At 66.7% G+C, this 56189-nt stretch carries 56 protein-coding genes and 1 pseudogene (2 of these 57 only partly in view); 18 read left to right on the top strand and 39 right to left on the bottom strand.

From position 1 onward, the window contains the following. Together BLU18_RS02605 and BLU18_RS02600 are read left to right on the top strand one after the other, a co-directional pair. Positions 1 to 1008, top strand: the 3' portion of a protein-coding gene (locus BLU18_RS02605; protein WP_092631023.1) for an NAD(P)/FAD-dependent oxidoreductase. Its footprint begins 69 nt before the window's first position; only the last 1008 of its 1077 coding nucleotides appear in the window; the start codon falls outside the window, past its left edge; its stop codon occupies positions 1006 to 1008. Positions 1009 to 1149: 141 nt separating this feature from the next. After that, entirely contained in the window at positions 1150 to 1434 is a 285-nt protein-coding gene (locus BLU18_RS02600; protein WP_092631020.1) for a DUF7545 family protein, read from the top strand. Here BLU18_RS02600 and BLU18_RS02595 read toward each other — a convergent pair. Together BLU18_RS02595 and BLU18_RS02590 are read right to left on the bottom strand one after the other, a co-directional pair. After that, positions 1431 to 2240 (bottom strand): ZIP family metal transporter, encoded by an 810-nt coding sequence (locus BLU18_RS02595; RefSeq protein ID WP_092631016.1) that lies wholly within the window; start codon positions 2238 to 2240, stop codon positions 1431 to 1433. The genes BLU18_RS02600 and BLU18_RS02595 overlap by 4 nt on opposite strands. A gap of 81 nt (positions 2241 to 2321) precedes the next feature. Continuing rightward, positions 2322 to 3422, bottom strand: a complete 1101-nt coding sequence (locus BLU18_RS02590) for a M24 family metallopeptidase (protein ID WP_092631013.1) — start codon at positions 3420 to 3422, stop codon at positions 2322 to 2324. Positions 3423 to 3522: 100 nt separating this feature from the next. Here BLU18_RS02590 and BLU18_RS02585 point away from each other — a divergent pair, with 100 nt between their 5' ends. After that, positions 3523 to 4668, top strand: a complete 1146-nt coding sequence (locus BLU18_RS02585) for a DUF7544 domain-containing protein (RefSeq protein WP_092631010.1) — start codon at positions 3523 to 3525, stop codon at positions 4666 to 4668. Here BLU18_RS02585 and BLU18_RS02580 read toward each other — a convergent pair. The 15 genes from BLU18_RS02580 to BLU18_RS02510 form a co-directional block, all read right to left on the bottom strand. Next, a complete protein-coding gene (locus BLU18_RS02580) occupies positions 4665 to 5465 on the bottom strand; it encodes a CBS pair associated ParBc domain-containing protein (protein WP_092631007.1) in 801 nt (266 codons plus the stop codon). The genes BLU18_RS02585 and BLU18_RS02580 overlap by 4 nt on opposite strands. A 46-nt stretch (positions 5466 to 5511) precedes the next feature. Further along, positions 5512 to 6984: a DHH family phosphoesterase gene (locus BLU18_RS02575; RefSeq protein WP_092631004.1), complete on the bottom strand. Its 1473-nt coding sequence runs from the start codon at positions 6982 to 6984 to the stop codon at positions 5512 to 5514. Between the two features lie 62 nt (positions 6985 to 7046). Continuing rightward, positions 7047 to 8552: an NADH-quinone oxidoreductase subunit N gene (locus tag BLU18_RS02570; RefSeq protein ID WP_092631001.1), complete on the bottom strand. Its 1506-nt coding sequence runs from the start codon at positions 8550 to 8552 to the stop codon at positions 7047 to 7049. Beyond that, the gene (locus BLU18_RS02565) at positions 8552 to 10081 is read right to left on the bottom strand and encodes a complex I subunit 4 family protein (RefSeq protein ID WP_092630998.1); all 1530 of its coding nucleotides are present in this window, start codon (positions 10079 to 10081) and stop codon (positions 8552 to 8554) included. The genes BLU18_RS02570 and BLU18_RS02565 overlap by 1 nt, the downstream gene beginning before the upstream one ends. Continuing rightward, positions 10078 to 12093 carry an NADH-quinone oxidoreductase subunit L gene (gene nuoL, locus BLU18_RS02560; protein ID WP_092630996.1) on the bottom strand — a complete coding sequence of 672 codons (2016 nt, stop codon included), beginning with the start codon at positions 12091 to 12093 and terminating at the stop codon, positions 10078 to 10080. Before nuoL ends, BLU18_RS02565 begins: the two co-directional genes overlap by 4 nt. Position 12094: 1 nt before the next feature. Then, positions 12095 to 12397 carry an NADH-quinone oxidoreductase subunit NuoK gene (nuoK, locus tag BLU18_RS02555; protein WP_092630993.1) on the bottom strand — a complete coding sequence of 101 codons (303 nt, stop codon included), beginning with the start codon at positions 12395 to 12397 and terminating at the stop codon, positions 12095 to 12097. Continuing rightward, on the bottom strand, positions 12397 to 12792 hold the full coding sequence (locus tag BLU18_RS02550) for a proton-conducting membrane transporter (RefSeq protein ID WP_092630990.1): 396 nt from the start codon (positions 12790 to 12792) through the stop codon (positions 12397 to 12399). The genes nuoK and BLU18_RS02550 overlap by 1 nt, the downstream gene beginning before the upstream one ends. Continuing rightward, positions 12789 to 13067: an NADH-quinone oxidoreductase subunit J gene (locus BLU18_RS02545; protein ID WP_092630987.1), complete on the bottom strand. Its 279-nt coding sequence runs from the start codon at positions 13065 to 13067 to the stop codon at positions 12789 to 12791. Before BLU18_RS02545 ends, BLU18_RS02550 begins: the two co-directional genes overlap by 4 nt. 63 nt (positions 13068 to 13130) lie before the next feature. Then, on the bottom strand, positions 13131 to 13592 hold the full coding sequence (locus tag BLU18_RS02540) for a NuoI/complex I 23 kDa subunit family protein (protein ID WP_092630984.1): 462 nt from the start codon (positions 13590 to 13592) through the stop codon (positions 13131 to 13133). Then, the gene (locus tag BLU18_RS02535) at positions 13592 to 14704 is read right to left on the bottom strand and encodes a complex I subunit 1/NuoH family protein (RefSeq protein WP_092630981.1); all 1113 of its coding nucleotides are present in this window, start codon (positions 14702 to 14704) and stop codon (positions 13592 to 13594) included. The genes BLU18_RS02540 and BLU18_RS02535 overlap by 1 nt, the downstream gene beginning before the upstream one ends. Next, positions 14704 to 16368, bottom strand: coding sequence for an NADH-quinone oxidoreductase subunit D (locus tag BLU18_RS02530; RefSeq protein ID WP_092630978.1), 1665 nt, complete (start codon positions 16366 to 16368; stop codon positions 14704 to 14706). The genes BLU18_RS02535 and BLU18_RS02530 overlap by 1 nt, the downstream gene beginning before the upstream one ends. Next, positions 16365 to 17072, bottom strand: coding sequence for an NADH-quinone oxidoreductase subunit B (locus BLU18_RS02525; protein WP_092630974.1), 708 nt, complete (start codon positions 17070 to 17072; stop codon positions 16365 to 16367). Before BLU18_RS02525 ends, BLU18_RS02530 begins: the two co-directional genes overlap by 4 nt. Continuing rightward, on the bottom strand, positions 17069 to 17482 hold the full coding sequence (locus tag BLU18_RS02520) for an NADH-quinone oxidoreductase subunit A (protein ID WP_092630971.1): 414 nt from the start codon (positions 17480 to 17482) through the stop codon (positions 17069 to 17071). The genes BLU18_RS02525 and BLU18_RS02520 overlap by 4 nt, the downstream gene beginning before the upstream one ends. Positions 17483 to 17612: 130 nt before the next feature. Then, a complete protein-coding gene (gene purE, locus BLU18_RS02515; RefSeq protein WP_092630968.1) occupies positions 17613 to 18230 on the bottom strand; it encodes a 5-(carboxyamino)imidazole ribonucleotide mutase in 618 nt (205 codons plus the stop codon). Beyond that, positions 18227 to 19390 carry a 5-(carboxyamino)imidazole ribonucleotide synthase gene (locus tag BLU18_RS02510; RefSeq protein WP_092630965.1) on the bottom strand — a complete coding sequence of 388 codons (1164 nt, stop codon included), beginning with the start codon at positions 19388 to 19390 and terminating at the stop codon, positions 18227 to 18229. The genes purE and BLU18_RS02510 overlap by 4 nt, the downstream gene beginning before the upstream one ends. Before the next feature lie 154 nt (positions 19391 to 19544). Here BLU18_RS02510 and BLU18_RS02505 point away from each other — a divergent pair, with 154 nt between their 5' ends. Beyond that, on the top strand, positions 19545 to 19835 hold the full coding sequence (locus BLU18_RS02505; protein WP_092630962.1) for a DUF8011 family protein: 291 nt from the start codon (positions 19545 to 19547) through the stop codon (positions 19833 to 19835). A gap of 45 nt (positions 19836 to 19880) precedes the next feature. Here BLU18_RS02505 and purH read toward each other — a convergent pair whose 3' ends face one another. Further along, entirely contained in the window at positions 19881 to 21458 is a 1578-nt protein-coding gene (gene purH / locus BLU18_RS02500; protein ID WP_092630959.1) for a bifunctional phosphoribosylaminoimidazolecarboxamide formyltransferase/IMP cyclohydrolase, read from the bottom strand. A 108-nt stretch (positions 21459 to 21566) separates the two neighbouring features. Here purH and purB point away from each other — a divergent pair, with 108 nt between their 5' ends. From purB to BLU18_RS02470, 6 genes are all read left to right on the top strand, one after another. Further along, positions 21567 to 22943: an adenylosuccinate lyase gene (gene purB / locus BLU18_RS02495; RefSeq protein ID WP_092630956.1), complete on the top strand. Its 1377-nt coding sequence runs from the start codon at positions 21567 to 21569 to the stop codon at positions 22941 to 22943. A gap of 58 nt (positions 22944 to 23001) precedes the next feature. Then, the gene (locus BLU18_RS02490) at positions 23002 to 23346 is read left to right on the top strand and encodes a glutaredoxin family protein (RefSeq protein WP_092630953.1); all 345 of its coding nucleotides are present in this window, start codon (positions 23002 to 23004) and stop codon (positions 23344 to 23346) included. Between the two features lie 100 nt (positions 23347 to 23446). Continuing rightward, a complete protein-coding gene (locus BLU18_RS02485) occupies positions 23447 to 24010 on the top strand; it encodes a DUF7110 family protein (protein ID WP_092630950.1) in 564 nt (187 codons plus the stop codon). A gap of 118 nt (positions 24011 to 24128) precedes the next feature. After that, positions 24129 to 24311, top strand: a complete 183-nt coding sequence (locus BLU18_RS02480) for a DUF5786 family protein (protein WP_092630947.1) — start codon at positions 24129 to 24131, stop codon at positions 24309 to 24311. 149 nt (positions 24312 to 24460) lie between these two features. Next, on the top strand, positions 24461 to 25429 hold the full coding sequence (locus BLU18_RS02475) for a phosphoadenosine phosphosulfate reductase family protein (RefSeq protein WP_092630944.1): 969 nt from the start codon (positions 24461 to 24463) through the stop codon (positions 25427 to 25429). 88 nt (positions 25430 to 25517) lie between these two features. Beyond that, positions 25518 to 26225: a diphthine--ammonia ligase gene (locus tag BLU18_RS02470; RefSeq protein ID WP_092630941.1), complete on the top strand. Its 708-nt coding sequence runs from the start codon at positions 25518 to 25520 to the stop codon at positions 26223 to 26225. Here the strand turns inward: BLU18_RS02470 and BLU18_RS02465 are convergent. Then, on the bottom strand, positions 26222 to 27190 hold the full coding sequence (locus tag BLU18_RS02465) for a nucleotidyltransferase family protein (protein WP_092630938.1): 969 nt from the start codon (positions 27188 to 27190) through the stop codon (positions 26222 to 26224). The genes BLU18_RS02470 and BLU18_RS02465 overlap by 4 nt on opposite strands. A gap of 86 nt (positions 27191 to 27276) precedes the next feature. On the opposite strand from BLU18_RS02465, the gene BLU18_RS02460 reads away from it, so the two are divergent. Further along, on the top strand, positions 27277 to 27555 hold the full coding sequence (locus tag BLU18_RS02460; protein WP_092630935.1) for a transcriptional regulator: 279 nt from the start codon (positions 27277 to 27279) through the stop codon (positions 27553 to 27555). A 329-nt stretch (positions 27556 to 27884) separates the two neighbouring features. Here BLU18_RS02460 and BLU18_RS02455 read toward each other — a convergent pair. From BLU18_RS02455 to coaBC, 17 genes and pseudogenes are all read right to left on the bottom strand, one after another. Further along, positions 27885 to 29096 (bottom strand): annotated as a pseudogene (locus tag BLU18_RS02455) (ABC transporter ATP-binding protein); the annotation flags it as partial. Then, positions 29093 to 30133: an ABC transporter ATP-binding protein gene (locus BLU18_RS02450; RefSeq protein WP_092630929.1), complete on the bottom strand. Its 1041-nt coding sequence runs from the start codon at positions 30131 to 30133 to the stop codon at positions 29093 to 29095. The gene BLU18_RS02450 and the pseudogene BLU18_RS02455, both read right to left, overlap by 4 nt. Beyond that, positions 30130 to 31290, bottom strand: coding sequence for an ABC transporter permease (locus BLU18_RS02445; RefSeq protein WP_092630926.1), 1161 nt, complete (start codon positions 31288 to 31290; stop codon positions 30130 to 30132). Before BLU18_RS02445 ends, BLU18_RS02450 begins: the two co-directional genes overlap by 4 nt. Continuing rightward, complete coding sequence (locus BLU18_RS02440; protein ID WP_092630923.1) at positions 31290 to 32258, bottom strand: ABC transporter permease; 969 nt, start codon at positions 32256 to 32258, stop codon at positions 31290 to 31292. Before BLU18_RS02440 ends, BLU18_RS02445 begins: the two co-directional genes overlap by 1 nt. Before the next feature lie 25 nt (positions 32259 to 32283). Then, a complete protein-coding gene (locus BLU18_RS02435; protein ID WP_092630920.1) occupies positions 32284 to 34137 on the bottom strand; it encodes an ABC transporter substrate-binding protein in 1854 nt (617 codons plus the stop codon). A gap of 97 nt (positions 34138 to 34234) precedes the next feature. Continuing rightward, complete coding sequence (gene hpt, locus BLU18_RS02430; RefSeq protein ID WP_092630916.1) at positions 34235 to 34801, bottom strand: hypoxanthine/guanine phosphoribosyltransferase; 567 nt, start codon at positions 34799 to 34801, stop codon at positions 34235 to 34237. Positions 34802 to 34842: 41 nt separating this feature from the next. Beyond that, positions 34843 to 35280 carry a type IV pilin N-terminal domain-containing protein gene (locus BLU18_RS02425; RefSeq protein ID WP_092630913.1) on the bottom strand — a complete coding sequence of 146 codons (438 nt, stop codon included), beginning with the start codon at positions 35278 to 35280 and terminating at the stop codon, positions 34843 to 34845. A 59-nt stretch (positions 35281 to 35339) separates the two neighbouring features. After that, positions 35340 to 37043, bottom strand: a complete 1704-nt coding sequence (locus BLU18_RS02420) for a Na(+)/H(+) antiporter subunit D (RefSeq protein ID WP_092630910.1) — start codon at positions 37041 to 37043, stop codon at positions 35340 to 35342. After that, positions 37043 to 38698: a proton-conducting transporter transmembrane domain-containing protein gene (locus BLU18_RS02415; protein ID WP_092630907.1), complete on the bottom strand. Its 1656-nt coding sequence runs from the start codon at positions 38696 to 38698 to the stop codon at positions 37043 to 37045. The genes BLU18_RS02420 and BLU18_RS02415 overlap by 1 nt, the downstream gene beginning before the upstream one ends. Then, positions 38695 to 40191: a monovalent cation/H+ antiporter subunit D family protein gene (locus tag BLU18_RS02410; protein ID WP_092630904.1), complete on the bottom strand. Its 1497-nt coding sequence runs from the start codon at positions 40189 to 40191 to the stop codon at positions 38695 to 38697. Before BLU18_RS02410 ends, BLU18_RS02415 begins: the two co-directional genes overlap by 4 nt. Further along, complete coding sequence (locus BLU18_RS02405) at positions 40184 to 40549, bottom strand: sodium:proton antiporter (RefSeq protein ID WP_092630901.1); 366 nt, start codon at positions 40547 to 40549, stop codon at positions 40184 to 40186. The genes BLU18_RS02410 and BLU18_RS02405 overlap by 8 nt, the downstream gene beginning before the upstream one ends. Continuing rightward, a complete protein-coding gene (locus BLU18_RS02400) occupies positions 40550 to 41074 on the bottom strand; it encodes an MnhB domain-containing protein (RefSeq protein WP_092630898.1) in 525 nt (174 codons plus the stop codon). After that, on the bottom strand, positions 41071 to 41607 hold the full coding sequence (locus BLU18_RS02395; RefSeq protein WP_092630895.1) for a DUF4040 domain-containing protein: 537 nt from the start codon (positions 41605 to 41607) through the stop codon (positions 41071 to 41073). The genes BLU18_RS02400 and BLU18_RS02395 overlap by 4 nt, the downstream gene beginning before the upstream one ends. Then, positions 41604 to 41921, bottom strand: coding sequence for a monovalent cation/H(+) antiporter subunit G (mnhG, locus tag BLU18_RS02390; protein WP_092630892.1), 318 nt, complete (start codon positions 41919 to 41921; stop codon positions 41604 to 41606). The genes BLU18_RS02395 and mnhG overlap by 4 nt, the downstream gene beginning before the upstream one ends. Then, complete coding sequence (locus tag BLU18_RS02385; protein ID WP_092630889.1) at positions 41918 to 42241, bottom strand: cation:proton antiporter; 324 nt, start codon at positions 42239 to 42241, stop codon at positions 41918 to 41920. The genes mnhG and BLU18_RS02385 overlap by 4 nt, the downstream gene beginning before the upstream one ends. Continuing rightward, complete coding sequence (locus tag BLU18_RS02380; RefSeq protein ID WP_092630886.1) at positions 42241 to 43323, bottom strand: monovalent cation/H+ antiporter subunit E; 1083 nt, start codon at positions 43321 to 43323, stop codon at positions 42241 to 42243. Before BLU18_RS02380 ends, BLU18_RS02385 begins: the two co-directional genes overlap by 1 nt. Positions 43324 to 43446: 123 nt before the next feature. Then, positions 43447 to 44598, bottom strand: a complete 1152-nt coding sequence (gene coaBC, locus BLU18_RS02375) for a bifunctional phosphopantothenoylcysteine decarboxylase/phosphopantothenate--cysteine ligase CoaBC (protein ID WP_092630883.1) — start codon at positions 44596 to 44598, stop codon at positions 43447 to 43449. A 103-nt stretch (positions 44599 to 44701) separates the two neighbouring features. On the opposite strand from coaBC, the gene BLU18_RS02370 reads away from it, so the two are divergent. The 7 genes from BLU18_RS02370 (at position 44702) to BLU18_RS02340 (ending at position 52771) form a co-directional block, all read left to right on the top strand. Then, a complete protein-coding gene (locus BLU18_RS02370) occupies positions 44702 to 44959 on the top strand; it encodes a zinc ribbon domain-containing protein (protein ID WP_143025215.1) in 258 nt (85 codons plus the stop codon). 39 nt (positions 44960 to 44998) lie between these two features. Continuing rightward, positions 44999 to 45535 carry a type II toxin-antitoxin system RatA family toxin gene (locus BLU18_RS02365; protein WP_092630877.1) on the top strand — a complete coding sequence of 179 codons (537 nt, stop codon included), beginning with the start codon at positions 44999 to 45001 and terminating at the stop codon, positions 45533 to 45535. 73 nt (positions 45536 to 45608) lie between these two features. Continuing rightward, positions 45609 to 46946 (top strand): Trk system potassium transporter TrkA, encoded by a 1338-nt coding sequence (gene trkA, locus BLU18_RS02360; RefSeq protein WP_092630874.1) that lies wholly within the window; start codon positions 45609 to 45611, stop codon positions 46944 to 46946. 47 nt (positions 46947 to 46993) lie between these two features. Next, positions 46994 to 48598, top strand: a complete 1605-nt coding sequence (locus BLU18_RS02355) for a TrkH family potassium uptake protein (RefSeq protein ID WP_092630871.1) — start codon at positions 46994 to 46996, stop codon at positions 48596 to 48598. Positions 48599 to 48834: 236 nt separating this feature from the next. Further along, positions 48835 to 51498, top strand: coding sequence for an alkaline phosphatase PhoX (locus tag BLU18_RS02350; protein WP_092630868.1), 2664 nt, complete (start codon positions 48835 to 48837; stop codon positions 51496 to 51498). An 88-nt stretch (positions 51499 to 51586) separates the two neighbouring features. Beyond that, entirely contained in the window at positions 51587 to 52345 is a 759-nt protein-coding gene (locus BLU18_RS02345; RefSeq protein WP_092630865.1) for a hypothetical protein, read from the top strand. A 6-nt stretch (positions 52346 to 52351) separates the two neighbouring features. Beyond that, a complete protein-coding gene (locus BLU18_RS02340; protein ID WP_092630862.1) occupies positions 52352 to 52771 on the top strand; it encodes a hypothetical protein in 420 nt (139 codons plus the stop codon). A gap of 190 nt (positions 52772 to 52961) precedes the next feature. Here BLU18_RS02340 and BLU18_RS02335 read toward each other — a convergent pair whose 3' ends face one another. The 3 genes from BLU18_RS02335 to gatA all read right to left on the bottom strand — a co-directional run. Then, on the bottom strand, positions 52962 to 54614 hold the full coding sequence (locus tag BLU18_RS02335; RefSeq protein WP_092630859.1) for a TrkH family potassium uptake protein: 1653 nt from the start codon (positions 54612 to 54614) through the stop codon (positions 52962 to 52964). Next, positions 54614 to 55288 (bottom strand): potassium channel family protein, encoded by a 675-nt coding sequence (locus tag BLU18_RS02330; protein WP_092630856.1) that lies wholly within the window; start codon positions 55286 to 55288, stop codon positions 54614 to 54616. The genes BLU18_RS02335 and BLU18_RS02330 overlap by 1 nt, the downstream gene beginning before the upstream one ends. A 64-nt stretch (positions 55289 to 55352) precedes the next feature. Beyond that, positions 55353 to 56189, bottom strand: the 3' portion of a protein-coding gene (gatA, locus tag BLU18_RS02325) for an Asp-tRNA(Asn)/Glu-tRNA(Gln) amidotransferase subunit GatA (RefSeq protein WP_092630853.1). It continues 432 nt past the right edge of the window; only the last 837 of its 1269 coding nucleotides appear in the window; its start codon lies off the right edge, out of view; its stop codon occupies positions 55353 to 55355.

Genomic DNA, 56189 nt, shown 5'->3' with positions numbered 1-56189 from the left:
GCCGCCATCTACGCCGCGCGGTCGAACAACGACCCCCTGGTGTTCGAGGGCGACGAACCCGGCGGTCAGTTGACGCTGACGACCGACGTCGACAACTTCCCGGGATTCCCGGAGGGCATCAGCGGCCCCGAGCTGGTCACCAACATGAAAGACCAGGCCCGGAAGTTCGGCGCCGAGGTCGAGAACGGCGTCATCGACTCCGTCGACGTCGAGGACGGCGACGGCCCGGGGCGGACCTTCCACGTCACGCTCACCAACGGCGAGACGTACACGTCGGACGCGTTCATCGCCGCGTCGGGTGCCAGCGCACGCACCCTCGGCATCCCGGGCGAGGACGAACTCATGGGCTACGGCCTGTCGACGTGTGCCACCTGTGACGGCGCCTTCTTCCGCGACGAGAAAATCGTCGTCGTCGGGGGCGGCGACGCCGCCTGCGAGGAGGCCGTCTTCCTCACGAAGTTCGCCTCGACCGTCTATCTCGTCCACCGACGCGACGAGTTCCGCGCGGAGGACTACTGGATCGACCGCATGATGGAACACGTCGACGACGGCGACATCGAACTCAAGCTGAACACGGAAGTGACGGAGCTCCACGGCACGCAGGAGGAGGGCGTCGACCACGCGACGATGGTCCACCACCCCGAGGGCCACCCGACGGACAAGCTCGACGACCCCGAGACGGAGGAGTTCGACTTCGACGCCGGCGCGGTGTTCTACGCCATCGGCCACACGCCGAACACGGACTACCTCGAGGGCCTCGACGTCGAGATGGACGACGAGGGCTACCTCGAAACAGTGGGCGGCGACGCCGGCGGCCAGACGGCGACGGGCGTCCCCGGCCTGTTCGGCGCGGGCGACGTGGTCGACTTCCACTACCAGCAGGCCATCACCGCGGGCGGCATGGGCTGTAAGGCGGCGCTCGACGCAGACAGCTACCTCGAAGACTTGGAGCGTGAACGCGCCGCGGCAGACGCCGAGGCGCCCGCGGCCGCCGAGAGCGACGACTGAGACGGCCATTGTAAATCCTCATTGGTGCTTCGCCGCCCCGTCTCGGCGACCCACCGGAAACAGTTACAATACTCCGTCCGAGCCAACCGGTCACGGTCCGCATCCCACACGTCCTTATACCGGGCGGCCCGAGTGAGGGGCATGGTCGACACGGAGATGTACACCATCGAAGGACCGGACGGCGACACCGACGAACTCGAACTGCCGGAGGGCCTCGTCGACACACTCGCCGAACAGGGCGAGGAGCCGACGACAGTCGTCACCGAAATCGCGCTGCTCTCTTTCGTCCAGCGCTCGCACGCCATCGTCCACCACGCCGAGGGCGAGGTGCCCGGCGACCTGCAGGCGATCAACGAGAAGGCCGAGGAGCTGTTCGAGGAGCGCTTCGGCATGACCTTCGGCGAGGCGACGGGCCACGACCACTAAACGAATAGGAGCGGTACCATCGCCGCGACGCCGGCGGCGATGCCGCCGACGAGTTCGCGTTTTCCGCCCCCGGGCAGTCCCGACCCGATGCTGAGTGCCTCGGGGATGAACTCCGAGACGACGAGATAGATCATCGCCCCGGCGGCGAAGCCAAAGCCGGCCGGCAGGAACTCGCGGGCGAGGCGGACGAACAGGAACGCGACGACTGCGCCGATGGGCTGCGGGAGACTTGAGAACACCGCCCACCAGACCATCTTCCACTCCGAGACGCCGAGCGTGCGGAGCGGAATCGAGATGGCGACGCCCTCGGGCACGTTGTGAATCGAGATGGCGACGGTCATGAACACGGCGAGGAGGGGGACGGTCAGTCCGAAAATCGGAATCGCAGAGTCGACCGTCTGGAGGCCCAAGTCGGCGAAGGCGACGCCGACGGCGACACCCTCGGGAAAGCTGTGGACGGTCAACACTCCGAGGATGAGAAGGAGTTTGCGGAAGTCGGCCTCTGCGTACTGTCTCGGATTCACCTCGTAGCCCTCGATGATTTCGTGGGCGACGACGACGAGGACGACGCCCGCGACGAGGCCCGGCACGATTTCGAGCGGTGACTCGGCGGCCGCCAGTCCCTCGAAGACGAGGCCGAACACCGACGCCGACACCATGATGCCGGAGGCAAAGCCCCACAGCACCACGTTCCAGCGGTCACCCACGTCGTCGACGAGGAAGAACGGAATCGCCCCCAACCCCGTCGCGAGCGCCGTTATCAACCCCGCGACGAAGACGAACGCGACGTTCTCGAGCAACGCCATCGGCCGATTCGACGCCGCGAACGCGGTTAAGTATTATCATATTCCCGATATATTTGGTCGGCCTAAACCTCGACGCTTCGCTCAACACCGCCAGCCGCGGTCCGTCCGGTTGAGACGCTCTGCGCCGTCCTCGGTGACCAGCACCACGTCCTCGATGCGGACGCCGAAGCGGTCGGGCAGGTAGACGCCCGGTTCGACGCTGAAGGCCATCCCCGGTTCGAGCGTCGTGCCGTCGCCCGCGACGACCGACGGCGCCTCGTGGACGTCGAGGCCGACGCCGTGGCCCGTCCGGTGGACGAACGCCTCGCCGTAGCCCGCCGCGTCTATCACCTCGCGCGCCGCCCGGTCGACGGCGTCCGTCGTCACGCCGGGTTCGACGGCCGCCACGCCCGCCGCCTGTGCCTCTCGCACCACGTCGTGGACCGTCTCGAACTCGGGGTCGGGGTCGCCGTCGAAGACGACGGTCCGCGTCTGGTCGCTCACGTAGCCGTCGACGCGCGTCCCGAAGTCGAACACGACCGAGTCGCCGGCGCGAATCTCCCGGTCCCCGCTCGCGTGGTGCGGGTCGGCGCCGTTCGGCCCCGACGCGACGATGGTGTCGAAGGCCGTCTCCTCGCCGCCGTGGGCGTCCAGTCGCTCGGCGACGAACGCCGCGAGGTCGGCTTCCGTCTGCCCCACGGCCTCGTCGCCGAGGGCGCGCACGTCCCGCATCGCCGCGTCCGCCACTTCGGCGGCGGCCCGGAGTGCCTCCCGCTCCGTCTCGTCTTTTCGCATCCGAAGCGGGTCGAGTACGTCGCCCGCGAGGCCGAGGCTCGCCTCCGGGCATCGCTCCTGTAGGTCAAGGACGAACCGCGCCCACATCCGTTCGGAGACGAGGAGTCGCGACGGGTCGAGCGACGATAGCAGGGGGTCGAGTGCCGTCCCCGGGCCGTCGTCATCGTCCCACGTTCGCACGTCGTCGACCCACGTCGCCGCCCGAATCGGGCCGGCGTCGAGCGCCGGCACCACGAACGTCGGGTCGTCCTCCGCGGGCACGACGAGCAGTTGCAAGCGGTCGCTCTGTTCGCTCTCGACGTCCGCGAGATACTGGCAGTCTCGCCCGGGCGCACAGACCAAGGCGTCGGCGTCCGCCGCACGGAGGCGTTCCTGCGCGCGGCGCGTCCGCCGTTCGAACGGTGTCATGTCCGCTCCGTGCGCGCCCGCGGATAAAGTCCCGTCGCGTGTCTCTGGACGTGTTGTTCGACCACCGCTATTTTTGTCATATGGGTGTGACGTGGCGCGTATGCCCTCCTGGTATGCGTTCGCGGCCCTCAGTACGGCCCGCGATGCGACAGAAGACTTCCTTCGCCCCATCGACCGGGGGCGGTGGCTCCGTCTCGCCCTGATTGCCCTGTTCGTCGGCATCGGCGGCGGCCTCCCGACCGGCAGCGGTAACTTCAATCTCCCCTCCGGCGGCGGTGGTGGCGGAGGCGGGGGTGGCGCACCGCCGAACGTCGCGCCGTCGCTCCCCGAGTCGTCGGTGCTCGCCATCGTCGTTGCCCTCGTCGTCCTCGCCGTCGGGCTGATTCTCCTCTGGAACCTCGTGGGTGCTGTAATGGAGTTCGTCCTCGTCGCCGGCCTGCGTGACCGCGACCTGTCCATACGCGCGTCCTTTCGCGAGCACTTCCGCCCGGGCCTCCGTCTGTTCGGATTCCGCATCCTCGTCGGACTCGTGAGCCTGCTCTTGATAGCCATCCCTTTGATAGCGGTGTTCGGTCTCGGATTCAGCATCTCGGCGGCGCTGTTCGCCCTCGTCTTGCCGCTCATGGCGCTGTTCGCCATCGTCGGCCTCGTCAGTAGCGTCGCGCTGGGCCTGACGACCGACTTCGTCGTCCCGACGATGCTCACCGAAAATCGGGGCGTCCTCGACGGCTGGCGGCGCATCTGGCCGACGCTTCGCGCCGAGTGGAAGCAGGTCGGCCTCTACGTCGTCGCGAAGTTCGTCCTCGGCATCGCCGTGAGCCTCGCCGTCTCTATCGCCGTCCTCGTCGCGGCCATCGTGCTCGCCATCCCCTTCGCCATCGTCGGCGGCATCCTGTTTTTCGCCGCCTCCGCGGCGGGCGTCCACGCCGCTGGCTGGGTCATCGTCGCCGTGTTCATCGCCCTTTTCGTCGCCGCGCTCTTCGTCATCAGCCTCCTCGCGCAGGCGCCCGCACTCGCCTTCGTCCGCTACTACTCGCTGTCGGTGCTGGGGCTGCTTGACTCCGACCTCGACTTGGTGGGCGTCGACGACGACGGTGAGGACGGCGACGATGATGGCGGCGACGGCGAAAACGGAGACGACGACAGCGGCGGTGAGGACGGTGACAGCGAGAACGACGCTTCGGACGAGAGCCAGTCGATAGACGGCACCGCGACCGACGACGAGTCGCAGGAGACGCCGAGCTAGCGGTCCGGCTCTTGGAGTCGTTCGGTCGTCTCGATGAGTGGGTGGCGCGCGTAGTCGACCACGTCGATATCCGCGATGGAGTCGAGTCCCTCCTTCTCGGCAGTGCGTTGCATCCCGAGTTCGAGGTCGTTCGCCTCGTCGATGACGATGATGTAGGCGTCCATCTCGTCGATATCGAGGCGGCTCGCGGCCATGACGCGGTGGTGGCCGTCCGCGAGGAGGAGTTGGCCGCCGTTGTCGATGACGACGAGCGGTTCGGCCAAGCCGTGTTCGAGTTCGTAACTCCGGCCCTGTAACTCGTCGGCGTACACCCGCGACTGGGTGGGCGTCAGTTTCGAGAGGTCGACCTGTCGGCGCTCCTCTTCGACCTCGATGTCGTGGATGTCTTCGAGCGTGTGCATCAGCTTGTGGACCTTCTCGGGGGTTGCACGCTCGATTTGACTGCGGATGACGTCCGTGTTCGAGATTATGCCGACGAGCTTGCCCGCGTCGTCGACGACTGGGAGCTTCTGGATGCCCGACCGGAGGATGACCCGCGCGGCGTCGTTGATCTTCATGTCCGGATGCGCAACGACCGGGTCGTCGGACATCACGGTGAAGATACGCGCGCCGTCGTCGGCCTTCAGCAAGTCACGCGCGCTGATGAAGCCCTTGACCTGCCGGCCGTCGGTCACCGGGAACCCGGTGTGACCATCGCTCTCGACGATTCGACGCGCCACCTCGGCGACGGTGTCGTCCGGGGACACCGTCGCCACGTCGCGCGTCATGTAGTCTTCGACTATCGCGTTCGCGGCCATTGTCGAGTCCTACGACGCCAGCACTCAAAAGGGTGTTCGACTGTCGCTACTCCGATTCGGGCTCGGCCAACGGGAACTCGAACGCAATCGTGTCGGCGTCGGTGCCCTTGTTCGGGGAACTCGGCGGATCCTCCAGCACCTCGAACAGTCGACCTGCAATCACGTCGTCGACGACGTTCGCCAGCGACTCCGTCGACGCCTCTTCGACGGCGCCGAGGATGCCCAGCGGTATCTGTGCGCCCGCCATGTCGGCGTGGCCGCCGGCGCTTCCAATCGTTCCGAGGGCGTCGCGCAACGCCTCTCCGAGGTCGATATCTGTCCCCCGGGCTCGCCCGGAGACGTAGATGGTCTCGTCCATGAACCCGTGGACGACGGTGATGCTGACCCCCTCCATGTCGAGCAGTCGGTCGGCAGCCTGTGCGAGTGCGTCCCGGTCGGTGATCCGCCCGACTCCGCTCGTGAGGACGTCGCCCCGGACCTCTCGGTTGCGAATCGCCGCCGCCAGCGTCTCGAACACCTCCGGCCCCATGCTGGGCTCCTCGACACGGTCGAGCACCGACTCGTCGACGTGGGGGAGGACGAACGCCGCCGCCTCGAAGTCGGATTCGGAGACTTCTCGGGTGAAGTCCCGTGTGTCGACCCGGATACCGTAGAGGAGCGCCGTCGCCACCGTTCGGTCCGGCGTGAGGCCCAGCCGCTCCAGATGCGAGGCGAGGAGCGTGCTCGTCGCTCCCACGTCGCTCCGCAGGTCGACGTAGCGGGCCTCGACCGGGGCCCGCGGCGGATGGTGGTCGATGACCACGTCCACTTCGGTGTCCGGGTCGAGGCCGTCGTTGACGCCGGGCCGCGAGTGGTCGACGAGGGCGATGCCCGCGTACTCGTCGATGGCTTCCGGGTCCTCGATGTTCCGAAGGTCGAGTTCCAGCAGGTTCACCAGCGCACGGTTCTCCTGATGGGAGATATCGCCGAAGTAACACGCGTCGGCCTCGACACCGACCGTCTGTGCGATGTGCGCGAGCGCGAGCGCCGAGGCGATGGCGTCCGGGTCGGGGTTGTCGTGCATGACGACCGCGAGCCGGCCGTCGATGTCGCGGAGGACGTGCAGCAGTCGGTAGACGCGACTGGCACTCTCGCCGGTCGACAGGTCGAGGAGGTGCTCGGTCAGGAGTCGCTCCGTGTCGACGACGCGGTCGGCCACGTCGCCGAGGGCGCTCGGCGATTCGGACGCTGGCCCGCCGCTGCAGGCGACTATCAGGGCGTCCGGGAACGTCTCGCGGGCCTGCCGTGCCGCCGCGAGGTTCTCGGCCGCGTCGTCGCCGAGGACCAACACTACGTCGACGTCGTCGGGGTACGTGTCGGGGTCTGCGGGGTCGCCGCGTGTTACGTCCGCGACGCCCTCGATGCTCTCGATTCGACTCTCACTCGGGATGACGGCGTGGAGGTCTCCCCCCCACGTCGAGACGACGCCGGCGACGGTTTCGCCCGCGCGGCCACAGCCGAGCACGAGCCGCCTCACCATACCCGTCTCTTACGCCCGGCACTCAAAACCCTACCGTCACGGAGTGAGAAAAGGGGAGTCGCCTACGCGAACAGCGCCGTCGCGGCGCTCTGTGCTGTCTCGACGACCGGACCGAACGCCGGCAGGAGCAGGAGCGTGCCGACGGCGGCCGCGAGGACAGCCACGTAGATGCCCAGCGGCGTCGTGCCCAGGTCGAGCGAGTCTGCCGGGTCCTCTATCCACATCGCCTTCACGACGCGGGAGTAGTAGAACAGCGACAGCGCGCTGTTGATGGCGCCGACGGCGGCGAGCCACCAGAAGCCACCCTGAATCGCCGAGTAGAACAGGGCGTACTTCGAGAGGAAGCCACCGAACGGCGGCAGGCCGGCGAGCGAGAACATGAACACGGTCATCGCCACGCAGGCCATCGGCGCCTGCGTCGCGAGGCCCTGGTAGTCCTCGAACGTCCGACCGACCTCCCAGCGCTCGACCATCGCGATGAACAGGAAGGCGCCGGTGTTCATGAAGCCGTAGACGAACAGGTGGGCCATGCTCGCGCCCATCACGTCACCGTTCGGCCCGCCGCTCGACAGGGCCGCGAGGCCGATGAGCGCGTAGCCGGCGTGTCCCACGGAGGAGTACGCCAGCATCCGCTTGACGTTCTCCTGGGTCGCCGCCGCGAAGTTGCCGAGCGTCATCGTGACGACGGCGAGGACGGCAAAGAGCAGCGGCCAGTCGATGCCCATCGGCACGACCGATTCGATGGGGAAGGCCACCGCGAACACGCGGAAGGCGACGGCGAAGCCGGCCGCCTTCGACGCCGAGGAGAGGAAGGCGCTGATGGGAGCGGGTGCGCCCTCGTAGGCCTCCGGCGCCCAGAAGTGGAAGGGCACGGAGGCAGTCTTGTACGCGAAGCCGCCCGCAATCATCAGCACGCCCACGCCCGCGACGCCGACGAGGTCACCCGCCGAGCCGATGGAACTCGCCACTTCCGAGAGGAGGAGCGAGCCCGTGACGGCGTAGACGAGCGAGATACCGAACGCGAACACCGCCGAGGAGACGGCGCCGACGAGGAAGTATTTCAGCCCCGCCTCGACGCTCCCGCGGTTCTTCTTGAGGAAGGCCACGAGCGCGTACGAGGGGAGCGAGGCGAGTTCGAGGCTGACGAACACCGTCGCGAGCGACCCCGACGATGCCATGAGGCTCATCCCGGTCGCCGCGAGCATCACCAGCGCGTAGAACTCCGCCTGGTACGTCCGGTCGCGCAGGTAGTCGTAACTCGCTATCGACACCAGCGCGGCGACGCTGGCGAAGACGACGGTGAAGAAGAGGCTCAGCCCGTCGACGATGAGCGAGCCACCGTAGAGTTCGATGGCGCCGCCATCCTGACCGGTGCCCGCAAGCAGGAACCACCCAGCGACGGCAAGCGTCGCGACGCTTCCCAGCGCCGAGATACCCGCGAGCAGTCCCGGGCGGGTCGAGTCAGGGTCGATGCTGTCGACGAGCAACAGGACGAGCGCCGTCAGCCCGAGCAGGAGCGTCGGTGCGACGGCGGTCCAGGTCGGCAGTTGGATCTGTAGTGGTGTCACTAGAGCTCACCTCCGAATTCGAGGAGCGGCGCAACGGCGTCACGAATCATCCCGAAGAAGATGTCGGGCGCGACGCCGAGGGCGATGATAGTCACGAGGAGGATGGCCAGCGGCACCGTCTGGTGGAGTGCCGCCGGACCCACCTCGTAGTCGGTTTCGAGGCGGAACGCCCCGAAGAGCGTCCGCTGCATCGCGAAGAGCAGGTAGCCCGCGACGACGACGATACCGAACATCGCGGCCGCCGTGAACAGCGGCATCGCGCCGGTGACCGTCGACTCGAAGGCGCCCTTGAAGATGAAGAACTCGCCAGCGAAGCCGGCCATCAGGGGCAGGCCCATGTAGCCGAACGCGCCGGCGATGAGGATGCCCACCGTGACGGGCATCCGGTCGGCCATCCCGGACATGTCGCCCACCATGCGCGTGTGGGTCGTGTTGTAGATGACGCCGACCGACATGAACATCAGCCCCGAGATGAGGCCGTGGGCGATCATCTGGAAAGTGGCGCCACCGACGCCGTAGACGGTGTACGCTATCAGTCCGAGGATGACGTAGCCCATCGAGGAGACGGAGGAGTACGCGACGATGCGCTTGAGGTCCTGTTGGGCCAGTGCGAGCATCGCGCCGTAGATGACGCTGATCACGGCAATCAGCGCAATCGGCACCGCGAACTGCACGGCCGTCTGGGGCAGCATCGTGAAGTTGAACCGGAGCAGGGCGTACGTCCCCATCTTCAGGAGGACGCCCGCCAGCATCACCGACACCGGCGACGGCGCCTCCACGTGGGCGTCCGGCAGCCACGTGTGGAAGGGGACGATGGGCACCTTCACCGCGAAGCCGAGGAACATCGCGATAAAGGCGACCGAGCGAAGCGTCCCGGCGGAGATGCCGTGGAGGCCGCCGAGTTCACCCGCCCGGAGCGCCTGTGCGATGGCCGGCATGTCGAGCGTCGACACCGAATCGCCGAGCCCGAACACCAGCGCGATGAAGCCGATGAACATCGCGAGCGACGCGATGTTGGTGTAGACGAAGAACTTGATGGCGGCGTACTTCCGACGCGGGCCGCCCCAGACGCCGATGAGGAAGTACATCGGCAGGAGGACGGCCTCCCAGAAGACGAACCAGACGAAGAAGTCGAGCGCGGTGAACACGCCCAGCAGGTTCGCCTCCATGAACAGCATGAGGCCGTAGAACTGCGACTGGCGGTCGTCGATGGGCGTCCACGCGCTGACGATTGCCAGCGTCGTGAGCACCGTCGTCAACACGACCAGCGGCAGGGCGATGCCGTCGACGCCAACGTGCCAGTTGAGCGTGTAGCCGCCCAGTTCCAGCCACGGCACCATCGTCTCGAACGCTATCGAGCCGCCCGTGAGGGCGTTGCCCGACGCGTCGAAGCGACTCCACATGTAGAGGCTCCCCACGACGGGGAGCAGACTCAGCGCCGCCGCGAGCCGGCCGGCGACCCGGTCGGGCGCCAGCAACACGGCCATCGAGGCGGCGAACGTGACGGCTATCAGCGCTTCAATAATCATGCGAACCACCCCCCAACGAGTCCGAAGACGACGAGCAACGCCGTCAGCCCGAGGGAGAGGAGGACGGCGTAGTTAGTCACGACACCAGTCTGGATGCGTCGGATGCGACTGCCGGCGAACAGGCTCACGCTGGAGACGCCGTTGACGACGCCGTCGACGACGCCTTGGTCGAACGTGTCCGCCACGCGAGCGATTGGCAGGACGAGCGACTGGGCGATCCAGACCTGGTACTCGTCCTGGTAGTAGTTGTTGTACCACAGCGTCTTGACCGCGCCGAGCTTTTCGGTATGCTCGTCGGGGTCCGGGACGTTGTAGAGGACGTGTGCGGCGCCCGCGCCCGCGAGGGCGAGAGCGAGCGATACCGCGCCCGCGACGTAGGACGCCACATCGGCAGACGTGTAGTGGGCGTAGTCGTGGAGCAGTTCGCTGTAGTGTTCGGCGGTGAGCGCCGAAATCTCACCGTGGGCCAGCCAGTCGTGCAGGTATTCGAGGTGAATCCCCGTCAGGTCCTGGACCGGCACCATGTTGACGAAGCCAATCGTCGCGGCGAGAATCCCGAGGACGACCAGCGGCCCCTTCACGTTCCAGCGCACGCCGTGCGGGTCGCGGGCAGTCTCGCTTCGCGGTTCCCCGTGGAAGGTGAGGAACACCATCCGGAAGGTGTAGAAGCCGGTGAAGAAGACGGCCACCAGCCCCATCGCGTAGCCCGCAAGCAGGAGCGGCGAGCCACCGAGGCCGTGAACGAGCGCCTCGTAGAGCACCTCGTCTTTCGACCAGAAGCCCGCGAAGGGGACGATGCCCGCGAGCGCGAGCGACCCCGAGAGGAACGTGTAGTAGGTGACGGGCATCCGGTCTTTCAGGCCACCCATGTTCCACATGTTCTCGTCGTGGTGCATGGCGATGATGACCGAGCCAGCACCGAGGAAAAGCAGCGCCTTGAAGAAGGCGTGGGTCAGCAGGTGGAAGCTCGCGGCGACGTAGCCGCCGGCGCCGAGTCCCAGCATCATGTAGCCGTACTGCGAGATGGTGGAGTAGGCGAGCACCTGCTTGATTTCTTTCTTGACGACGCCCATCGTCGCGGCGAAGAGCGCGGTGAAGCCACCGACCAAGGCGATGATGCCGAGTGCGGTGGGCGACAGCGCGTAGAAACCGTACATCCGCGCGACGAGATAGACACCAGCGGCGACCATCGTCGCGGCGTGGATGAGTGCGGAGACGGGCGTCGGACCCTCCATCGCGTCGGGCAGCCACGTGTGCAGTGGGAACTGCGCGGACTTGCCGACGACGCCGCCGAGAATCAGGAGGCCGACGATAGTGAACCACGTCTCGGGGGCGAAGCCGAACGTCCGGACCGCCTCGGCGCTGCCGTGGAGTGCCTCCTCGGCGAGCACCGGGAACGCCCCTTCGCCCGCGAACTTCGCGGTGCCGAAGGTGGCGAAGACGGCGACGACGCCGACGAGGAAGAAGTAGTCACCGAAGCGGGTGACGAGGAACGCCTTCTTCGCGGCGCTCGGCGGGCCGTCCTGTCGGAACCAGAAGCCGATGAGGAGATACGAACAGAGCCCGACCAGCTCGAAGAACATGAACGCCATGAGCAGGTTGTCGGCGACGACGAACCCGAGCATGGAGGCGGTGAAGAGGCCAAGCCCGGCGTAGTAGCGCGGCAGGCCCGTCTCGCCCTCGTCGTTCATGTACCCGAGGCTAAAGACGTGAACCAGCATCGAGACCAGACAGACGATGAGCAGCATCATCGCCGCCAGCGGGTCGAGCAGGAGGCCGAAGGAGAGACTCGTCTCCCCGCCCGCGACCCACGTGTAGAGCGTCTCGTTGTAGACGTTGCCTTGGCTGACGGTCAGGAACACCCACGCCGAGACGGCGAGCGACCCCGCGGTGGCAGCGATGCCGCCGAACGCGCCGCCCTTGGGCAGGTACTTCCCGGCCGCCAGCGAGACGACGAACGAGAGGAACGGGAGGAGGACGATGACGGGTGCGAAGTCGAATGCGCCAGCCATCTTACCACCTCATCTCCGTTGCAGCGGTCACGTCCACGTCTTCGAAGTTGCGATACAGGACGAGGATGATGCCGATACCGACCGCGACTTCCGCGGCGGCGAGCGCCATCGTGAACAGACTGAACGTCTGCCCCGTCACGTTGCCCCAGTACGCCGAGAAGGCGACGAGGTTGATATTGGCTGCGTTCAACATGAGCTCGACCGACATCAGGAACAGGAGTGCGTTCTTCCGGGTCAGGATGCCGAACAGGCCGATGCAGAACACCGCGGCGGCGAGCAGCAGGTACCACTGAACGGGCACCATCAGCGCTCACCTCCCTGTTCGGGTGCGTCCGAACTGTGCGGGTCGTCGCCCTCGCGGAGTCGGTCACGGACCTCCCGGCCGCCGTCGGCCAGGAGCGCGACCATATCGCCGCTCTCCTCGCGCCGGGCGAGCATCACCGCCGCCACCAGCGCGGCGACGAGGACTGCGTCGATGATTTCGAAGGCGACGAGGAAGCTCTCGCCGGGCACCGCGCCCATGTCGAGGTTGAACATCGCGTAGCCGATGCTCGCGGTAATTGGAGCGTCGGCCGCGAACCCCTGTGGGTCGCCGAACGAAGCCCGAAGGATGGCGGCCGCCATGACGACGAACAGCGCGACTGCCACGAGTCCGGGCAGCAGGTTCGCTCCGGTTCGGAGCTCGGGTTTCGTCGTCATGTCTCACGCACCTCCGTTGTTGATGCCGATGCCGAGGTCGATTTGGTGAGCATCACGGCGAACGTGATGAGGATGAGCACCCCGCCCACGTAGACGAGGATCTGCATGGCGGCGAGAAACTCCGCCTGTAACATCACGTAATGCACCGCGACGCTCATCAGGGCGCCACCTAGGAGGAGTGCGGAGTGCCACACGTCCTCGACGAGGACGACGCCCAGGCTGCAGCCCACCGTTACGAGGGCGAACAGCACGAACGCGATCGTTTCATACACCATTGCTTGAGTTTGTTTGAGGTATTCCTTTGAACGTTTCGAGACGGCGCAGTGCCGGCTCGCCTGTTACTGGTAGTCGATTTCGCCGTCGCCCTCGCCAATCCACGCGCTCCGGTCGGGATTGCGGGACTCCAAGGGGTCGATGCCCTTGTACCACGGGACGTTCTTCAGCTGCTCTTTGTTGTAGACGAAGTCGTCCTTGGTGTCGGCGGTGAACTCGAAGTTCTGCGTGAGGAGGATGGCGTCGACGGGACACACCTCCTCGCAGAGCCGGCAGTAGATGCACTGTCCGATGTGCAGGTTGTACTGCTCGCCGTTGCGCTTGTCGTCCTGCACGATCTGAATCGTGTCGTTCGGACAGACGTTTTCGCACTGTCGGCACCAGATACAGCGCTCCTGGCTGAACTTGTGGACGCCGCGGAACCGGGGACTGACCTCCGGGGCCACGTCCGGGTACTCGACGGTGAACGTCTTGCCGTCCAGTGCGTGCTTCATCGTCGTCGCCATGCCTTTGAGAATTCCAATCATTACGCGATCACTCCCACGAGGATTGCCGTGAGGACGAGGTTAGCGAAGGAGAGCACGAGCATCCCCTTCCAACCGATTTCTATCAACTGGTCGATGCGCACGCGCGGGACCGCGGAGCGGGCCCACTGCGTGAACAGGAAGAACGCCCACATCTTGATGACCATCCAGACGAACCCGGGCAGGACCGGTCCCGCCGGGCCGCCGAGGAAGAGGACGGCGATCAGCGCGCCGCCCAGGAAGATGTGGATGAACTCCCCGAGGTAGAACAGCACGAAGTAGACGCTGGAGTACTCGGTCTGGTACCCGGCGACGATTTCGGTCGGTGCCTCCGGGATGTCGAAGGGGTTCCGACCGATTTCGGCCAGGTTCGCTATCACGAACAGGACGAACGCGAACGGGTTGACGAACGCGTACCAGCCCGGAATGGCGATGCCGGCCACCGTCACGAGCGTCTCCGTCTGTGCAGCGACGATTTCGCTCGTCCGGAACGTGCCGGCGAAGATGATGACCGACGCTGCCGTGACGACGAGCGGAATCTCGTAAGCGAGGTTCTGCGCGATGGAGCGCAGCGACCCCAGCAGCGAGTACTTGTTGTTCGAGGCGTAGCCGGCCATCACGAGACCGAGCGACGCGATGGAGCCAGCCGCGAACGCGAACACGATGCCCGTCTCGGGGTCGGCCAACTGGAGGCCACTCCCGAGCGGAATGACCGCGAAGCCGAGCAGCGCCGAGAACGGCAGGATGATGGGTGCGATGTCCCACGCCGGCCGGTCGACGCCGTCGGGGATGATGAGCTCTTTCGAGAGCAGACGGACGGCGTCGGCGACGATGATGAGCAGGCCGAACGGCCCGATTCGGTTGACCGCGATGCGGTCCGTGAACGCCGCCGTAATCTTTCGTTTGGCCCACGGTCCGGCCACCGCCGTCATCGCCAGCATGATGTTGGCGATGAGGAAGGCGCCGATGAGTCCGCCCACCAGGTCACCGACGGTGCCGGAGAGTCCGAGCGCGCCGGAGATGGTTTCGGGGAGTGTCGTCACCGGTCCCGCCGCGCTGGCGTTCGCGGTGCCCGTCGGTGTCGCTGTCCCCGACTGCAGGACCACCGGTTCCATCAGCGATCCACCTCACCGAGGACGATGTCGAGGCTGCCGAGCGCCGCGACCAAGTCCGGGATGTACTCGCCGTTCGACATCTCGGGGAGCGTCTGGAGGTTGGAGAAACACGGGCTTCGAATCTTGAACCGCGCCGGTTTCTCCGTCCCGTCCGCTCGCACGTAGATGCCGAGTTCGCCTTTCGCCCCTTCGACGGCGCGGTAGACCTCCGTGTCGTCGTCCGGCCGGATGGTCCGCGGCACGTTCGACTGGATGTTGCGCTCGTCTTCCGGCCAATCTTCGAGCAGGTCGACACACTGCTCGATGATCTTCGCCGACTCCTCGACTTCGCGCAGGCGGACGAGCAGGCGGCTGTAGTTGTCACAGCCGTCCTCGACGCACACGTCCCAGTCGAGTTCGTCGTAGTAGCCGTAGGGGTCGTCACGGCGCAGGTCGTAGTCGATGCCCGACCCGCGAGCGACGGGGCCCGTCGCGCCGTAGCTCTTGGCGACTTCCGGCGGCAGGACGCCCGTGTCGACGGTCCGGGCCTGCAGAATCTCGTTCGCCGAGATGAGGTCGTGGTACTCCTCGAGGGCCTCCGGAAGGTCGTCGAGGAAGTCACGGACCATTTCGAAGAAGTCCTCGCGCGGTTCGGGCAGGTCCCAGACCACACCACCGAGTCGGAAGTAGTTGAACATCAGGCGCTGGCCGGTCAGCTCTTCGAGGATGTTCTGTGTCTTCTCGCGGTCCCGGACGGCGTACATGAAGATGGCGGTGAAGTCGCCGTACACGTCGAGCGCGAAGGTACCGACCGCGAGCATGTGCGCCGCGATGCGGCAGAGTTCGGCGCCCATCGTCCGGATGATCTGTGCGTACTCCGGCACCTCGATGTCCGCGAGGTCCTCCGCAACGCGGGCGTACGCCCACTCGTTGAGCAGGCCCGCCGAGATGTAGTCCCAGCGGTCCGGGTACGGCATGATCTGGTAGCGGTAGGTGCCCTGCTGACAGATCTGCTCCTCGCAGCGGTGGAGGTAGCCGATGTCGGACTCCACGTCGACCACCTGCTCGCCGTCGAGGACGGTCTTGAGGTGGAGGACGCCGTGAGTCGCCGGGTGGTGCGGGCCGATGTTCAGGAACATCGTGTCGCCCGCGTCGCTCTTGTGGTCCTCCTGCAGCGGGTTGGCGTGTTCACGCAGGGGGACGATCTGCGGGCGGTCCTGGTCGTAATCCTGCCCGAGCGGGTGGCCCTGCCACGTCTCGGGGAGGAGGATGCGACGCAGGTCCGGATGATCGTCGTACTCGATGCCGACGAGGTCGTAGGCCTCCCGTTCGTGCCAGTCGGCGGTGCGGTAGACGGGTTCCGCGGACTCGCTCACGGGGTCGTCCGTCGGCGTCGGGACGACGACGCTCACCTCGTCGGTCGGGTCGTCGTACTTTTTCAGATGGTAGATAGACTCGTAGCGGTCCTCGTACTCCTGTGCGGTGACACAGGAGAGGTGGTCGTACCCCGCCTCGTCGCGCAGGCGGAAGAGCACGTCCTGTACCTCGTCGGGGCGGACGACGAAGCCCGGCGCGTTGAGGTGGTCGTCTCGGTCGAGGACGTACTCGCCGATGAGCGACTCGATTTCCTCGGCGGTCGTCTGTGCGGACTCGACGGTGTCCGGCTGGGATTCTTCGAGACTCATGGTGAATCGGCCCAGTTATAACGCATAACGAGGTCGTCTTCGTCTATCTCGTCGGACAGCTTGTCGACAACTTCGTCGCGTTCGAGGTCGCTGAACTTCTCGAGTTCGTACGGCTTGACCGTCACCGGCGAACTCTCGCCGTTGGCGATGCGCTCTTGCAGCTTGGCGACGCCGTAGATGAGCGCCTCCGGCCGCGGCGGACAGCCGGGGACGTGGATGTCGACCGGGATGACCTCCTCGGCCCCCTTCACGACGTTGTACCCCTCCTGGAACGGCCCGCCGGAGATGGTACACGACCCCATGCTGACGACGAACTTGGGTTCGGGCATCTGGTCGTAGACCCGCTTCATCCGCGGGGCGAACTTCGAGACGATGGTCCCCGGGACGATGATGACGTCCGCCTGTCGCGGCGACGCGCGCGGGACGCCGGCCCCGAAGCGGTCGAGGTCGTGTTTGACAGCGTACGTGTGCATCATCTCGATGCTACAGCAAGCGATGCCGAACTGTAGCATGAACATCGAGGAGCCACGCACCCACTCCATGAATCGGTCGAACTTCGTGAGGATGAACGGCGACGAGCCGAACGCCTCGCGAAGTTTTGAGTTGAACCGGTTGTCGGTTCCCGACGCCCCGAGACGGGCGTCGCGTGTCTCGTTTCCTACCTGCCGTGTGTCGGTGACGAATCGTTCCTGTTCACTACTCATGATTGACGCTCCGTTTTACGACGGTTCGCACGCGGACTCTTGACCCACTCGACCGCGCCGTTCCGCCAGGCCCAGACGAGACCGACGACGAGAACCCCGATGAACACCAGCATCGGCACGAGGGTCTGGCCGAGAGTCGCCCCGTTCTCCAGCGCGGACCGATAGATCAGGGTCCACGGGAAGATCAGGACGGTCTCGACGTCGAAGACGAGGAACAGCAGCGCGACCATGTAGTACTGGATGTTGAACTGGACGTGCGCCGTTCCCGTCGGGACCTCACCACTCTCGTAGATGACGGTCTTTCCTTGTTCGGTGATTGACGGTCGGAGAAGCGCGGACACCACCATCATACCGATGGGGATGCCGACACCGACGACGCCGAGTGCACCGATTGCTATCCACTCATTCATACCTGAGTTCCTGTCGTCTCGGCGGTTAGGAGGCCACCCCCATAAGCGTTGATTTATGCCTCGTCACGATTTGCGGGGGTATAACGCCCGTATTCTGCCGATTCACGCCCTGTCGCGCCGGGCGGGATTCTCACTCTCGTCGCTCGCGGAACCCGTCGATACCGTGGTCGTGCAGCGATTGCGACACGTCGGCGACGCCCGCCCGCAACTCTGCGTGTTCGGCTTCCAATCGGTCGACCAGTTCGTCGTGTTCGCGCCCGAGAATCTGGACGGCCGACAGCGCCGCGTTGTACGATTTCCCCGCGTCGACGGCGACGATAGGCGCGCCCGTCGGCATGCCGATGACCGAATCCACCGACTTCTCCTGAACGGGGACGCCGATGACCGGAAGCGGATAGGCGATAGACGCCGTCATGTTCGGCAGGTCGGCGGACTTCCCGCCCGCGCCCGCGACGATAACATCTAGTCCCCGGTCGGCCGCCGTCTCGCCGTAGGCGTACATCAGGTCCGGCGTCCGGTGGGCCGAGACGACGTAGCTCTCGAAGGTGAAGCGTGCCTCCGTCGGGTCGTCGTACTCCGTCTGCTCGGCGAACCCGAGTTCGCGGAGGGCGTCGTACGCGCCCGCCATCACGTCGAGGTCCGAGTCGGACCCCATGATGATGCCCACCTCGGGCGTCTCCTCGCTCGGGGCTGGGTCATCGGCCTGTGCGTGCAGTTCGTCGATGAGGGAGTCGATGCCGTCGCTCATTGGAAGGTGAGGCTGTCGCGCAGTTCGCGTGTCGATTCCAGCAGGTCGGTCACGTCGCCGCCGTCCTCCGCCGTCGCCGTGATGTGGCCCATCTTTCGCAGCGGGTACACCTGCTCTTTGCCGTACCAGTGGAGGTGGGCCGCCTCACTCTTGAGGACGTTCTCGATGCCGGCGACTTCCGCCGGTTGCGTCTCGTCGACGGTGCCGAGGATGTTCGCGCTCACCGTCGGCGCGCGCTGTTTGGTCGAGCCGAGTGGCCACCCGAGCACCGCGCGGGCGTGCTGTTCGAACTGCGAGGTGACCGCGCCCTCGATGCTCCAGTGCCCGGAGTTGTGGGGGCGGGGCGCGATTTCGTTCACCAGAATCTCGCTGTCGGGCGTCTCGAACAGTTCGATGCCGAACACGCCCCGGCCGTCGAGGGCGTCGAGCACTTCGCGGGCGACGGTCTGGGCGCGCTCCGCCGTCGCCGTGCTCATCCGCGCCGGGACGATAGTCTCGCGGAGAATCTCCTCCTCGTGAACGTTCTCGCCGACGGGGAAGGTCCGCACCTCGTCGGCGCCCTGCACGCCGATGACCGAGACTTCGCGCTCGAAGTCGACGAACGTCTCCGCGAGAGCGTTCGGGTCGTCGAGCGACCCGACTTCCCGAATCGCGTCTTCGGCTTCGTCGACCGAGTGGACGGGGATATTCCCCCGGCCGTCGTAGCCACCGTGGCGCGCCTTCAGCATGACGGCGCCGAACTCCTCGACGGCGGCTTCGAGGTCTGCCACCGAGTCGACGCGGCGGTAGTCGGGAACCGGAATATCGGCCGCCGAGAGCATCTCCTTCTCCGCGAACTTGTCCTGAATCGTCCGGAGCGTCTCGGGCGTCGGGTGGACCGGCACGTCCGCGTCCTCGCTCGCACTCGCGAGGTGGTCCGGGTCCGCGAGCTCGATTTCGTAGGTGAGCGCGTCGGTGCGCTCGGCCAGTCGGCCGATTGCCTCCGGGTCGTCGAAGTCGCCGACGATTTGGTCGCGAGCGACCGGTGCGGCCGGACAGTCCGGCGTCGGGTCGAGAACGATTACCTCGACGCCGAGTGGCGCGGCCGCCTCGGCTATCATCCGGCCGAGTTGGCCACCGCCGACGACGCCGAGCGTCGGTCCGGGGACGGTTATCGTCATACCCGGTCGTGGTGCCGAGTCGCGCTTAAACGTTGTTGAACGGGGCGGAGAACGGGGACTCGCACGACCTGTTGGACGACGGTTCCGACGCGAGACTGTGACCCACGTTTCAGCCATCCAAACAGTTTACGAGGTGGCTCCTCTGGGGGCGCGTGTGGACAGACTCTCACAGATACTGTTTCGCGAACCGGACGGACAGCGGAAGGGATACCTCTTCTTGCTCTTCTCGGCTCTCTCGCTGCTCGGGTGGCTGTACTTCGGCCTCGTACTCGGCGCCTCACACCTATTTCTCTTCTTAGGCATCTCGTTCGCGTGCTCTGGCGTCGCCGAATCGCTGCCACCGAATCGGCGCCGCCTAGTGGGCGTACTGCGAATACTGGCGGTTGGCGTCCCCGCCGTGCTCATCGTTCTCATCCTGACGACACCAGAACTACTGCTGGGCTAGACGGATGCGGTAATTGTCTGCAGGTTCCCTTCCGCGACGGGGTGCTCAGTCGTGTCGGAACGTCCGCTTGCCGGTGAAGGCCATCGCCATGTCGTGTTCGTCGGCAGCGGCGATGACGTCCTCGTCGTTGACGGAGCCGCCCGGCTGAATCACGGCGGCGATGCCCGACTTCGCCGCCTCCTCGATGCCGTCCGGGAACGGGAAGAAGGCGTCCGAGGCCATCACTGCACCCTCCGCGGACTTGCCCTCGGCGTGTTCCTCGGCTTTCATCGCCGCGAGTCGCACGGCGTCGACGCGGCTGACCTGTCCCATGCCGACGCCCACCGTCTCCGTGCCCGTCGCGAACAGGATGCCGTTGGACTTGACGTGTTTGAGCGTCCGCCACGCGAACAGCATCGTCTCGATTTCCTCGTCGGTCGGCGCACGCTCCGTGACGATTTCGAGGTCGTCGCGCGTCGGCACCCAGTCGTCGCGCTCTTGGACGAGTCGGCCGCCGGTGAGCGGTTTCTCCGTCAGTGCGCCGCGGTCCCCGCTCAGTTCGCCCACGTCGAGGACGCGGAGGTTGTCCTTCTCGGTGAGGACGTCGAGGGCGCCGTCGGTGTAGCCCGGCGCGACGACGACTTCCTTGAACGACTCGACGATGGCCGACGCGGTGTCGGCGTCGCAGGTGCGGTTGAGCGCCACGATGCCGCCGAAGGCGCTCATCTCGTCCGTCGAGAGGGCGTCGGCGTAGGCGTCGGCCAGCGAGTCGGCCGTCGCACACCCCGCCGGGTTGGTGTGTTTGATGACCGCCGCCGCGGGGTCGTCGAACTCGCGGACCAGGTCGAGCGCGGCGTCGGCGTCGTTGTAGTTGTTGTACGACAGCGCCTTCGCGCCCTCGTTCAACTGGTCGGCGTGGACGACGCTCGCGGCGTCGCTCGCGGCGTCGGCGTAGAGCGCCGCGTCCTGGTGGGGGTTCTCGCCGTAGCGAAGCGTCCGACTCCGGTCGTCGGAGACGACGCGCCGGGCAGGGAACTGGCCTGCCTCGTCGCCCTCGACAGTGACGCCGTCGTCGTCGACGGTGACGCGGTCCTCGGCGAACCAGCGGACGGCGCGCGGATACGCCTTGAACTCCGCCCGGTAGAGGACGCGCTCTTTCAGGTCGTCGGCGTCGTCGCCCTCGTGGACCGGCACCGCCTCCTGCGTGACGATGGGGCCGGCGTCGAGTTCCTCGGTGGCGACGTGGACGGTACAGCCCGTGGTCCGGACGCCGGCGTCGAGTGCCTGCTGGTGGGCGTCCTCGCCGCGGAAGGCGGGCAGGAGCGAGGGATGGATATTCAACACGGTCGGCAGGGCGTCGAGGCAGTCGCCCGAGAGGACGCGCATGTAGCCGTCGAGACAGACCAGGTCGAACTCGTAGTCGTCGAGGTGGGCGAGGACGCGTTCCTCGTGGTCGGCGTGCGATTCCTCGTCGCCGCGCTCGACAACTTCCGTCGGAATCCCTCGGTCGGCTGCCGCCGAGAGCGCCGGTGCCGATTCGTCATCCGTCAGGACCACTGCCACCTCGGCGCCGCCGGGTGCCATGTCCGCGATGTGCATCAGGTTCCGTCCGCGATTGCCGGCGAGACCCGCGATTCGGAGCATGGTCGTGGGAGGTCCGCGCGAGGGAAAAACAGTTCCGACTCTCGTGGGCGCGCCCGTCGCTCCGAGCCGACCGGCACGTTTTTGCGTCACCCACGGCCACAGCGCAGTATGACCGATTTACCACGGAGCGACCCGCTCGCGGCCGTCTCGCCGCTCGACGGGCGCTACGCTCGCTACACCGAACCGCTGGTGCCCTACGCCAGCGAGTCGGCACTCATGCGCGCCCGCGTCCGCGTCGAAGTCGAATACTTGCTCGCGCTGGCCGACCTCGACGCGACGCCAGTCACCGTCGACGACCCCGCGGCGCTTCGGGACTGCTACGAGTCGTTCGACGCCGAGGACGCCCGCCTCGTCAAGCGTCTCGAAACCGAGGGTGCCGAGGGCTATTCCGCCACGAATCACGACGTGAAGGCCGTGGAGTACTTCCTGCGGACGCGAACCGACGAGTCGCTCTACCCGTGGATTCACTTCGGCCTGACCAGCGAGGACGTGAACAACCTCGCGCACCGCCTCCTCCTCAAACCCGCCGTGGAGGACGTACTCGTCCCCGCGCTGGAAGACGTGCGTGACCAACTCGCTTCGCTCGCCCGCGACTACCGCGACACGCCGATGCTCGCCCGCACCCACGGCCAACCGGCGACGCCGACCACCTTCGGCAAGGAGATGGCCGTCGTCGCCGCCCGCCTCGGGCAGACGCTGGGTCGGGTTCGCGACGCCGCCGATGGCCTCGCGGGCAAACTCGCGGGCGCCTCGGGCACCTACGCCGCTCACGACGCCGCCTATCCGGACGTGGACTGGCCCGCCTTCGCTCGCGAGTTCGTGACGGGACTGGGGTTGGACCACACGCCCCTCGCGACGCAGGTCAACCCCTGTGACGACATCGCGGCGCTCTTCGACGCCCTCCGCGGCGTCAACAACGTCCTCCTCGATTTGGACCGGGACGCGTGGCTCTACGTCTCCGACCGCTATCTCGGCCAGCGCGCCGTCGAGGGCGAGACGGGGTCGTCGACGATGCCCCACAAGGTCAACCCCATCGACTTCGAGAACAGCGAGGGCAACCTCTCGAAGGCCAACTCCGACCTGACCTTCCTCGCCGACTACGTCACCACCTCTCGACTCCAGCGTGACCTCTCGGACTCCACCGTCAAGCGGAACATGGGCGCGGCGCTCGGCCACTGTCTCATCGCCTACCGCAAGACCGAGGCGGGCTTAGAGAAAATCGTGCCGAACGAGCAGGTGATGCGCGAGGAACTGGAGTCGACGCCCGAAATCATCGGCGAGGCGGTCCAGACCATCCTCCGTCGCGAGGGCGACACCGAGGCCTACGAGCGCGTGAAAGAGCTCACCCGAGGCCAGCGCGTGACCCTCGACGACTTCCGTGCCCTGTTCGATGACTTGGACGTCGACGAGTCGGTCCGTGAGGAACTCCGCGCGCTGACGCCCGCGGGCTACGTCGGGCGCGCGTCGGAGTTGGCGACCGAGTAACGCCGCTGACCGACGGCGGTGCGCAACCCCTTTCACCCGTCGTGTCGTACGTGTTGGTATGACGTTCCAACCCGGGAGCGACCTCGACGCCGATACCGTCCAAGAGCGAGTCGACGCCGCTATCGAGGACAACGACGTGGTGCTGTTCATGAAGGGCAACCGCCTCATGCCCCAGTGTGGCTACTCTCAGCGCGCCCTCGAACTCATCAGCCAGTACGTCGAGGACTTCGAAACGGTCGACGTGTTGCCGGCGGTGGACGAGTTCCGCGACGCCCTCGAAGCCCACAGCGGGTGGGAGACGACACCGCAGACGTTCGTCGACGGCGAGTTCATCGGCGGGAGCGACATCCTCGCCGAACTCGACGAACGGGGCGAACTCGAAGCCAAGCTCACCGTCGAGTGAGACGTGTTCGACACCCAAGGCGAACAGCAGGTCATATAAGCACACGCCCCCTACTAAGGAGTAGACGGGCGTAGCGGTGCCACCTCGCCGAGAACAAACTATGTCAGGCCGCGTATATCGACTCCATTCGACACTCGAACTGCCACTCGAAGACGTGCAAGACTACTTCGAGGAGGACCCGGACCTCCCACCGGAAATTGCAGACGTCAACCTCACCCGACGCAACAACACGCTCATCCTCAAGGCCGTCGCCGAGGACGAGAACCTGAGCAAGTACACGCCGACGGCTCAGCTGAAAGCCAGCGTCACCGAGACGCGGGTGTACGAGGAAGAGCCACCTCGTGCCGGCGGGCCGTGGCAGGAGGAAGAAGAGGAGATTCCGTCCGAACTCGTCGAGTTCGCCTGCTTCAAGGGCGACCGCGAGACGGTGCTCCAGAACACCGCGCTCCAGTACCCGATGTTCCTCGTCCTGCGAGACATCGCGCGGATGTCCGAGAAGGGGACGCTCACAGCTATCGTCGAGGAGGACGACGAACTCGGAGCGACGCGCATCGTTGAGGGCGAAGACCGACCCGCGTCGGTCGAAGTCGTCGAGAACCCCAGCCAGTCACAGGCCGAGAAAAACGGCGTCGACTGGCGGGACAATCAGTTCATCTCGGACTGACGACGCCACCAACGGCCGCCGCGACTGCCGTAGCGAGTAGTTTTCTCTCACCGCTATCGAATCCCTCCCGCTGATTCCACATCGGACCCTTTAATCCGTCCCCCGCCGAGGGTAGCGTATGGGCTTTGGGAGCTACGACGAATCCGAGCAGAAGAACCAAGAGGTAGACGCAGACGACGACAGCGAGGGAGTCAGCGTTCGAGAGAACGACCACGAGGGCACTGTCTCGTTCGAAACGGACGCGTCGACCGACGACTTGGTCGGCCGTCTCGACGAGATGAAAGACGAGGACGACGAGTAGTCCACCCGCTCGATTTTTCGCGTCTCCCGACGGCTTCGATACTTCGTCCCGAGCGACCGCAGTCGAGAACCCGGCGCTGTCAGCGATAGTCGCAACTGCGTCGCATGTCAAAAGGCACTTTACGGTCGGTAATTACATGTAATTACACGATGAGCGAGTTCCCAGATTACCTCGACGTCGACTACACGGACGGCGAGGGCGAGTCGCCGGACGACTATCCGACGCTCGAAGACAAAATCGAGAAGGCAATCGAAGTCACCCGCATCGGGCTGGAGCAGTACGAGAACCCTGCCGTCATGTGGACGGGCGGCAAGGACTCGACGCTCACCCTCTACTTCATCAAGGAAGTCGCCGAGCAGTTCGACCTCGAGACGCCGCCCGCGGTGTTCATCGACCACTACCAGCACTTCGACGCCATCCACGACTTCGTGGACCACTGGGCCGAGAAGTGGGACCTCGACGTCATCTACGCCCGCAACGAGGACGTGGGCGAGTACGTCGAGGCCAACGGCCTCACGCCCGGCGACGAGATTCCGATTTCGGAGCTCTCCGAGCACAACCAGCACCACGTCCGCAACATCCTCGAGTACGAGGACGACACCTTCCCGTTCCTGCTCGACACCTACGTCGGCAACCACCTGCTGAAGACCGTCGCGCTCAACGATGCGCTCGAAGAGTACGACATCGACGGCGTCATCTCCGGCGTCCGCTGGGACGAACAGGAGGCTCGCGCTGACGAGACGTTCTTCAGCCCGCGCCACGACCCCGACATCTACCCGCCCCACGACCGCATTCAGCCGATTCTCCAGTTCGCGGAGCGCGACGTGTGGGACGCCTTCTGGAACTACGTCGTCCCCGACACCGTCGAGGGCTTCCCGGATGAGGGCTACGTGCCCCAGAGCGCCGAGGACCTGCCCAACGGCCTGACGCAGGACGACATCCCCGTCAGCCCGAAGTACTTCGCCGGCTTCCGCTCGCTCGGCAGCGAAGTCAGCACCGAGAAATCCGACGAAGAGCCCGCGTGGCTTCAGGACATCGAGAACACGACCGAACGCGCCGGCCGTGCCCAGGACAAGGAGGACCTGATGGAGCGCCTCCGCGACCTGGGCTACATGTAAGCAGTCGGTAGCCACTCTTACCACGCTGTCTCGGAGCGAATTCCGAGAGAAACACAGCCTCTAACCTTCTCCCCGTCGTAGCGTCCCCATGAGCGACGACTGGGTCAGCCTCTTTTCCGGCGGCAAGGACTCCTCGTGGGCGCTGTATCGCGCGCTCGAATCGGGGCGGGACGTGACGCGACTGGTGACGGTCCACCCCGGCGACGACTCCTACATGTACCACGTCCCGGCGACGAATCTCGCCTCTCTCGCCGCCGAGAGCATCGGCATCGACCTCCTCGAAATCACGCCCGACGACTTGGGCGCCGAAGCCGCGACGGACGCGAGCGCACAGGGCGACGCCGAACTCGAACCGCTGGAGGCCGCGCTTCGCGAACTCGCCGCCGACGGCCTCACCGGCGTCACCGCCGGCGCCGTCGAGAGCGAGTTCCAGACCAGTCGCATCGAAGCCATGTGCGACCGACTGGGCGTCGACCTCTACGCCCCCCTGTGGCAGCGCGACCCCGTGACGCTCGCGGAGGAGATGCTCGACGCTGGCTTCGAGATTCGCATCGTCCAAGTCGCCGCCGCGGGCCTCGACGAATCGTGGCTGGGGCGGCGTCTCGACGCCGACGCGCTCGCGGAGTTGGTCGACCTCAACGACACGTACGGCGTCCATCCCCTCGGCGAGGGCGGAGAGTTCGAGACACTGGTGACCGACGCACCGCACATGGCCCGCCCCATCGAACTCGAGTGGGAACGAGTGTGGGAGGGGTCGCGGGGCCACCTCAGAATTACGGACGCTCGCTTGGGTTAATCGCCGTTCGTCATCGTCGAGTGGGCGCCGATGAGTGCGTCCGCGAGGTCGAGGTTCTCGACGCGCGTCTCCTCGTCGATGATCGACCGGCGCACGTCCGCGTCGCGGATGGTCGCGTTCGGGAAGACAACGGTGCGTTCGAGCGTCGAGTTCTCCACCTCTGCGCCGTCCATCACGTGGACGTTGCCGTGGAGTTCGCTGTCGGTGACCGTCGCGTCCGGGTGGACGCGCACGTCGCCGTCGAGGTGCCACGCGACGGCGTCGAGGTAACTCTCCGGCGTCCCGATGTCGAACCACGCGCCGTCGAAGGTAAAGGCGTGGACGGGCTGTCGGGACTGAATCCACTGGATGAACCACCCCGGTTCGTCGGGGTTCTCGCCCGCGTCGAGATACTCGTCGAAGAGCGGTAGCGTCTCCGCCGGGAACGCGTAGCAGGCGATGGAGACGAGCGTACTCTTCGGGTCGTCGGGTTTCTCCTGAAAGTCGACGACGCGGTCGCCGTCGAGGTCGACGAGGCCGTACGACCGCGCCCGGTCTTTCGAGCCCACGTCGTACGCGGCCAGCGTGGGGGTCTCCTTGGCTTCGAAGAAGTCGACGAACTCCGCCACGTCGAAACTGATGAGGTTGTCACCGGCGATGACGACGAGGTCCTCGTCGACGTTCTCGCGGTCGATGAGCTGTGCGAGCGCACCGACGACGCCGAACTTCTCGTCTTCGCCCCTCGTGTCCTCGACGGAGAGCGTCGGCTTCTCGAATCCGCTGTCGTCGAGATAGGTGGCGAACTCGTCGGCAAATCGCTCGTTCGTGCTGACGTAGACTTCAGAGATACGGTCGTCCGCTTCCAGGTCCTCGAAGACGGTGTCGATGACGGTTGACTCCCCGACAGGGAGGAACATCTTGGGCCGATGTTTGGTGATTGGCCAGAGGCGAGTCGCATACCCTCCCGCCAGGACGATAGCCTTCATACCCCACCCGACCGACCACAGCGCTAAGTTCTTTTTGTATCCGGCGGGGTGGCAAGGGATTTGTCGCCGCCCGCGCAACGTCCGGCATGGAGTCGACGACACGGGAACGCATCGCCGAGGTGCTTCGCGAGGGACCGGCGACGGCGAGCGAACTCTCGACCCAGGTCGGAACGGCCCGGTCTGCCGTCTACGACCACCTGCACCACGTCTCGCAGTCCATCGGCGACGACGAGGAGATGCTGGTCTCGCCGCCCACCTGTCGGGACTGTGGCTTCGACGGCTTCGACGACCCGATCAACGAACCCTCGAACTGCCCCGAGTGCCGGAGCGAGAACATCGACGAACCAGCGTTCCTGATCGACTAGTCTTCGAGGTGGCAGGCGCGCTCCCTGACCCCGCCGAACGCCTCGTAGAGTTCGTCGGCGGCGGCGCCCGCCTGCCCGGCGAGCAAGGCGTCGATGGCGTCGCCCACCGCACGCTCGGCGTCGCCGTCCGATATCGGGTCGGGGAGTCGGAAGGCCGCCCGAACCGCCAGTCGGTCCACCTCGCCGGCGCGGTCAGCCTCGTTCGCACACCGCCGTTCGAGGTGGTCGCGCACCGTCGCCTCGCCGGCGTCGACGCGCGTCGCGACCCACACGCGAAGCCGCTTGATTGCCGCCCACGTCTCGCTGTCGACCGCCCCCGTTGCCGGGGCGAGGTCGGGACGCTCGCGCCGACACACGGTCGGGAAGGCGTCGGCGAGGCGGTCGGCGGCCCCGTCCACGTCGTCCGCGACCAGGCTGTCGAGGGCATCCGCCACGGCCGCCTCCGCCTTTCCGTCCGACAGCGTCGCGGGCACGCCGAACTCCTCGCGAATTGCGGCCCGAACCGCGTCGGGGTCGGCGGCCGCGGGGTCGTCGTCCGCCGCCGCGTACGTCCGGGCGGCCTCGATATCGACGCCGTCGGCGAGCACTCGCAGGCGGAAATCAAGCACCGCTCGCCACGTCTCGCTATCGAGGTCGTAGTCCTCGTCGGGAATTACCTCGGGGCAGCGAGTGTGGAACCGACACCCCGGCGGCGGGTCGGACGGACTCGGCACGTCGCCCGTGAGCGTCGTACCCTGCCCTCGACGGCGGGGGTCGGCCACCGGCGTCGACCCCAAGAGCGCGCGGGTGTAGGGGTGGCGCGGGTCCTCGAAGAGCTCCTCGGTCGGCGCCGTCTCGACGATTTCGCCGAGGTACATCACCGCCACTCGGTCACAGACTTCGCGGACGACGCCGAGGTCGTGACTGATGACGACGAGTGCGAGTCCGAACGACTGCTGGAGGCGGTCGATGAGGTCGAGGATGTCCGCCTGCACGCTCACGTCCAACGCGCTCACGGGTTCGTCGGCGACTATCAGGTCGGGGTTACAGACCAGCGCACGCGCCAGTCCCACGCGCTGTTTCTGCCCGCCGGAGAGCTCGTGGGGGTAGCGGTCCACGTCCGCGGCGTCGAGGCCGACGCGGTCGAGGAGGTCCGCGACGATGCGCCGCCGTCGCTCCCGGTCGCGCACGCCGTGGATTTGCAGGGGTTCGGCGACTGACTCGCCGATGCTCATCCGCGGGTCGAAACTCGACGTGGGGTCCTGAAACACCATCTGCGCCCGGCGGCGAAAGCGCGTCAGCGCCCGGTTGTCGTAGTCGGTCACGTCCTCGCCGTCGAAGACGACGTGCCCGTCGGTCGGTTCTTCGAGTCGGAGCGTCGCCCTCGCCGCCGTCGACTTGCCACACCCCGACTCGCCGACGAGACCGAGCGTCTCCCCCCGGTCGACGGTGAAACTGATGCCGTCGACGGCGCGGACGCGACCCACCTCTTTCCGGAGGACGCCCTCGGTCACCGGGTAATGTTTCGTCAACCCCTCCACGTCGAGGAGCGGTCGGGTCACGACTGGCCCTCCCCGCCCCCGTCGGTCAGGCGCGTCTCCCGGTCGTCCCGAACCACCGAGGGGTCGCCGCCGGGTTCGTAGTGGACACAGGAGACGACGTGGTCGGGGTCGTCGTCGGCCGCACAGGCGGGCGGTTGCTCGCCCTCCGAGCACGCGTCGACGGCGTACGAACACCGGGGGTGGAACCGACAGCCGTCGGGCGGGTCCGTCGCCGGCGGGAGCGTCCCGCCGATGGCGGCGCCCTCGCCGCGCCCCGGCAGACACTCCAAGAGGGCGCGGGTGTAGGGATGGGACGGCCGCTCGAACACGTCGAAGACGCCGCCGCGTTCCATCACCTTCCCGGCGTACATCACGACCACGCGGTCCGCGACTTCCGCGACGACGCCGAGGTCGTGGGTGATGAGCAGGATGCTCATGTCGAACTCGTCTTGGAGTTCGCGGAGGAGGTCGAGAATCTGGTTCTGGATGGTCACGTCGAGCGCCGTCGTGGGTTCGTCCGCGATGAGAAGGTCGGGACTGGTGGCGAGCGCCATCGCCAGCGAGACGCGCTGTTTCATCCCGCCCGAGAACTCGTGTGGGTAGTCGTCGAATCGCCGGGTCGCCTCCGGAATCCCCACGCGGTCGAGGAGGTCGATGGCCCGCGACCGAGCGGTGGGTTCGTCCACGTCCTCGTGGAGGCGAATCGCTTCGACGATTTGCCAGCCGACGGTGTAGACGGGGTTGAGCGCCCCCTGTGGGTTCTGGAAGACGTGCGCGATGCGGTCGCCGCGGAGCGAGCGGAGTTCGGCGTCGGAGAGCGTCGTCAGGTCCCGCCCGTCGAAGACGATTTCGCCGCCCGCAATCTCGCCGGGCGGCGTCCGGATGAGTCGGGTGATTGACTCGCCGGTGACGGTCTTGCCGCTCCCGGACTCGCCGACGAGACAGACCGTCTCGCCGCGGTCGACGTCGAAACTGACGCCGTCGACGGCGCGGACGAGTCCCTCGTCGGTGTGAAAGACGGTGCGCAGGTCACGGATCGAGAGTAGTGGCTCGGTCATGTCTCCTGTCGGGGGTCGAGCGCGTCACGGAGCGCGTCGCCCATGAAGTTGAACGCGAGGATGGTCGTAAAGAGGAACACGCCGGGGAACGTCGACACCCACCACGCCGTCGAGAGGTCGCTCCGCCCGGTGGCGATGACCTGCCCCCACGAGGGGACGGTCGGGTCGCCCAGCGAGAGGAAGGAGAGCGACGCCTCGAAGAGGATGAAGCCCGGAATGAGCAGCGTCGCGGCGGTGATGACGCTGTTCGAGACGTTCGGCACGAGATGCCGGCGGATGATGTAGAGCGTCCCGCCGCCGGCACCTCGGGCGGCGGTGATGTACGCCTCCTCGGCGCGCTGGAGCGCCTCCGAGCGGACGAGTCGCGCAATCGACCCCCAACCCGTCAGTCCGAAGATGACGATGAACATGAACAGGCTTCCGCCGAAGAGGTAGGTGAGCAAGAGATAGAGGAAGAAGGCGGGGAAGACGAGTTGGATGTCGACGTAGCGCATCAGGAGTTCGTCGACCAGTCCGCCGCCGTAGGCGGCGACGGTGCCTACCGTCGTCCCGATGGTGATGACCAGCAGGGTGGAGATGAGACCGACCTTCATGCTCACCTGCATCCCGTAGACGACGAGAACGAGGATGTCCTTCCCGTCGCCCGTGGTGCCGAGGGGGTGGGCCATCGTCCCCTGACACCGCCCGTCGACGACGGACCCGATACAGTTCACGGGCACCGTCGAATCCACGCTCGTGAAGGCCGGCGGCTGGTAGGCTTGTTCGAGCGCGAGCGTCGGCTTCTCGAGGACGAGCGGCCCGATGACGCCGATGCAGAAGACGACGAGCAGGTAGACGAGGCCCACCACCGCCATCCGGTTCTTCCGAAATTCGCGCCAGTAGTAGGCAGTCAGTCGCCGGTTCGTACAGAGCGGGACGATGGCGTAGAAGCCGAGTGCGAGTAGCGTCGCCACGAACAGCCAGTCGAGTTGCGTGACGTTCCACTCGACGGGTACGGTAATCGTCGGCCGGTTCGCGGGCAAGACGAGGTAGTCGTAGCAGAAGGCGGCGACGAGTGCGAGACCCGTCAACGCCGCCGCCCAGTCGCGTCGCGAGAGCGTCGCCAGCCGAGTATCCGTCTCCGACCAGTCGATGGATTCGAAGGTGTCCTCGCTCATCAGCGATCACCGTAGTCGATTCGCGGGTCCAACACGGTGTAGGCCACGTCCTGTATCAGGTTGCCGATAACCGAGACGAACGTGAAGATGAGCGTCGTCCCCAACACGAGCGACGTGTCCTGTGCGAGGATGGCGTTGTACGAGAGCTGGCCCAGCCCGGGGATACCGAAGACGACTTCCACGAGGTACGACGCCGCGAGGAAGATGCCGAGGATGTCGCCGACGAGGATGGTCATCAGCGGCACCGCCGCCGGGCGCAGGATGTGTCGCGTGAGGATGCGGAACTCGCTCGCGCCCTTGGATTTCGCCGTCTTGACGAACTCGCTCTCGACGTACTCCAGCGCCTCCGCTCGCGAATACCGCATGATGCCCGCGATGGTGCCCGTCACCAACACGATGACGGGCAAGACGAGTTGCCGCGCCATCGCGAGGCTCAGGAAGGGCACGTCGGAGTCGAACACCACCGGGAACCAGCCCAGCTGGACGCCAAAGACGAGGAGGAGGATGATGGCGAACCAGAAGTTGGGGATGGCGTAGCCGAAGAAGGCGACGAAGGTTGCGGCGTAGTCCGTCTTCGTGTACTGGTTCGTGGCCGAGTAGAGGCCGATGGAGAGTCCGAGCAGAATCGAGAGAATCGTCGTCGGGATGGAGTAGATGGCCGTGTAGGGGAGTGCGCTGGCGATGGCGGTGCTGACTGGCTGGGAGCGACTCTGTGACCACCCCCAGTTGAGCGTCGCCATGTTGACCATGTACTCGCGGTAGCGCGCCCACGGCGAGCGGTCGAGGCCACGCCGTGCTTCGAAGGCCTCCTCCGCGGCTTCGGCGGACCCCCCGCTTGACGCCGCTTGGAACTGCATCTGCTCGGCCGCCGGGTTCGGCGTAATCGCGAGCAACCCCCACGTAGTCGAGAGGATGAGAAACGTGGCGACGACCGACCACAGCACCCGCCGAACCACGTACCAGCGCATACTCACCGGTCGCCTCGACCCCCGCTCACGCGAAGTACCATGTTTGAGAGTCCCACACCGTGTTGAACTCGTCGGCGTAGCCCCGGACGTTGTCGGCGTAGCCCGTCACTTCCGAGGGCATCGTGAGGAAGCCGAAGGGTTGTTCCTCGCTGATGAGGCCGAACGCCCGCCCGAACAGCTCTTTCCGGCGCTCTTCGTCCGTCGTCGCCGACGCCTGTTCGTACAGCGACGCGATGTCCGCGTCGGGGTAGTAGCCGTAGAAGTTGATGCCGCCTCGCTTCTCGAAGAAGCCCTTGCTGGAGGCGGGCGTGAACGGATACGTGTTGAACTGGAGGTTGATGGACATATCCCACGGTTCGGCACTGGTGGCAACGTCGCGCGGACCGCCGTTGAACACGCCCGCGCTCCACTCGGGGTCGGTCCCCTCCGGGGGCGACGTCTCCACGTAGTTGCTCTGGAACGTCGACGTGGAGATGGCCTGTGGTTGGACGTCGATGCCGGCGTTCTCGCCGAACTCTTGGGCGACGAACTCGGCAACGGTTCCCTCGGTCGGTTGTCCGGAGTCGTAGTATATCGAGAGTGACACCTGTTCACCCGACCCGTCGACGAGTCGCTCGCCGTCGTAGGCGTATTCGGTATCGGAGAGAGCGGATTCGAGACGGGTGCGCGTCGCTTCGGGGCCGTACCGGTCGCCGACGCCGAACTCCTCCACCTCGCTGTCGTCGTACCACTGTGACCACTGGGGCTGCATGGTCTGGGCGACCTGTCCGTAGCCCCGCAGGACGTTCTGAATCACTGTCTCCTTGTCGACGGCGAACGCGAGGGCCCGCCGGACGGCCTTCGAGCGGAACGGTTCCCAACCGTTCGCCCGCATGTTGTAGACCAGAATCTGTGCGAACGGTTGCGGGGCGACGTTGACGTTGACGTTCGGGAGGTTCTCGAACCGCGTCGCCTTGTCCGGTGGGATGCCCGCCGAATCGACTTCGCCTGATTCCAGCGCACCGAGGCGCGTACTCTCCTCGCTGATGACTCTGAGGACCTGTTCGTCGAAGTACGGCGCTTCCCGGAATCGCTCGGGAATCCCGTCCACGTCGTGCAGGTAGTAGTCGTCGTTGCGGGTGACGGTGTAGCGGGCCGACCGTTCCCACGAGTCGTACGTGTACGGTCCCAGATTCCCCGTGTACGCCAGCGTGTTGAGTTCCTCGTCCTGCTGGAGTCCCTCGGTGTCCTGGTCGGGGACGTACTTCTCCAGGATGCCCTTGGGGATGCACAGCTGTCGCCACAGGACTGGCTTGAACGGGAACGAGGGGTCCACCTCGAACAGCTGGATTTCGAACGTCCGTGTGCCCGTCTGCTCAACGGGGATGGGTTCGCGCTGGCCGGAGTCGGGGTTCATCCGGAACCACGAGTCGGCGTTGGGGTAGCCGCTCCAATTGGGTTGGGCCTGGAAGACGTTTTTAATCATGTAGACCCAGTCCTCGGCGGTCATCTGCCCGTAGCCAGCGCCCCATTCGAGGTTCTCGCGGAGTTCGATTTCGTAGACGCGTCCGTCGTCGGTGGAGTAGTCGGCCCAGAGCGGGAAGATTTCCCGGTTGGGTTTGATCGCCCACATCCCGTCGAGTGTGGCGGTGACGTACGACCCAGACGTGGAGTCGGCGATGGTCAACCAGTTGAGCGACTGCGCGTCGACGCTGGACGCCGAAACGTACGTGCCCTGGACGCTCCGGTCCGTCGTCGACTCACCGCCGCTCCCGCCCCCCGAACAGCCGGCGAGGCCGGCGACACCCGTCGCCCCGAGGAGCCGCAACACGTCCCGCCTCCGTCGTCCCCGACGACCCGCCGTGCCCGAATCGCTTCGGCGGTCGTTACCAGACGGCATACCATGTCACTACGGCGGTGCCCACTAATACCCATCGGTCAGGCAAGAATCGCCCGACGCCGCCAGCATATCGCGGTGACGGCGCGGCGGGCGGCGACTATCCGTCGCCGTGCGAGTCGGTGATGATGACTTCGCCGTCCTCGACGGTGACGTTGATGAGCGTCTTGACGCTGTAGCCAGCGTCGTCGAGTTCGTTCGGGCCGGACTTCTTGATGACCGCCACCACGTCGGTCACCTCGGCGCCGATGTGTTCGAGAGCGTCGAGAATCGCCTTCATCGTCCCGCCCGTCGAGAGCACGTCGTCGAGGACGAGCACTCGGTCGCCCGCCTCCACGTCGTTGATGTACATCTCGCTCTCGGAGTAGCCGGTCTGGGCCGCGAGCGACACCTCGCCGTCGAGGCCGTACTGGCGCTTTCGAATGACGACCAACGGGATGTCGGTCATCAGCGAGACGGCGGTCGAGATGTGGATGCCCATCGCCGCCGGCGTGACGATTTTGTCCACGTCTTCGAGGTCCGCCTTGCGGATGATTTTGATGACGATTTCTCGCAGGAGTTCGGGACGAAGCATCGGCACCCCGTCGCTGACGGGGTGAACGAAGTATTCGTAATCCCCTTTCTCGATGATCGGCGCATCGAGGAGGGACTGCCGCAACTGGTCCATGCCAGCCGTATCCGGTGTCTGGAATAAAATCTGGCGATTCGTCATCTCGGCGCCTGCGTCCGCACCAACACCGTCGTCGTGCCGCCGTCGGCGCTCGTCCACACGACGCGGACTGTCTCGCCGTTCCAAGACTGTGTCGCCCCACTCTCGTTCTCGTGGGTGAGCGTGATGCTCGTGCCAGTGGTGATGGGGCCGTCGACGGACTCCCAGCCGTCGCCGGTGAGCAATCCCGAACTCACCAGCGTCTCCAGCGTCTCGTCGGTGGGGATGGTGCTGCCGCCGCGGTACGTTATCGTCACCGTCGAGTCGTCGAAGTCGGTGTCGAACGACGACTGCGGCGTCGCCTCGACGTTCTGCCCGATGTCGAGGACGAACACGCCGAGCGTCCCGGCGATGATGATGGTGAGTGCGACGAGGAGGAGGGCACCGGTCGCCTCGCTCTGTGCGCGTCCGTCGCTCCCCCACCCACGAACTCCCATAACCGAATATCAGTCGCTCGGCCGACAAAAAGATACAGGGCGCCCGTTGCCGAGACGCCTCACACCACGCCGAGCCACGCCAACACACCCGCGAGGACGACCATCAGGATGAAGATGCTGCTCCCGATGTTCGCCCGCAGCCGCGAGAGTTCGGTCGGGTCGGCGCGGAAGGCTATCGCACGCTCGACGACGCCGACGACGGCGCGGTCGACTGCCGCGTACGTCTCCGTCACGGCGTGGACGACGGCCCGCGTGCCGTAGAAGGCCAGCGGGTTGTACACCGCGTCGATGTCGGGGACGCGCCCGACTTTCGACAGCGGCTTCTTGAGGACGACGAAGCCGACGACGCCCGCCGCCGCCAGCGCGAGTCCCTCACCCACGTGGCCGAGGGTGAACGTGTGGAATTCGTAGGCGCCCTCAAGCGGCAGGATGGCGAAGAGGGCGTCGGGGACGACACCGAAGAAGACCAGCAGGACGGCCACGGAGCCCATCGCAACCTGCTGGATTCGGGGTGCCTGCGACACCGACGCCTCGCCCTCGTACGGCCCGTGGAGGAAGGCGTAGTAGCCGAACTTGATGAACGAGAGGAAGGTGCCGACGCCGCCGAGGAGGAGGAGATACCAGAGCGCGTCGAGGTGTTCGTGGTGGGCGGCGCCGATGACCATCCCCTTGCTGACGAAGCCGTTGAAGCCGGGGAAGCCGGCGATGGCCAGCGCCGCGATGGTGAACGCCGCGGCGGTGACGGGCATCTTCCGCGCCAGTCCGCCGAGGTGTTTCAGGTTCTCCTCGCCCGTCTGGTAGACGACGGCGCCCGCCGTCATGAACAGCAGGCTCTTGTAGAGGATGTGATTGAAGACGTGGCCGAACGCCCCCGCGGTGGCGAGGGCGGTGCCGATGCCAACCCCCGCGACCATGTAGCCGACCTGCGACTGGATGTGATAGGAGAGCAGGCGGCGCATGTCGTTCTGGAGGAGGGCGGCACCGGCGCCGAAGACGGCCATCGCGCCACCCATGTATGCCACCCAGAGGTTGCCCTCGGGGAACGCGCGGTACATAACGTAGACGCCCGTCTTGGTCGTGTAGACACAGAGGAAGACACTCGCCGCGATGTGGGGCCGCGGATAGGTGTCGGGCAGCCACGCGTGCAGGCCGATGAAGCCCACGTTGACGCCGATGCCGATGGCCATGAGCACCTGCGGAATCGTCCCCGCCATGCCGCCGGGTGCGGCGCTCAGGAGGAACGACCCCACCTCGACGTAGTGCCACGCCACCGCCGCGAGGACGAGGCTCCCGCCAATGCCGTGGAGGAGCGCGTATCGGAAGCCCGCACGGATGGCTTTCCCGCCGTAGTGCCAGACGAGAATCGTGCTCGTGACGGCCATGGCTTCGAGCCAGACGGCCATGGTCAGCCAGTCGCCGGCGAAGACGGCGCCCAGACTCGACCCGACGTAGGTGAGCGCGTACGCCGTCTGGTGGTTGTTCGCCTCCGTCGCCCACGAGTAGGTGACGGCGACGGTGGCGATGAAGGCGAAGACGAGGCCGACGACCCGCGAGAAGGGGTCGACCATGAAGAAGACGGCGTCGAAGCCGAACAGCTGGCCCGAGAGGTGGGTGCCCGCGGGAGCGACCCAAATCCAGACGGTGACCAGCGCCGTCGTGAGAGCGCCGAGCAGGTGGCCGAGGCGACGGCCGGCGAGTCCCGTCGCCATCGCCGCCGCGAGGACGAGGATGCCGGGCGGGAGCGCGGTGAGCGGACCAGCCATCAGACGTGCACCCCCGTCGCCGCCGCAACGATGACCTCGATGAGTCGGAGGAACACCGCCGTCCGCGGAATCACGCCGAGGACGACGGCCCCCGTCATGGCCGCGAGAATCGGGCCGAGCATGAACCACGTGCTCTCGCCGCCGCGCCACCCACGACGCTCCCAGCCGTCGGCCGGCGGGCCGCCGTGATGGCCGTCGTGTTCGTCCGCTTCACCGTGTCCGCCGTCGGTCACCGCGCCCGTGTCGTGGTCGTCGTGCTTGGGCAGGATAGAGCGCTCCTCGCCGCCGAGCGAGAACTCGATGAGCGGCTTGGCGTCGGCGGCGTCCTCGCTCTCGAAGAACGCCTGATAGAACACGGGCCAGAAGTACGCGATGTTGAGGATGCCCGAGAGGAGAAGGATGACGGCGAAGACGGCCTGTCCGGCGTCCACGCTCCCGATGAGGAGATACCACTTGCTGACGAAGCCGGCGACCAGCGGAATACCGGCCATGCCCGCGGCGGCGACGCCGAACGCGAGCATCGTCAGCGGCATCCGCTTGCCGATGCCCGCCATCTCGCTGATGTCGTCGGTGTGGGTCTCGACGTGGATGGCGCCCGCGGTGAAAAAGAGGGTGAGCTTCATGAACGCGTGAGCGGGGATGTGGAGGAGGCCGCCGACGATAGAGTGCGGGTCGAGGATGGCGATGCCGAGGACGATGTAGGAGAGCTGCGACACCGTCGAGTACGCCAAGCGGCGCTTGAGGTTGTCCTGTCGGAGCGCGATGATGCTCGCGATGAGCAGCGTCGCGGCGGCGACGACGGCCAGGGGAAGCCCCATCCCGAGCGAGCCAGTCAGGTCGACGCCGTACACGTCGAGGACGACGCGCGCGATGCCGAAGATACCGCTCTTGACGACGGCGACGGCGTGGAGCAGACCGGAGACGGGCGTCGGCGCCACCATCGCGTCGGGGAGCCACGAGTGAAGCGGCATGAGCGCCGCCTTCACGCCGAAGCCGACGATGAGGAGGGTGAACGCCGCCCGCGCGAGCATCGGGTCGGCGGTGGCGAGGCCGGCGATGCCGCCGGCGGTGAACGACGTCGTGCCGGCCATCGTGGCGACCATGACGGTGCCCGCGAGGACGGCCACGCCGCCGCCGAAGGTGTAAGTGAGGTACTTCCGACCGGCGGCCCGCGCTTCGGGCGTCTCGTCGTGGGTGACGAGCGGGTACGTCGCCACCGTCAGGAGTTCGTAGAAGACGAACAGCGTGACGAGGTTGGAGGCGAAGGCGACGCCGAGAGCGGCGGCGACGCTCGCGGCGAACGACGCGAAGTAGCGCGTCTGGGCGTGTTCGGAGAGGCCCCGCATGTAGCCGATGCTGTAGAAGCTGGTGACGAGCCAGAGGAGGCTCGCGACGGTGGCGAAGAGGAGGCCGAGCGGGTCGGCCTGCAAGGAGAGTTCGACACCAGCGACGAGGAAGCCAAAGGAGGCGACCCGCGTCGTCCCGGCAATGGCGCCGGGAAGCATGCTGGCGACGACGACGAACGCACTCGCCGCCGCGAGCACCGTCCACGCCTCGCGGAGGTTCGGCCGCCTGCGAGAGGCGAGAATCGGTACGATGGCGAGCGCCGCGATGGCGATTGGGAGCGCCGGTCTGAGTGAGGCGATTTCTGTCATGGCGAGAGGAGGCTATCGAGGGTCGGTTCGAGGATTGTCTGGAGGTCGGTGACGGCGAGGCCGAGGACGATGGCGACGACGGCTGCGCCCACGACGAGGGCGACGAGGCTCCGCGGGGGTGTCGTCGGGAGGAGGTCATCGCCTAAGCCGCCGTCCGCCGCGGCCACGTCGCGCGCCGTCGCCGGCGCGACGTACATCCGCTCGATGACGCGTGCGAAGTACGCGAGCGTCAGGAGCGTCGACCCGAAGATGACGACGGCGACGGGCCACGCCCCGGCCTGCACCGCGCCGAGGGCGATATACCACTTGCCGGCGAAGCCGACGGCGGGCGGGATGCCCACCATCGCGAGCATGAGGACGGCGCTCGCGCCCCCGAGCACGGGGTAGCGGTCGGCGAGGCCGGCGTACTCGTCGACCGTCTTCGCGCCGAGCACGTCGTCGACGGTGCCCGCAGTGACGAACAGCCCACCCTTCATAATCGCGTGCCCGACGAGGTGGACGATAGCGCCGAAGACGGCGGCGCGCGTGCCGATGGCGAGGCCGACGACGACGAGGCCGTACTGCGAGACGGAGGAGTACGCGAGCATCCGCTTGATTTCCGACTGGGCGACGGCGAGGACGCTCCCGACGACGATGCTCACGCACGCGAAGACGATGAGTGCCGTCCGCGCGACGGGCACCGCCTCGAAGAAGGCGGGCGTGTAGACGGTGTAGACGAGTCGCAGGAGTGCGTAGCCGGCAACCGTCGAGACGAGCGCGGCGATGAGCGCACTCACGCTGTCCGGGGCGTCGTTGTACGCGTCGGGTTGCCACGTGTGGAGCGGGAACAGCGCCGTCTTGGTCGCGAGGCCGACGACGATGAAGCCGAAGGAGGCGAGCACGAGCGTCGAGTCGTAGCCTGCCTCCGCGAGCTTGACCGACAGGTCGGCCATGTTGAGCGTCCCCGTCGCGACGAGGGCGTAGCCCACGCCGAGCAGGTAGAGCGACGCGGCGACGGTGCCGAACATGAGGTACTTGAGCGCCGAGACGGCCGACCGTCCGGTGCCGGCGCTCGCGACGAGGGCGTACGTCGCCAGCCCCGAGATTTCGAGGAAGACGTAGAGGTTGAACACGTCGCCGGTGACGGCCATCCCCGACAGCCCGGTGACCAACAGCAGGTACTCCGTGTAGAACGGCGTCCCGCTGGGGTCGTCCCGAATCGCGTACACGAGGATGGTGAGAGAGACGACGGCGACGAGGGTGACGACCACCGCCGACAGGCCGTCGACGACGAGTTCGATACCGTAGGGCGCGACGAACCCGCCCACCTCGGTCGAGAGCGGGCCGTTGGCGATGGCGTCGGTGCCGATCCACACGGCGAGGACCGTCTGGACGGCGAGCGTGCCGCCGGCGACGGCGGGCGGGCCGCGCTCGCTCGCCAACCCGGTGGCGACGGCGAGCACCGCGCCGAGCATCGGGACGGTGACCAACAGCGGGACGAACGCGTCAGTCATCGGCTCGCACCTCCGCGAGGGTGTCCTCGTTGACCGTGCCGTAACTCCCGTAGATGCGGATGACGAGGCCGAGGGCGACGGCGGTCAGGCTCACCCCGACGACGATGGCCGTCAGGATGAGGACGTGCGGAAGCGGCGAGACGAAGGGGCCGCCACCACCGCCGCTCTGGACGACGGGCGACTCGCCGCCGGTGCGGAACGCCGACGAGATGAAGAACACGAAGATGCCCGTCTGGAAGACGTTCAGGCCGATTATCTTCTTCACGAAGTTGTCGCTCTCTATCATGACGTACGCGCCGATGGCCAACAGGGCGACCACGACGAGGTACGTGTACTTCGTCGTCAGTAGTTCTATCATTCAGCGGTCCTCCTCCCCCGGTTCGGTGGCGTCGTACGCGCTGTCGAGGCCCGTCCCCAACAGGAAGAAGAGGCCGGTGATGACCCCGGAGACGACGACCCCGATACCGAGTTCGACGAGTTCGATGCTGTATTTGCTGCCATGGTGAATCGGGTAGAGCGTGAATTCGAGGAACGTCCCGCCGAAGGCGTAGGAGCCGAAGCCCACGAGAAGGAAAGTCCCGAGGCCGCCGAGGACGAGCGCCGCGAGCTGTTCGTTTCGAAGATAGGCCGCGATGGGTTCGATACCGTACGCGAACCCGAGCATGACGACTGTCGTCGCGGCGATGACGCCGCCCTGGAAGCCGCCACCCGCGGAGCTCGCACCGTGGAACATCACGAACAGGCCGAGGGTGAGCACGAAGGGGGCAATCACCCGAACGGTCGTCATGATGATGGTGCTCTCGACGTAGGGCGGGCGCTCCTCGCCGGGGCGGGAGAGCTGGCCTTCCAGTTCGTCGTCGGATTGGTCATCTCGTTCGCTCATACGAATTCCTCCTGCCGGAGCACGAGCAACATCGCGATGCCGGCGGCGAAGACGACTGCCGCCTCGCCGAGGGTGTCGAACCCGCGGTAGCCGACGAGGATGGCGGTCACGACGTTGGTCACGCCCGTCTGGTCGTAGGCGTTGTCGAGGTAGTACTGGCTCACCTCGCCGCCGAGGACCGGCGTCCCGCCGGCGCCCATCGCCGGGAGCGCCGGCACCGTCGCGCCGACGGTGACGACGATGGCGACGACAGCCAGTCCGGACCGGAGGCTGACGCCCTCGAAGCGCTCCGAGCGCGAGACGGTGGTTCGCGCGATGGTGAGCAAGAAGAGGACGGTGGTGATGCCCGCGCCGACCGCTGCCTCGGTGAGCGCCACGTCGGGCGCGCGGAGGAACGACCAGAGGACGGCGACGCCGAAGCTGTACCCCGCGAAGGCGACGATGCTGGCGACCACGTCACGAAGGAGCGCCGCGGCCAGCGCGCTGCCGACCATGAACACGAGGACGGCAGCGACGAGGAACTCGGCGCTCATTCCTCGCCCTCCAACTCGTCGCCCGCCGGTTCGACCTCCTGCTCTTTCGCGGCCCGGGCGATGGCGTGGGCCGCGGTCGGACTCGTCACGAACAGGAAGACGAGCAGGAAGACGAGCTTCAGCGACTCGGTGCCGAGTCCCAGGACGAGCGCAATGCCCGCGAGCGAGAGCACCGACCCCAGGGTGTCGCTCTTCGAGGCGGCGTGGAGCCGCGAGTAGAGGTCAGGCAGCCGGATGATGCCGACCGTCGCGACGAACCCGAAGAAGGTGCCGACGACGACCAACACCGCAGCGAGCGTCTCCAGCGGCGTCATATGACGCCACCCCACTCGACGGTGAACTTCGAGACGGCGATGCTCATGACGAAGTTGAGCAGGGCGTAGACGAGCGCCACGTCCAGGTAGCCGTACTCGCCGAAGGCGACGCTCACCAGCGCGATGACGATGACCGTGTTCGTCCCCACCACGTTGATGGCGACGATGCGGTCCTGCGTGGTCGGGCCGCGGACGACCCGGTACAGCAACACGACGGCGAAGGTGGCGAACGCGCCCGCGGCGAGGAGGAGAATCGTCGACAGCGTCGACGAGACGGCTACCTCGCTGCCGCCGCCCGCGGCGAGGGGTACGGGCAACATTAGGTCTCACCCTCCGTGGTGTCCTCGTCTCGGGCGAGTCGTTCGCGGGGCGACGCGATGCGCGCCGACTCCCGGCCGTAGAAGACGAAGCGGACGAAGCGTTCGAGCTTGCCTTCGAGCAGGTCGTCTTCCGCGTCGGGAATCAGCGCGTGGACGTGGAAGTGCTGCCGGCTCACGTCGATTGTCAGCGTCCCCGGCGTCAGCGTGATGGAGTTCGCGAGCGTGGTGACGGGGAGGTCACCCCACACCGCGGCGTCGAATTCGACGGTGCGCGGGTCGATGGGGAGACTGGGATGCAACACCACGTACGCGAGGGAGACGTTCGCCTTCGCAATCTCCCAGAGCAGGATGGGCGTGTAGAGTGCGATTCGGCCGAGCGTGACGCCGACGACCCGCAGGCGGGGCAGGTCACCCTTGAGCGCGACGCGAGCGAGCGTCAGCGTGACGGCGCCCGCGGTGACGGCGCCCGTCAGCACTTCGTAGCCGTCCGTCAGGTGCCACCCGCCGAGCGCGATGTAAAACAGGAAGGTGACGACGAACACGAACGCGAACGACGGCAGTCCGATGGCGGTAAAGGGCAGGCGGCGTCGCGTCTGTCGCGTCACCGGCGCTTCGAGTACGTCGAAGCCGCGGCGCGCGAGTTCCTCCTCGAACGACCGGAGGAGCGGGACGCTTCCCCCGGGGCGGAACGAGGGGTCGACGACGATTTCTCTCACGTCGTTGTGCTCGGCGTAGCGACTGACCACGTCCGCGAAGTCGGCGGGACTGAAGACGTACTCGTTCGTCCCGACGGTCGCCGATTTCACGGTGACGGTGCGTGGTTCGTCCTCGCCGACCAGTTCGTCGAGGTCCTCCTCCGCCCAAGCGACGACTCGGTCGAGGAGCGTCTCGGCGGCGGCGACGGCCGCGGGGTCCGTCTCGAAGATGCGCCACCGCGCGGGATAGACGAAGTGTATCGTCACGGGTTCGTCGGCGTCGGCCGACGAGTCGTGGGCGCGTTCGACGGCGTGAGCGACCGTCCGCCGCAGCGTCTCCGAGTCGCCGACGGGCACGAGGACGTCCCCGGGGTGTTCAGCCTCCATCCGGTGGTCGACCTCCGGCGACCCGAGCAGTGGCTCCCCCGTTCATACGTATCACTTCGTACCCTTCGGTTCCGGTTTGATAACTATTGCTATACCGTGTATCGCTGCCGGAGTGGCGCACAGTCAGTCGAGTTCGGCGGCGAGGTCGTCCGCGACGCGCGCCCCGAGTCCCGCCTTCGGTCCGGCGTACGTCTCCGTCGTCTCCCCGACGACCAGCGCCCGCGTCTCGTCGTCGCCCATCACCGTCGCGTCGTTGGCGACGACGAAGGCGAGGTCCACCCGGTCGCGGAGCGAGCGCGCGCGTTCCACCATTGCGTCGTCGTCGCCGCTGGTCTCGGCTTTGAACCCCACCATCGTGAGGTCGGGGTGGGCCTCGCGAACCGTATCGAGGAGTTTCGGCGTCGGTTCGAGCGTGAGCGTCAGCGACTCACCGGAGCGTATCTTCTCCGACGCCGTCTCGACGGTGAAGTCGCCGATGGCGGCGGCGGAGACGAGGGCGTCTGCGTCTTCGACGGCGGCCGTCGCGGCGTCGCGCATCTCCGCCGCGCTCTCGACGCGCCGCACGTCGGCGTAGGGCACGTCCGGGCCGTCGTGGACGAGTGTCACGTCCGCGCCGCGGACGTAGCAGGCGCGGGCGACGGCGCGGCCCGTCCGCCCCGACGCGCGGTTCGAGAGCGTCCGAATCGGGTCGACCGACTCCGTCGTCGCACCGCTGGTGACGACGACGTGACGGCCGTCGAGCGTCGCGGGCGCCGTCGCGCGCGCCGTCTCGGTGACGATGGCTTCCTCGCTCGCTATCTTCGCTTTCCCCTCCTCGATTCGCGGGTCGACGAAGTCGACGCCCCACGACTCGACGCGGTCGATGGCCTCCAACACGCCCGGGTGGTCGTACATGGGTTCGTGCATCGCGGGCGCGACGACGACGGGGACGTCGGCGCCAAGCGCCGTCGTCGCACAGGTCGTCACCGGCGTGTCGTCGACGGCGGCGGCGATTTTGCCCACGGTGTTCGCCGTCGCGGGCGCGACGAGTAGCACGTCGGCCCACCCGTCTCGCCCGCAGAGGTCGACGTGTTCGACCGCGCCCGTGATTTCCGTGACGGGGGCGTGCTCGGTGGCGAACTGGAGCGCCCACGGGTGGACGATGCGCTCGGCGCTCGGGGTCGTGACGGCTCGAACGGTCGCGCCCGCCCGCCGCAACTCGTGGGCGAGTTCCACCGTCGTCACCGCCGCGATGCTCCCCGTGACGCCGAGGGCGACGTTGGTGTCTGCCAGCATTCGTCCGCCCTTCCGCGCCGAGGGCCTTAAGCGCGGGTGGATGCGTACAATCCGCGTCGAAGTCTCCGAAACGTGTTTTGACGTGGCGGGTGTCACACCGGCCGTGACCCGCGAATCAGAGCTCATGCTGTACGCCCTCCTCGGGATTCCGGCCGTCGTCGTCGGGTTCGTCCTCCTCACGCTCGGACCGTTGGGGTGGTTTCTCGCCGCCTTCCTCGGCATCGCCGCCCTCGGAATCACGTCGCTCCGCGGCGACGACGAGAAGTCGGCCGACGGCCCGGAGCGCGTGAACTGCCCCCACTGTGGGTCGCGGACCGCGGCGGACGACGCCTGCGAGTACTGCGGCGAACCACTCGAGTAGGCGCGGAACGCTTACCACGATTCGGGCCGACCACCCGCCGTGGACCGAATCCACGTCAGTACGGTCGTCTGCCTCCCGCCCGAGGAGGTGTACGACTTCCTCGTCGACTTCCCGCGATACGCGCGCTACTCGGAGCATCTGACGGACGTGACCGCGAGGGGCGACGGGTCGCCGGGCACCGAATACCAGTTGCGCTTCGCGTGGTGGAAGCTGTCCTACACCGCCCACACCGAGGTGATCGAGGCCGACCCGCCCTCCAGCCTCGACTGGCGCGTGACCGAGGACGTGGACGCCCGCGGTCGGTGGCGGGTCGAACCGCTCGACTCGGTGCCTGCGGGCGTCCCCGGCGACGGCCCGGCCTGTCGGGTCCACCTTGAAGTCGAGTTCGACGCCGATTCCGCGAGCGGTGGGATGCTCGATTTGCCGCGGTTCGTCTCGCTCGATTGGGTGGTCGAGAAGGTGAAACCCGTGCTGGTTTCGGAGGCCGAACAGGTCGTCGAACGCATCGTCGCCGACCTCGAAGGGCGCCGCCGGGAGGTCGACCTCGTCGTCCACGAGGAGCCGGAGTCGGTGTGACTCCGCGAAGCGAAATCGTGAAACCGCAAGCGTGAGCACGTAGGGGCATGGTCACTCCCGGGGGCGGTCCAGTGTGCACATAATCATCGTCGGCGCGGGACAGGTCGGGTCGAGCATCGCCGCCGACCTCGCCGACTCGCACGACATCGTCGTGATGGACCGAGACGGCGACCGGGTCGAGGAACTGACGTACTCGCTCGACGTCCTCGCCGTCCAGGGCGACGGCACGTCGCTGTCGTCGCTGGAGGAGGCGGGCGTCGACGAGGCCGACATGGTCATCGCCAGCACCGACGACGACGAGACGAACATCGTCATCTGTGCGACGACACGCGCCGTGAGCGACGCTTTCACCGTCGCACGCGTGAAGAACACGGAGTACCTCCGGACGTGGGAGCGCTCCGAGCGCGCGTTCGGCATCGACTTCATCGTCTGTACGAACCTGCTGGCCGCCGAATCCATCGTCCGCGTCGTCGGCATCCCCGCCGCGCGCGACGTGGACTCCTTCGCCGGCGGGAGCGTCCAGATGGCGGAGTTCGAGATTCCGCCGGGGAGTCCCGTCACCGACCAGACCGTTGCGGAGGCTGACCGGTTCGAACAGCTCACCTTCGCCGCCATCCTCCGCGACGACGAGCTCGAACTCGCGCGTGGGGGGTCGGTGCTGCACGAACACGACCGGGTAGTAGTAATCGGCAGCCCGGGCGCAGTCCGCGGGTTCGCGACCAGTATCGCCCCGGACGAACCGCCGGGCACGGCGGAGGAAGTCGTCATCATTGGCGGGAGCGAAATCGGCTATCACGTCGCCCGCCTCCTCGGCGACCGGGGCTTCAAACCGCGCCTGATAGAACAGGACCCGGACCGTGCCCGGCTTCTCGCCGAGGAGCTCCCGAAGGCCGTGGTCATGCAGAACGACGCGACGGACATGGACTTCCTCGAACGCGAGCACATCGGCGACGCGGACTTCGTCATCGCCGCCCTCGACTCCGACGAGAAGAACCTGCTCGTCTCGCTTTTGGCGCGGCGCTTGGGCGTCGACCGGACGGTGGCGATCATCGACACGGCCGCGTATGTCGACCTCTTCGAGACGGTTGGCGTCGACGTGGCGGTCAATCCGCGCGAGGTGGTGGCCGAGGAGATTACGCGCTTCACCCGCGAGGGCGGCGCCGAGAACATCGCCATCATCGAGAGCGACCGCGCCGAGGTGATGGAGGTCGAAATCGACGCCGAGAGCGTCCTCGCCGGCCGACCGATTCACGAGTCGGTCCACGACCTGCCCGACGGCGTCGTCATCGGCGCCATCACCCGCGACGACGAGTTCGTCACGCCCCGTGGCGATACGGTCATCCAACCCGGCGACCACGTCGTCGTCTTCCTCGACACGAGCGTGGCCGACGAGGCGACGCCGTTGCTGTGACATCAGCAGGTTAAAGCCGCTCCGCTGGTCAACGCTTGACAGACTCGATGGCGATTCGTGTCGATTACCGGGCGAGTCTGAGCCTCGTCGGGAGCGTCCTCAAACACCTCTCCGTACCGCTGGCGCTCCCGCTCGCCGTGGCAGTCGCCTACGGCGAGTCCGTCGCGCCGTTTCTCGCAACCATCGCGGTGACCATCACGGTCGGCTGGTGGCTGGAACGGCTCCGTCCCGAACCCGACATCGGCGCGCGCGAAGGCTTTCTGATGGTCGCGGTGACGTGGCTGGCGGTGTCGGTCATCGGCGCGCTCCCGTATCTGGTCGAGGCACACGGCCTCCCGGGTCTCGCCCCGGCGACGGCGCCGGACTCGACGCTCGCTCATCCCGCGAACGCGCTGTTCGAGAGTATGAGCGGATTCACGACGACGGGGGCGACCGTCCTCGGGCAGATTTCGCTCGACGCCCACGGCCACGGCATCATGCTCTGGCGACAGCTCACCCAGTGGCTCGGCGGGATGGGTATCGTCGTCCTCGCGGTGGCGATTCTGCCGGAGCTCTCGGTCGGCGGGGCGCAGTTGATGGACGCGGAAGCGCCGGGGCCGGGCATCGAGAAACTCACGCCGCGAATCGCGGAGACGGCGCGGGCGCTCTGGGTTGCGTATCTGGGATTCACCGTCCTCGAAATCGTGTTGCTCTACGGACTCCACCGCGCGGGGATGGCGCCCGGGATGGGCGTGTACAACGCCGTCGCCCACGGGTTGACGACGCTCCCGACCGGCGGATTCTCGCCCGAGGCGCGGAGCATCGAGGCGTTCTCCGCCGCCGTCCAGTGGCTCATCATCCCCTTCATGGTCGTCGCGGGGACCAACTTCGCCCTGTTTTGGCACGCGCTGACGGGCGACCCGAAACGGCTTCCCGGCGACTCCGAGTTCCGATTCTACGTCGGTGCGATGGCCGTCCTCACAGGGCTAGTGGCGGCGGTTCTGTTCGTCGGGCACGGAATTTCGACGGCCGTTCCCGCGGGCGGGACGTACGACGCCGCCTACCTCGACGGTATTCGGGCGACACTCGTCGGCCACGTCGAACCGTCGCTCAGACACGCGGCGTTTCAGGTCGTCTCGCTAGTGACCACGACCGGGTACGCCAGTATCGACTTCAACGCGTGGGGACCGTCGGCGCAGTATCTCCTCCTCTTCGGGATGTTCATCGGTGGGTCCGCCGGGTCCACCGGTGGGGGTATCAAGGTCGTTCGGTGGTATATCATCCTGAAGTCGATTCGGCGGGAACTGTTCACGACGGCACACCCCGAGGCCGTGCGCCCGGTCAGACTCGCCGGCCGGACGGTCGACGAGCGGGCCATCCGTGGTGTCTACGCCTTTACGCTCCTGTACTTCGTGCTGTTTTTCGTTGCGACGGCGCTGCTCTTCCTCGACGCGGCCCGGATGGACCTCTCGCTGTCGGTGCTCGAAGTCATGAGCGCCGTCGCCGCGACCCTCGGCAACGTCGGGCCGGGATTCGGTCTCGTGGGACCGATGGGGAGTTATCTCGACTTCTCGTCACCGGCGAAGCTCTTCATGATCGTCCTGATGTGGATTGGACGGCTGGAAATCCTACCGGTGTTGGTCGTCCTGACGCCCGAATACTGGCGCCAGTAGCCGAGAATCAGCGCTGAAAATTGGCGGGGTACGTTTATCCTCCAGATTTGGATACACCCAAATGCGACCGCTCGTTTGCCGGCGAGCGGGTGGGGAGCGAGGTTTGTAGAGATATCCGTATCTCTCTCGAATTCTGTTGTGGGAGACACCAGCACACTCCGCGAACGACAATTTTCTTTCACAAATATATCAAAAATATAAACTGTCTTTGTACCTCTCACTCGCGGATTACCCGCATGGTCGATCTAACTCGACGCAGCTTGATGGCGACGTCAGTCGCCGCGGCACTCGGGGCTAGCGTCTCCGGGGTCGCGAGCGCAGAGGAAGTAGCAGAGACGGACACGCCGGGCGCGCCGAGCGTCAAGGGGGAACTCAAGCGGTTCTCGACGACGGCGTTCGGTGCCGAGGTGACGGGTCCGTTCGTCTTCGACGACGGCTCGTTCCTGTACAGCCTCCAGCACCCCGAGGGCGAGAATCCGGAGCCATTCGGCCGGGCGGCAGTCGGTTACTTCAGCGGCTTCCAGTTCTCTTTCGACGGGTCCAACGACGACTTCACCGAAGTCGGGATTCCGGACACCGAAGCCAAACAGCGACAGATTCGGTCCGAATCCGGCGACTACGAGATTCTGTTCCAAGGGCGCGAGCCGATTCGGGGCGGCGAGGCGCGCCTCGGCGTGACGCAGACGCCGGACGGCACCGACATCACACAGGACACCTTCGCGGGCACGCAGTACGGCGGGGCGGCGACGAACCCCGACTGCAACCAGTTCGTTCCCACGAACGACGAGGGCACCGAGGGGTATCTCTTCACCAACTGGGAGAACAGCCCCGGGTGCATCTCGCGGGTCTTCATCAGTCAGGACGGGGAGGGCGAGTGGAGCGCCGACCTAGACGACGCGATGAACCTGACGAACACGTCGTCGTTCCGCGATATCGGCGGCACGCGCATCAACTGCTACGGCGACCTCAGCCCGTGGGAGACGATGATTTCCTCCGAGGAGAACTACGCCCACACCCGTGTCTCACTCACCAACACGGTCGGCGACATCGTCGAGAACGGGAGCGGTGAGGGGCTCGTGGGTGGCTGTCAGTTCTGGAACCGCCCGAACCCGACCGAGATTTCCGGTGCCATCGACACCTACGCCGACGACGGCGACGTCGACACCAACTGGAGTCCGCAGGGGTACTGGGCACTCACCGGGGTCGAGTTCCTCGCGTACCACCTCGGCGCGGAACCGTCCGACCAGAGCGGTGAGGACAACCTCGCCACGACGCCCATCGACGACGTCTACCCGAACCCCTACCGCTACGGCTACCACGTCGATATCCGACAACCGGCCGCCGAGACACCCGACCCGATCAAGTACTGGGTGATGGGTCGGAGCGCGTGGGAATCCCCCGATATCCAAGGCGACCGCAAGACCGTCTACAGCTGTGCCGACGGCGACAGCAAGGGTATCTACAAGTTCGTCGCCGACGAGCCAATCGACAGCTACGACGACACCGACGACATCGCGGGCACGCTCTACGCGCCGAAAATCACGAACGACGCGGCCAACGCCAGCGAGGCAGGCCAGCGCAACTCCCCGGCCCAGACCCCGCTCGAAATCGAGTGGATCGAACTCGGCCACGCCACCAACGGCGAGGTCGAATCCTGGATCGCCGAGTACGACGACGTGACGCAGGTCGACTACCTCGAAACCCACGCCGAGACCAGCTGGCAGAACGATCCCGCGGCGGCGCTGAAGGAAGCCGACCTCGAAGTCATCGAGAACGGCAACCAGAACTACATCACCAACGAGGAAATCGTCCGATGGGCCGAGCAGTACGAGGCCAACGGCCCGGACGGCGTCGATGAGGAACTCCGCCGTGTTCCCTTCCTCGAGACGCGCGCCGCGGCCAAAGAGATCGGCGCCTCCATCGAGTTCAACAAGGCCGAGGGTGTCGACAGCGTCGACGACTCCCAGCCCGGTGACCTCGTCTACTTCGGCATCTCCGAGTTCAACGACGACCTGGCAAACGACGAGGGCGATATCCAGATGGACCGCGTCGACGGCGGCGTCGTCTACCGCGCGGAGCTCGAACCCAACTACAACGTCTCGACGCTCGAACCGGTCATCACGGGGCCGGACTTCACCGACGGGCCGGAGGATGCCGACGACGCCCTCCGCAACATCGACAACGTCTACACGATGCGCGACGGGCGCGTGATCTGTTGTGAAGACGGCTTCGGCGGCCCGGCCCGCTCGTACCCCAACGACGGCCTCTACGTCTTCCAGCCGAACGTCATGCTCGACGTCGACTCGATGGCCGTCGGCTACGGCCAGACGGGCGAGGTCGAACTCACCGCCTCGGCGCTGCCGACCGGCTTCTCCGGCGGCGAACTCACGGTGTCGGTCACCAACCCGGACGTGGCCACCATCACGGGCGTCGAGTTCCCCGAGAACCTCGGCCTGACCGAGAGCTCGGCCAGTACCGACGGGTCGAGCGTGACGATTCGCGTCGCGGACACGGACCGAGCGATTCAGAGCGGCGGGCGGAAGATTCCGCTCGCCACGCTGACGGTCCGCGGCGTCGATACGGGGACGACGGACCTGCAGGTCGAGGTGGAGAGCCTCGACAACGAGGACGGCAACGCCATCGACACCGAGGCGCGGTCGGGAGTGCTCGTCACCGGTCCGCCGACGGTCACGGGCGGAAGTGCCCCGACCGACCCCGACGGCGACGGGTTCTACGAGGACCTCAACGGCAACGGCCGCCTCGACTACGAGGACATCGAAATCCTCTTCGACAACTTCGACGCCGACAGCGTGACGATGAACAAGTCGGCCTACGACTTCAACGAGAACGGCCGCCTCGACTTCGACGACATCGTCGACCTCTACGGAGAGGTCAACTGATCCGACGGCGGTAGCGGGTCAGTCACGGCGAGCGCTCGTCGGTCACCGACCGACCGCGCTCGGCCCCACCGCCACCTTATTTAACACAATGATTCGACGCATTCGTTCCACACTGAGTCCACGTTCGATACTCGCCGACGCTCGCCAGCGACGCGTCGCGACTGCAGTCGCGCTGGTGGCGCTCGCCCTCCTCGGGGCGGTGGCGGCGACGGGGACCGCCGCGGCACAGAGCGACCAACCAACCGTCGTCGTCACCGACGCCACGGCGACGGCGGACGGCACGGCGACGGTCGGCATCGTCCTCACGAACGCCCCGAACGGCCTGGCGGGGTACTACCTCGATATCACCGTCGAGACGCCCGGGACGGCCCGCATCCAGTCCGCGAGCTATCCCGACCGCTTCGGGCTGACGACCGAGCCACAGATTGGCTCAGACGGGACGACGGCCACCCTTGAAGCGGCCGACATGGAGGGCGCCGTCGAACCCGGGGCGACGAACGTGACGCTGGCGACGGTCGAAATCGCCGGCGCCGAACCGGGCGAGGCGACCCTCTCGGTCACGCCCCGGCAGTTCGACGCCGACACCGGGAACGCCTTCGAACCGGCCACGCAGTCCGGGACCGTGACGGTGTCCGACGGCGCGACGACGCCCACCGCAGACGCCGGCTCCACCGACGCCTCGAACGGCGGTCAGTCGAGCCAGTCCGACGCCTCGACGGCCGACGGGACCGACGCGGGCCCCACCGACACCCCTGCACCGACCTCCGGATTCGGAACCTTCCCGACACCGCTCGTGGTCGTCGCCATCGCGCTCCTGCTCGGCGGCGCCCGCTGGCGACAGCGCTAACACACCATGTCCTCACACGCACACGACGCCATCGACGGCACGGAATCGACGTATCGCGAGTACGTCCTCGACGTTCGCATCGCCGAGGCGACGGCCGACGACGAGACGGTCTACCGATTCGAAGCCCCCGACCACGTGGGGGCTGTCTTCGAGGACCCCGAGGCCGCGACCCTCTACGCCGACGTCTTCTTCGACGTCAACGGCTTCGACGAGGTGGATGTCGGCGACCGGGGCATCCCGCCGACCATCATCCAGGCTGGCCGCGACACCCTCGTCGCGTATTTCCTGACGCAGTCGTACGCGGACCAGCTGTGGGTCGCGTCGTTCTACGGACTGAAGCCCGAGAAGATCGACCGCTACGTCAATCGAGTCCGCAAGCGTGCGGACCGCGTCCGCGAGGGTGTTCGCGACCGCGACCTCGACTGACCCCCGAGTATCGCGAGTGAGAATTCGGGCCATACCGTTATATCTGCACCCGGTCGCAATGGAGATGGGCGACCCGGTTCGGCGCCGGGACGGCGTTCGTCGTCCGGCCGACTAACGTGGCGCGCTTCCGGGGGGAACGTGCCAAGAGTCGGACCGGGACGCCTCTCGCGTGTGACACCCTCTTCGGCCGTCACGGATTCAGGCCGTAGAGCATCGACCGAACGAAGACGAGCACTGGAATGATTTCCAGCCGTCCGATCCACATATTGACGACGAAGGCTCCCTCGGCGACGACGGGCATCGTCGGCCCGGTGATACCCGTCGAGAGGCCGACGTTCCCCTGTGCACTCGCCACCTCGAAGAGCGCGTCGGCGTAGGTAAACTCCGGTCCGGCGACGTTGACGAGGAGGAGGCTACTCGCGGCGAGAAAGAGTAGCCACAGCAGGGAGACGATGGCCGCCTCGCTGAACTCTCGTTCCATCGTCTCGCGGTCGAGGAGTCGGTCGCCGATGCGTGCGTTCACCACGGCGTTCGACGGCAGGAACACCCGCGAGAACTGCCACTTGATGCCGCGGACGATGGTGTAGCCGCGGATGATTTTCAGGCCGCCGACCGTCGACCCCGCCGCTCCACCGAGCGTCATCGCGCCCGCGACGAGCAGTTTCCCGCCCGCGGCCCAGCGATCGATGGGCGACGACTGGAACCCCGTACACGAGAGGGCGCTGACGAACTGGAAGGTCGAGTCGCGAATCGCGTCCACGACTGGCGCCGCGATGCCAAGCGAGCGGAGACTGGCGTAGTTCGCCGTCCCGGTGAACGCGCCCGTCGGGAGCGTGACAGCGTTCTGAACCGACAGCGCGATGGCGCCGACGACGAGGAGGACGAACAGCCACCGGGTCTGGATGTCGGTCCAGAGCTGGCGCACGTCTCGGTCTCCGAGGACGGCGTAGTGGACGGGGAAGGCGATGGCGCCGAGAGTCATCACGGGCAGCAACACCGTCTCGATGAGCGGCGAATCGTAGGTGGCGATGGAGTTGTCGGTGACGCTGAATCCGCCGGTCGACAGCCCCGTCATCGCGTGGTTGAGTGCCTGCCAGCCCGCCTGCCAGAGCGGGAGCGAGGACCCGTAGTCGCTCGCGCGGATGGCGAGAAAGAGCGCCACGATAGAGAGCAGCGTGTAGCCGAGGAAGAGCTTCCAGACCGTCCGCACCGTCGAGACGATGCTCGGGTGGATGCGTTCCTCTCGCGTCTCACTCCGGTAGAGGGCGTAACTCCCGCTTCCGGGCCGGGAGAGAATCGTCACCGTCAGCACGATGACACCCACCCCGCCGACGTACTGGATGAGCGACCGCCACCACTGAATCGTCCGCGGGAGCGACGGTTCGTGGACGGCCATCGTGAGACCGCTCCCGGTCCACCCGCTCATGCTCTCGAAAAGAGCGTGGACGGGGTCACGAAAGACGTAGAGACTCGACGCCGCGTAGTCGGCGCCGGCGGGAACGAACCCCGAGGCGACGGCCTGTGGCGTCATCGTCGCGGTCAGGAAGAAGGGGAGGGCGCCGAAGACGGCCGTACAGAACCACCCGGACGCCGCCACGACCATGCCGTGTTTGAGTCGTGGCTCGGGGGCGGCGGCGAAGCGACGGCGGGCCGCGACGCCGACGCCGGCCGTCACCGCCGCGGCGAACAGGAACGCCTCTGCCGCGTAGTACTCGCGGGCGAGCAACGCCACGCCCACCGAGAGCGCCATCAGCGCCGCCTGCATCACCAGGAGCGACCCCACGTCTCGGGCGATGGTCGCGAGGTCGGCGGGGACGCCGGCGACGGTGCGACGCCGGGGCATCACTCGTCCCCGGTGTCGAACGCCGACGTGACGCCGTCGGTCACGCCCGCCGCGGCGTAGACCGTCAGCCTGTCACCGGCGCGAATCGTCGTGCTCCCGCGGGGGACGACTGGCGACTCCGCGTCCGGGCGCTCGATGGCGACGATGAAGAGGTCGTCGTCGAGCAAGCCCGCCTGCGCGGCTTCGGAAATCGTCGTGCCCGCCATGGGCGCGCCCGCGTCCACGTCGATTTCGAACACCTCCGCTTCCTCGCCGACCTGCATGTAGTCGACGATGGAGGGGCGCTCAACGGCGCGATACAGGTACTCGGCGATGAGTCGCTGCGGGTTCTGCATCGTGTTGACGCCCACTCGCTCGAACAGGCTCATGTGCTCGGGATTGTGGACAACCGAGACGACGTTCGGCACCTCGAGTTCCTGACTCAGCAGGCAGACCATGATGTTGACCGCGTCGCGGTCCGTCGTCGAGATGAGCGCGTCGGCCCGGTCGGCGCCCGCGTCGACGAGCGTCTCCTTGACCGTCGCGTCGTCGTTGATGACCAGACAGTCGTAGTGAGCGGCGCGTTCGGCGCGCTCTTCGTCGTGTTCGACGACGACCACCTCGTTGCCGCCGCTCGTGGCGACTTCGATCAGCGGCGTGCCGATGTCGCCGGCGCCGACGATGACGATATACATCTGTGGACACGTCGCACAGGTCGAAAAGAAAAACTGTCGCCTCAGTACGGTCGTCGGCCCGTCCTCACTCCAGCGCGCTCGCCGCGCGAATGATCTCGCGTTCGCCGAACGCGGGGCCGATCAGCTGCAGGCCGACGGGCAGGCCGTCGGCTTCGCCCGCTGGCACGGAGATGGCGGGCAGGTTGGCGAGATTGACCGGCACCGTGTTGGCGTCGGCGAGGTAGAGCTGGAGCGGGTCGTCGAGGCTCTCGCCGAGTTCGAAGGGGAGCACGGGCATCGTCGGCGACGCGAGCACGTCCGCCTCGCTGAGCGCGTCGTCGAACTCCTGTTTGAGCCACGCGCGGGCGTCCTGTGCCTTCGCGTAGTACTTGTCGTGATATCCGGCGGAGAGCGCGTACGTCCCGAGGAGGACGCGGCGCTTGACCTCGTCGCCGAAGCCCTCCTCGCGGACCGCCGCGAAGGATTCGTTCCAGTTGCCCTCGGCGTCGGTGTCGGGGCCGTAGCGCACGCCGTCGAAGCGCGCGAGGTTCGACGACGCCTCGGACATCGCGATGACGTAGTACGCCTGCACCGCGCGCTCGACGGCGGGGAGGCTCACGTCCTTGACCTCGGCGCCCTGTGACTCCAGGTCGTCGAGGGCGGCCTCGAACGTTTCGACGACGCGTTCGTCGGCGCCCTCGACCAGTTCCGTCGGGACGCCGATGGTGAGGCCGTCTACGTCGCCGTCAGCGGCGCTCGCGTAGTCGGTGTCGGCGCCCGCCTCGCGCGTCGTGGCGTCGCGTTCGTCGGGGCCGGCGATGACGTCGAGGGCCTCGGCGGCGCCCTCGACGGTGGACGCCAGCGGGCCGATCTGTTCCAGCGAGTTGGCGTAGGCGACCAGTCCGTACCGGGAGACCAGTCC

It is taken from the genome of Haloplanus vescus, assembly GCF_900107665.1.
In the GTDB taxonomy this organism is placed as follows: domain Archaea; phylum Halobacteriota; class Halobacteria; order Halobacteriales; family Haloferacaceae; genus Haloplanus; species Haloplanus vescus.
This window is presented reverse-complemented; position numbering and strand designations above follow the sequence as displayed.

Coding starts and splice junctions, on each gene's coding strand:
- BLU18_RS02600 (WP_092631020.1), top strand. CDS start 1,150: ATGGTCGACACGGAGATGTACACCATCGAAGGACCGGACGGCGACACC.
- BLU18_RS02595 (WP_092631016.1), bottom strand. CDS start 2,240: ATGGCGTTGCTCGAGAACGTCGCGTTCGTCTTCGTCGCGGGGTTGATA.
- BLU18_RS02590 (WP_092631013.1), bottom strand. CDS start 3,422: ATGACACCGTTCGAACGGCGGACGCGCCGCGCGCAGGAACGCCTCCGT.
- BLU18_RS02585 (WP_092631010.1), top strand. CDS start 3,523: ATGCCCTCCTGGTATGCGTTCGCGGCCCTCAGTACGGCCCGCGATGCG.
- BLU18_RS02580 (WP_092631007.1), bottom strand. CDS start 5,465: ATGGCCGCGAACGCGATAGTCGAAGACTACATGACGCGCGACGTGGCG.
- BLU18_RS02575 (WP_092631004.1), bottom strand. CDS start 6,984: ATGGTGAGGCGGCTCGTGCTCGGCTGTGGCCGCGCGGGCGAAACCGTC.
- BLU18_RS02565 (WP_092630998.1), bottom strand. CDS start 10,081: ATGATTATTGAAGCGCTGATAGCCGTCACGTTCGCCGCCTCGATGGCC.
- nuoL (WP_092630996.1), bottom strand. CDS start 12,093: ATGGCTGGCGCATTCGACTTCGCACCCGTCATCGTCCTCCTCCCGTTC.
- nuoK (WP_092630993.1), bottom strand. CDS start 12,397: ATGGTGCCCGTTCAGTGGTACCTGCTGCTCGCCGCCGCGGTGTTCTGC.
- BLU18_RS02550 (WP_092630990.1), bottom strand. CDS start 12,792: ATGACGACGAAACCCGAGCTCCGAACCGGAGCGAACCTGCTGCCCGGA.
- BLU18_RS02545 (WP_092630987.1), bottom strand. CDS start 13,067: ATGGTGTATGAAACGATCGCGTTCGTGCTGTTCGCCCTCGTAACGGTG.
- BLU18_RS02540 (WP_092630984.1), bottom strand. CDS start 13,592: ATGATTGGAATTCTCAAAGGCATGGCGACGACGATGAAGCACGCACTG.
- BLU18_RS02535 (WP_092630981.1), bottom strand. CDS start 14,704: ATGGAACCGGTGGTCCTGCAGTCGGGGACAGCGACACCGACGGGCACC.
- BLU18_RS02530 (WP_092630978.1), bottom strand. CDS start 16,368: ATGAGTCTCGAAGAATCCCAGCCGGACACCGTCGAGTCCGCACAGACG.
- BLU18_RS02525 (WP_092630974.1), bottom strand. CDS start 17,072: ATGAGTAGTGAACAGGAACGATTCGTCACCGACACACGGCAGGTAGGA.
- BLU18_RS02520 (WP_092630971.1), bottom strand. CDS start 17,482: ATGAATGAGTGGATAGCAATCGGTGCACTCGGCGTCGTCGGTGTCGGC.
- purE (WP_092630968.1), bottom strand. CDS start 18,230: ATGAGCGACGGCATCGACTCCCTCATCGACGAACTGCACGCACAGGCC.
- BLU18_RS02510 (WP_092630965.1), bottom strand. CDS start 19,390: ATGACGATAACCGTCCCCGGACCGACGCTCGGCGTCGTCGGCGGTGGC.
- purH (WP_092630959.1), bottom strand. CDS start 21,458: ATGCTCCGAATCGCGGGTCTCGCCGGCAATCGCGGACGGAACCTGATG.
- purB (WP_092630956.1), top strand. CDS start 21,567: ATGACCGATTTACCACGGAGCGACCCGCTCGCGGCCGTCTCGCCGCTC.
- BLU18_RS02490 (WP_092630953.1), top strand. CDS start 23,002: ATGACGTTCCAACCCGGGAGCGACCTCGACGCCGATACCGTCCAAGAG.
- BLU18_RS02485 (WP_092630950.1), top strand. CDS start 23,447: ATGTCAGGCCGCGTATATCGACTCCATTCGACACTCGAACTGCCACTC.
- BLU18_RS02480 (WP_092630947.1), top strand. CDS start 24,129: ATGGGCTTTGGGAGCTACGACGAATCCGAGCAGAAGAACCAAGAGGTA.
- BLU18_RS02475 (WP_092630944.1), top strand. CDS start 24,461: ATGAGCGAGTTCCCAGATTACCTCGACGTCGACTACACGGACGGCGAG.
- BLU18_RS02470 (WP_092630941.1), top strand. CDS start 25,518: ATGAGCGACGACTGGGTCAGCCTCTTTTCCGGCGGCAAGGACTCCTCG.
- BLU18_RS02465 (WP_092630938.1), bottom strand. CDS start 27,190: ATGAAGGCTATCGTCCTGGCGGGAGGGTATGCGACTCGCCTCTGGCCA.
- BLU18_RS02460 (WP_092630935.1), top strand. CDS start 27,277: ATGGAGTCGACGACACGGGAACGCATCGCCGAGGTGCTTCGCGAGGGA.
- BLU18_RS02450 (WP_092630929.1), bottom strand. CDS start 30,133: ATGACCGAGCCACTACTCTCGATCCGTGACCTGCGCACCGTCTTTCAC.
- BLU18_RS02445 (WP_092630926.1), bottom strand. CDS start 31,290: ATGAGCGAGGACACCTTCGAATCCATCGACTGGTCGGAGACGGATACT.
- BLU18_RS02440 (WP_092630923.1), bottom strand. CDS start 32,258: ATGCGCTGGTACGTGGTTCGGCGGGTGCTGTGGTCGGTCGTCGCCACG.
- BLU18_RS02435 (WP_092630920.1), bottom strand. CDS start 34,137: ATGCCGTCTGGTAACGACCGCCGAAGCGATTCGGGCACGGCGGGTCGT.
- hpt (WP_092630916.1), bottom strand. CDS start 34,801: ATGGACCAGTTGCGGCAGTCCCTCCTCGATGCGCCGATCATCGAGAAA.
- BLU18_RS02425 (WP_092630913.1), bottom strand. CDS start 35,280: ATGGGAGTTCGTGGGTGGGGGAGCGACGGACGCGCACAGAGCGAGGCG.
- BLU18_RS02420 (WP_092630910.1), bottom strand. CDS start 37,043: ATGGCTGGTCCGCTCACCGCGCTCCCGCCCGGCATCCTCGTCCTCGCG.
- BLU18_RS02415 (WP_092630907.1), bottom strand. CDS start 38,698: ATGACAGAAATCGCCTCACTCAGACCGGCGCTCCCAATCGCCATCGCG.
- BLU18_RS02410 (WP_092630904.1), bottom strand. CDS start 40,191: ATGACTGACGCGTTCGTCCCGCTGTTGGTCACCGTCCCGATGCTCGGC.
- BLU18_RS02405 (WP_092630901.1), bottom strand. CDS start 40,549: ATGATAGAACTACTGACGACGAAGTACACGTACCTCGTCGTGGTCGCC.
- BLU18_RS02400 (WP_092630898.1), bottom strand. CDS start 41,074: ATGAGCGAACGAGATGACCAATCCGACGACGAACTGGAAGGCCAGCTC.
- BLU18_RS02395 (WP_092630895.1), bottom strand. CDS start 41,607: ATGAGCGCCGAGTTCCTCGTCGCTGCCGTCCTCGTGTTCATGGTCGGC.
- mnhG (WP_092630892.1), bottom strand. CDS start 41,921: ATGACGCCGCTGGAGACGCTCGCTGCGGTGTTGGTCGTCGTCGGCACC.
- BLU18_RS02385 (WP_092630889.1), bottom strand. CDS start 42,241: ATGTTGCCCGTACCCCTCGCCGCGGGCGGCGGCAGCGAGGTAGCCGTC.
- BLU18_RS02380 (WP_092630886.1), bottom strand. CDS start 43,323: ATGGAGGCTGAACACCCCGGGGACGTCCTCGTGCCCGTCGGCGACTCG.
- coaBC (WP_092630883.1), bottom strand. CDS start 44,598: ATGCTGGCAGACACCAACGTCGCCCTCGGCGTCACGGGGAGCATCGCG.
- BLU18_RS02355 (WP_092630871.1), top strand. CDS start 46,994: ATGGCGATTCGTGTCGATTACCGGGCGAGTCTGAGCCTCGTCGGGAGC.
- BLU18_RS02350 (WP_092630868.1), top strand. CDS start 48,835: ATGGTCGATCTAACTCGACGCAGCTTGATGGCGACGTCAGTCGCCGCG.
- BLU18_RS02345 (WP_092630865.1), top strand. CDS start 51,587: ATGATTCGACGCATTCGTTCCACACTGAGTCCACGTTCGATACTCGCC.
- BLU18_RS02340 (WP_092630862.1), top strand. CDS start 52,352: ATGTCCTCACACGCACACGACGCCATCGACGGCACGGAATCGACGTAT.
- BLU18_RS02335 (WP_092630859.1), bottom strand. CDS start 54,614: ATGCCCCGGCGTCGCACCGTCGCCGGCGTCCCCGCCGACCTCGCGACC.
- BLU18_RS02330 (WP_092630856.1), bottom strand. CDS start 55,288: ATGTATATCGTCATCGTCGGCGCCGGCGACATCGGCACGCCGCTGATC.